Annotated in this window: 49 protein-coding genes, 4 tRNA genes and 1 pseudogene (2 of these 54 cut by a window edge); 15 read left to right on the top strand and 39 right to left on the bottom strand. The window is 51.2% G+C overall.

The annotated features are described in order from the left end of the window. On the bottom strand, positions 1-262 hold the 5' end (the start) of the coding sequence (glpA, locus tag DRI82_RS16040) for an anaerobic glycerol-3-phosphate dehydrogenase subunit A (protein WP_114194974.1). It extends 1,394 nt beyond the left edge of the window; the window shows 262 of its 1,656 coding nt (coding positions 1-262); it begins with the start codon at positions 260-262; the stop codon falls past the left edge of the window. Positions 263-623: 361 nt separating this feature from the next. On the opposite strand from glpA, the gene glpT reads away from it, so the two are divergent. Both glpT and glpQ read left to right on the top strand, forming a co-directional pair. Beyond that, positions 624-1,976, top strand: coding sequence for a glycerol-3-phosphate transporter (glpT, locus tag DRI82_RS16045; protein ID WP_114194918.1), 1,353 nt, complete (start codon positions 624-626; stop codon positions 1,974-1,976). Between the two features lie 92 nt (positions 1,977-2,068). Beyond that, on the top strand, positions 2,069-3,133 hold the full coding sequence (glpQ, locus tag DRI82_RS16050) for a glycerophosphodiester phosphodiesterase (RefSeq protein WP_114194919.1): 1,065 nt from the start codon (positions 2,069-2,071) through the stop codon (positions 3,131-3,133). A gap of 45 nt (positions 3,134-3,178) precedes the next feature. Here the strand turns inward: glpQ and yigL are convergent, their stop codons facing one another. Continuing rightward, complete coding sequence (yigL, locus tag DRI82_RS16055; RefSeq protein WP_114194920.1) at positions 3,179-3,985, bottom strand: sugar/pyridoxal phosphate phosphatase YigL; 807 nt, start codon at positions 3,983-3,985, stop codon at positions 3,179-3,181. A gap of 51 nt (positions 3,986-4,036) precedes the next feature. Then, positions 4,037-5,029 carry a lysophospholipase L2 gene (gene pldB / locus DRI82_RS16060; RefSeq protein WP_114194921.1) on the bottom strand — a complete coding sequence of 331 codons (993 nt, stop codon included), beginning with the start codon at positions 5,027-5,029 and terminating at the stop codon, positions 4,037-4,039. Between the two features lie 114 nt (positions 5,030-5,143). Between pldB and rhtB the strand changes: the two genes are divergently transcribed. Continuing rightward, positions 5,144-5,764, top strand: coding sequence for a homoserine/homoserine lactone efflux protein (rhtB, locus tag DRI82_RS16065; RefSeq protein ID WP_114194922.1), 621 nt, complete (start codon positions 5,144-5,146; stop codon positions 5,762-5,764). Between the two features lie 170 nt (positions 5,765-5,934). On the opposite strand, the gene rhtC is transcribed toward rhtB, so the two are convergent. From rhtC to DRI82_RS16080, 3 genes and pseudogenes are all read right to left on the bottom strand, one after another. Further along, positions 5,935-6,558 carry a threonine export protein RhtC gene (gene rhtC, locus DRI82_RS16070; protein ID WP_114194923.1) on the bottom strand — a complete coding sequence of 208 codons (624 nt, stop codon included), beginning with the start codon at positions 6,556-6,558 and terminating at the stop codon, positions 5,935-5,937. Positions 6,559-6,622: 64 nt separating this feature from the next. Beyond that, complete coding sequence (gene recQ, locus DRI82_RS16075) at positions 6,623-8,455, bottom strand: ATP-dependent DNA helicase RecQ (protein ID WP_114194924.1); 1,833 nt, start codon at positions 8,453-8,455, stop codon at positions 6,623-6,625. Positions 8,456-8,535: 80 nt separating this feature from the next. Next, a pseudogene (locus DRI82_RS16080) lies at positions 8,536-8,637 on the bottom strand (phospholipase A); the annotation flags it as partial. A gap of 152 nt (positions 8,638-8,789) precedes the next feature. Between DRI82_RS16080 and DRI82_RS16085 the strand changes: the two are divergent. Together DRI82_RS16085 and rarD are read left to right on the top strand one after the other, a co-directional pair. Continuing rightward, the gene (locus DRI82_RS16085) at positions 8,790-9,260 is read left to right on the top strand and encodes a thioesterase family protein (RefSeq protein ID WP_114194925.1); all 471 of its coding nucleotides are present in this window, start codon (positions 8,790-8,792) and stop codon (positions 9,258-9,260) included. Between the two features lie 103 nt (positions 9,261-9,363). Further along, positions 9,364-10,251 (top strand): EamA family transporter RarD, encoded by an 888-nt coding sequence (rarD, locus tag DRI82_RS16090; protein ID WP_114194926.1) that lies wholly within the window; start codon positions 9,364-9,366, stop codon positions 10,249-10,251. On the opposite strand, the gene DRI82_RS16095 is transcribed toward rarD, so the two are convergent. The 8 genes from DRI82_RS16095 to lptM form a co-directional block, all read right to left on the bottom strand. After that, the gene (locus tag DRI82_RS16095; protein WP_114194975.1) at positions 10,243-11,292 is read right to left on the bottom strand and encodes an AbrB family transcriptional regulator; all 1,050 of its coding nucleotides are present in this window, start codon (positions 11,290-11,292) and stop codon (positions 10,243-10,245) included. The genes rarD and DRI82_RS16095 overlap by 9 nt on opposite strands. A 146-nt stretch (positions 11,293-11,438) precedes the next feature. Continuing rightward, positions 11,439-12,389, bottom strand: coding sequence for a magnesium/cobalt transporter CorA (corA, locus tag DRI82_RS16100; RefSeq protein WP_114194927.1), 951 nt, complete (start codon positions 12,387-12,389; stop codon positions 11,439-11,441). 575 nt (positions 12,390-12,964) lie between these two features. Next, positions 12,965-15,127, bottom strand: coding sequence for a DNA helicase II (uvrD, locus tag DRI82_RS16105; RefSeq protein WP_114194928.1), 2,163 nt, complete (start codon positions 15,125-15,127; stop codon positions 12,965-12,967). 100 nt (positions 15,128-15,227) lie between these two features. Continuing rightward, complete coding sequence (gene yigB / locus DRI82_RS16110; RefSeq protein WP_114194929.1) at positions 15,228-15,944, bottom strand: 5-amino-6-(5-phospho-D-ribitylamino)uracil phosphatase YigB; 717 nt, start codon at positions 15,942-15,944, stop codon at positions 15,228-15,230. Continuing rightward, the gene (gene xerC, locus DRI82_RS16115; RefSeq protein ID WP_114194930.1) at positions 15,944-16,855 is read right to left on the bottom strand and encodes a tyrosine recombinase XerC; all 912 of its coding nucleotides are present in this window, start codon (positions 16,853-16,855) and stop codon (positions 15,944-15,946) included. The genes yigB and xerC overlap by 1 nt, the downstream gene beginning before the upstream one ends. Continuing rightward, complete coding sequence (locus DRI82_RS16120) at positions 16,852-17,556, bottom strand: DUF484 domain-containing protein (RefSeq protein ID WP_114194931.1); 705 nt, start codon at positions 17,554-17,556, stop codon at positions 16,852-16,854. The genes xerC and DRI82_RS16120 overlap by 4 nt, the downstream gene beginning before the upstream one ends. Continuing rightward, positions 17,553-18,377 (bottom strand): diaminopimelate epimerase, encoded by an 825-nt coding sequence (gene dapF, locus DRI82_RS16125; protein ID WP_114194932.1) that lies wholly within the window; start codon positions 18,375-18,377, stop codon positions 17,553-17,555. The genes DRI82_RS16120 and dapF overlap by 4 nt, the downstream gene beginning before the upstream one ends. A gap of 106 nt (positions 18,378-18,483) precedes the next feature. Then, positions 18,484-18,681 carry an LPS translocon maturation chaperone LptM gene (gene lptM / locus DRI82_RS16130; protein ID WP_114194933.1) on the bottom strand — a complete coding sequence of 66 codons (198 nt, stop codon included), beginning with the start codon at positions 18,679-18,681 and terminating at the stop codon, positions 18,484-18,486. A gap of 77 nt (positions 18,682-18,758) precedes the next feature. On the opposite strand from lptM, the gene cyaY reads away from it, so the two are divergent. Continuing rightward, positions 18,759-19,082, top strand: coding sequence for an iron donor protein CyaY (cyaY, locus tag DRI82_RS16135; RefSeq protein WP_114194934.1), 324 nt, complete (start codon positions 18,759-18,761; stop codon positions 19,080-19,082). A gap of 84 nt (positions 19,083-19,166) precedes the next feature. Here the strand turns inward: cyaY and DRI82_RS16140 are convergent, their stop codons facing one another. Then, positions 19,167-21,725, bottom strand: a complete 2,559-nt coding sequence (locus tag DRI82_RS16140; protein ID WP_114194935.1) for a class I adenylate cyclase — start codon at positions 21,723-21,725, stop codon at positions 19,167-19,169. Positions 21,726-22,043: 318 nt separating this feature from the next. Between DRI82_RS16140 and hemC the strand changes: the two genes are divergently transcribed. Genes hemC through hemY form a run of 4 tightly spaced genes read left to right on the top strand, consistent with a single transcriptional unit; the run spans position 22,044 to position 26,066 of the window. Next, the gene (gene hemC, locus DRI82_RS16145) at positions 22,044-22,985 is read left to right on the top strand and encodes a hydroxymethylbilane synthase (RefSeq protein ID WP_114194936.1); all 942 of its coding nucleotides are present in this window, start codon (positions 22,044-22,046) and stop codon (positions 22,983-22,985) included. Then, positions 22,982-23,722, top strand: a complete 741-nt coding sequence (gene hemD, locus DRI82_RS16150) for a uroporphyrinogen-III synthase (RefSeq protein WP_114194937.1) — start codon at positions 22,982-22,984, stop codon at positions 23,720-23,722. The genes hemC and hemD overlap by 4 nt, the downstream gene beginning before the upstream one ends. A gap of 22 nt (positions 23,723-23,744) precedes the next feature. Next, on the top strand, positions 23,745-24,869 hold the full coding sequence (gene hemX / locus DRI82_RS16155; protein ID WP_114194938.1) for a uroporphyrinogen-III C-methyltransferase: 1,125 nt from the start codon (positions 23,745-23,747) through the stop codon (positions 24,867-24,869). A 3-nt stretch (positions 24,870-24,872) separates the two neighbouring features. After that, positions 24,873-26,066, top strand: coding sequence for a protoheme IX biogenesis protein HemY (gene hemY, locus DRI82_RS16160; protein ID WP_114194939.1), 1,194 nt, complete (start codon positions 24,873-24,875; stop codon positions 26,064-26,066). Positions 26,067-26,693: 627 nt separating this feature from the next. Here hemY and DRI82_RS16165 read toward each other — a convergent pair. The 17 genes from DRI82_RS16165 to trxA all read right to left on the bottom strand — a co-directional run bounded on the left by DRI82_RS16165 (position 26,694) and on the right by trxA (position 42,286). Beyond that, positions 26,694-26,770: transfer RNA gene (locus tag DRI82_RS16165), tRNA-Pro, on the bottom strand. A 79-nt stretch (positions 26,771-26,849) separates the two neighbouring features. Continuing rightward, positions 26,850-26,936 (bottom strand) — tRNA-Leu (locus DRI82_RS16170). 13 nt (positions 26,937-26,949) lie between these two features. Next, a tRNA-His gene (locus DRI82_RS16175) sits at positions 26,950-27,025 on the bottom strand. 55 nt (positions 27,026-27,080) lie between these two features. After that, a tRNA-Arg gene (locus DRI82_RS16180) sits at positions 27,081-27,157 on the bottom strand. A gap of 148 nt (positions 27,158-27,305) precedes the next feature. Next, positions 27,306-28,694, bottom strand: a complete 1,389-nt coding sequence (thrP, locus tag DRI82_RS16185) for a bifunctional threonine/serine APC transporter ThrP (RefSeq protein ID WP_114194940.1) — start codon at positions 28,692-28,694, stop codon at positions 27,306-27,308. A gap of 251 nt (positions 28,695-28,945) precedes the next feature. Then, entirely contained in the window at positions 28,946-29,686 is a 741-nt protein-coding gene (wecG, locus tag DRI82_RS16190) for a lipopolysaccharide N-acetylmannosaminouronosyltransferase (protein WP_114194941.1), read from the bottom strand. A 9-nt stretch (positions 29,687-29,695) separates the two neighbouring features. Then, positions 29,696-31,072: an ECA oligosaccharide polymerase gene (wzyE, locus tag DRI82_RS16195; RefSeq protein ID WP_114194942.1), complete on the bottom strand. Its 1,377-nt coding sequence runs from the start codon at positions 31,070-31,072 to the stop codon at positions 29,696-29,698. Then, positions 31,069-32,154, bottom strand: a complete 1,086-nt coding sequence (locus tag DRI82_RS16200) for a TDP-N-acetylfucosamine:lipid II N-acetylfucosaminyltransferase (protein ID WP_114194943.1) — start codon at positions 32,152-32,154, stop codon at positions 31,069-31,071. The genes wzyE and DRI82_RS16200 overlap by 4 nt, the downstream gene beginning before the upstream one ends. Next, a complete protein-coding gene (gene wzxE / locus DRI82_RS16205) occupies positions 32,151-33,401 on the bottom strand; it encodes a lipid III flippase WzxE (protein WP_114194944.1) in 1,251 nt (416 codons plus the stop codon). Before wzxE ends, DRI82_RS16200 begins: the two co-directional genes overlap by 4 nt. 1 nt (position 33,402) lies before the next feature. Further along, positions 33,403-34,533 (bottom strand): dTDP-4-amino-4,6-dideoxygalactose transaminase, encoded by a 1,131-nt coding sequence (gene rffA / locus DRI82_RS16210; RefSeq protein WP_114194945.1) that lies wholly within the window; start codon positions 34,531-34,533, stop codon positions 33,403-33,405. Between the two features lie 4 nt (positions 34,534-34,537). Further along, on the bottom strand, positions 34,538-35,245 hold the full coding sequence (gene rffC, locus DRI82_RS16215) for a dTDP-4-amino-4,6-dideoxy-D-galactose acyltransferase (protein WP_114194946.1): 708 nt from the start codon (positions 35,243-35,245) through the stop codon (positions 34,538-34,540). Positions 35,246-35,303: 58 nt separating this feature from the next. Next, positions 35,304-36,566, bottom strand: a complete 1,263-nt coding sequence (wecC, locus tag DRI82_RS16220; RefSeq protein WP_114194947.1) for a UDP-N-acetyl-D-mannosamine dehydrogenase — start codon at positions 36,564-36,566, stop codon at positions 35,304-35,306. Continuing rightward, entirely contained in the window at positions 36,563-37,693 is a 1,131-nt protein-coding gene (wecB, locus tag DRI82_RS16225) for a non-hydrolyzing UDP-N-acetylglucosamine 2-epimerase (protein WP_114194948.1), read from the bottom strand. The genes wecC and wecB overlap by 4 nt, the downstream gene beginning before the upstream one ends. Before the next feature lie 79 nt (positions 37,694-37,772). Then, the gene (gene wzzE, locus DRI82_RS16230) at positions 37,773-38,822 is read right to left on the bottom strand and encodes an ECA polysaccharide chain length modulation protein (RefSeq protein ID WP_114194949.1); all 1,050 of its coding nucleotides are present in this window, start codon (positions 38,820-38,822) and stop codon (positions 37,773-37,775) included. 21 nt (positions 38,823-38,843) lie between these two features. Next, a complete protein-coding gene (wecA, locus tag DRI82_RS16235; protein WP_114194950.1) occupies positions 38,844-39,941 on the bottom strand; it encodes a UDP-N-acetylglucosamine--undecaprenyl-phosphate N-acetylglucosaminephosphotransferase in 1,098 nt (365 codons plus the stop codon). Between the two features lie 300 nt (positions 39,942-40,241). After that, the gene (gene rho, locus DRI82_RS16240; RefSeq protein WP_114194951.1) at positions 40,242-41,501 is read right to left on the bottom strand and encodes a transcription termination factor Rho; all 1,260 of its coding nucleotides are present in this window, start codon (positions 41,499-41,501) and stop codon (positions 40,242-40,244) included. 458 nt (positions 41,502-41,959) lie between these two features. Beyond that, positions 41,960-42,286, bottom strand: a complete 327-nt coding sequence (gene trxA / locus DRI82_RS16245) for a thioredoxin TrxA (protein WP_114194952.1) — start codon at positions 42,284-42,286, stop codon at positions 41,960-41,962. A 118-nt stretch (positions 42,287-42,404) separates the two neighbouring features. Between trxA and rhlB the strand changes: the two genes are divergently transcribed. The 3 genes from rhlB (at position 42,405) to DRI82_RS16260 (ending at position 47,293) form a co-directional block, all read left to right on the top strand. Then, positions 42,405-43,691 (top strand): ATP-dependent RNA helicase RhlB, encoded by a 1,287-nt coding sequence (gene rhlB, locus DRI82_RS16250; protein WP_114194953.1) that lies wholly within the window; start codon positions 42,405-42,407, stop codon positions 43,689-43,691. 7 nt (positions 43,692-43,698) lie between these two features. Then, positions 43,699-45,195, top strand: a complete 1,497-nt coding sequence (ppx, locus tag DRI82_RS16255) for an exopolyphosphatase (protein WP_114194954.1) — start codon at positions 43,699-43,701, stop codon at positions 45,193-45,195. Between the two features lie 334 nt (positions 45,196-45,529). Then, a complete protein-coding gene (locus tag DRI82_RS16260) occupies positions 45,530-47,293 on the top strand; it encodes a glycosyl hydrolase family 28 protein (RefSeq protein ID WP_425452665.1) in 1,764 nt (587 codons plus the stop codon). 86 nt (positions 47,294-47,379) lie between these two features. Here the strand turns inward: DRI82_RS16260 and rep are convergent, their stop codons facing one another. Beyond that, on the bottom strand, positions 47,380-49,398 hold the full coding sequence (gene rep, locus DRI82_RS16265; protein WP_114194955.1) for a DNA helicase Rep: 2,019 nt from the start codon (positions 49,396-49,398) through the stop codon (positions 47,380-47,382). A gap of 188 nt (positions 49,399-49,586) precedes the next feature. Here rep and ppiC point away from each other — a divergent pair, with 188 nt between their 5' ends. After that, positions 49,587-49,868 carry a peptidylprolyl isomerase PpiC gene (gene ppiC / locus DRI82_RS16270; RefSeq protein WP_114194956.1) on the top strand — a complete coding sequence of 94 codons (282 nt, stop codon included), beginning with the start codon at positions 49,587-49,589 and terminating at the stop codon, positions 49,866-49,868. Positions 49,869-49,940: 72 nt separating this feature from the next. On the opposite strand, the gene ilvC is transcribed toward ppiC, so the two are convergent. Beyond that, positions 49,941-51,416, bottom strand: coding sequence for a ketol-acid reductoisomerase (ilvC, locus tag DRI82_RS16275; RefSeq protein ID WP_114194957.1), 1,476 nt, complete (start codon positions 51,414-51,416; stop codon positions 49,941-49,943). 174 nt (positions 51,417-51,590) lie between these two features. Between ilvC and ilvY the strand changes: the two genes are divergently transcribed. After that, on the top strand, positions 51,591-52,472 hold the full coding sequence (gene ilvY, locus DRI82_RS16280) for an HTH-type transcriptional activator IlvY (RefSeq protein ID WP_114194977.1): 882 nt from the start codon (positions 51,591-51,593) through the stop codon (positions 52,470-52,472). Here ilvY and ilvA read toward each other — a convergent pair. From ilvA to ilvG, 5 genes are all read right to left on the bottom strand, one after another. Further along, entirely contained in the window at positions 52,469-54,013 is a 1,545-nt protein-coding gene (gene ilvA, locus DRI82_RS16285) for a threonine ammonia-lyase, biosynthetic (protein WP_114194958.1), read from the bottom strand. The two genes, ilvY and ilvA, sit on opposite strands and share 4 nt — an antisense overlap. Positions 54,014-54,018: 5 nt before the next feature. After that, a complete protein-coding gene (ilvD, locus tag DRI82_RS16290) occupies positions 54,019-55,869 on the bottom strand; it encodes a dihydroxy-acid dehydratase (protein WP_114194959.1) in 1,851 nt (616 codons plus the stop codon). A 71-nt stretch (positions 55,870-55,940) separates the two neighbouring features. Beyond that, positions 55,941-56,867 carry a branched-chain amino acid transaminase gene (locus DRI82_RS16295; protein WP_114194960.1) on the bottom strand — a complete coding sequence of 309 codons (927 nt, stop codon included), beginning with the start codon at positions 56,865-56,867 and terminating at the stop codon, positions 55,941-55,943. A 24-nt stretch (positions 56,868-56,891) separates the two neighbouring features. Next, the gene (ilvM, locus tag DRI82_RS16300; protein ID WP_114194961.1) at positions 56,892-57,149 is read right to left on the bottom strand and encodes an acetolactate synthase 2 small subunit; all 258 of its coding nucleotides are present in this window, start codon (positions 57,147-57,149) and stop codon (positions 56,892-56,894) included. Beyond that, on the bottom strand, positions 57,146-57,671 hold the 3' portion of the coding sequence (ilvG, locus tag DRI82_RS16305) for an acetolactate synthase 2 catalytic subunit (RefSeq protein ID WP_114194962.1). Its footprint extends 1,121 nt past the window's final position; 526 of the gene's 1,647 nt are visible here — the last part of the coding sequence; its start codon lies off the right edge, out of view; its stop codon occupies positions 57,146-57,148. The genes ilvM and ilvG overlap by 4 nt, the downstream gene beginning before the upstream one ends.

The raw sequence follows: 57,671 nt of genomic DNA on the forward strand, positions 1-57,671 counted from the left end.
CAATGCAATGCCGGGCAATGCGCTTGAGAATGCGGTTTTCCTCAATACACTCTTTGGCCGATTCACTGTCCGTTACGCAGTAGCGTGCACCGCTGTGCAATAATCCATGATTACGCCCGGTCGCTCCCGTGGCGATGTCATAACGCTCCACCAGCGTACAGCGTAATCCCCGACGCGAGCAGTCACGCGCAATACCCGCCCCGGTTGCCCCACCGCCAATCACAATCACATCCGTTTCGGTGCAAAAGGCATTATTCGTCATTTCGGCCCCCGCCATATTTAGTCGTCCATCGCAATCTACATCCTATTTAGACATAAAACGTAGGGTTTATGTTTGATAAGGAGCAAAAACGAGCAACAAACGAAGATAAAATGAGAGTTAAAATCCATAATTGTGACCGTCATCATAGATAGAAGACGGGTAAATATTCCGTTTTGTTAACCAATGCCGCAAAATGCGTCTCCGGATTCGTGAAACTGTAACAATTGCGTTCTTACTCACAGTTCGTCCGAAAGTTATTCTCTAGCATTACGCTCGCTAAGGAACATCAAAGAAAGTCACTTTACCTTGTCTGCACATTTGCAACCCGGGTTAACACTGAACACAGCCATTGGAGGCGCCCATGCTTAGTATTTTTAAGCCCGCACCACATCAGGACCGCATTCCTAAAGATCAGATCGATCCCGTCTACCGTCGCCTGCGTTGGCAGATCTTCATGGGGATCTTCTTTGGCTACGCAGCCTACTATCTGGTCAGAAAGAATTTTACGCTTGCCATGCCATACCTAATCGATCAGGGGTTCTCCCGCGGCGATCTCGGTTTTGCATTGTCAGGTATCTCTATTGCCTACGGTTTTTCCAAATTCATCATGGGTTCGGTCTCTGACCGTTCCAATCCCCGGGTTTTCTTGCCAGCAGGTCTTATTCTGGCGGCGGCCGTTATGCTGTTCATGGGATTTGTCCCTTGGGCAACATCCAGTATTGCCGTGATGTTTGTGCTGCTCTTTCTGTGTGGCTGGTTTCAGGGTATGGGCTGGCCTCCGTGCGGACGCACCATGGTTCACTGGTGGTCGCAAAAAGAACGCGGCAGCATAGTCTCAGTCTGGAACTGTGCGCATAACGTCGGCGGTGGTCTTCCCCCGTTACTGTTCCTGTTGGGGATGGCATGGTTTAACGACTGGCACGCAGCGCTCTATATGCCAGCATTCGGCGCCATTCTGATTGCTGTGTTTGCCTTTGCAACGATGCGTGATACACCGCAATCCTGCGGGTTACCGCCTATTGAAGAGTACAAAAACGATTATCCAGTAGACTACGATGAAAAATCTGCGGAAGTTGAATTAACGGCAAAACAGATTTTTATGCAGTACGTCCTGCCCAACAAACTGTTGTGGTACATCGCACTGGCCAACGTGTTTGTTTATCTGCTGCGTTACGGCATTTTGGACTGGTCACCGACCTATCTGAAAGAGGTGAAACATTTCGCACTGGATAAGTCCTCGTGGGCATATTTCCTTTACGAATATGCAGGTATCCCTGGCACGTTGCTGTGTGGTTGGATGTCGGACAAAGTGTTCAAAGGCAACCGTGGTGCCACAGGCGTGTTCTTCATGGTGCTGGTGACTATCGCCACCATCATTTACTGGCTGAACCCGGTCGGCAATCCTGGCATTGATATGGCTTGTATGATCACCATCGGCTTCCTGATCTACGGTCCGGTGATGTTGATTGGCCTCCATGCCCTTGAACTGGCACCGAAAAAAGCCGCAGGTACCGCAGCCGGATTCACCGGTCTGTTTGGTTACCTGGGTGGATCGGTCGCTGCCAGCGCCATTGTGGGTTACACCGTTGACTACTTCGGTTGGGATGGTGGATTCATGGTAATGATTGGTGGCTGTTTCGTGGCGATTATTCTGCTGCTGATGACCATGGTGAGTGAGAACAAACACAAAGCTGAGTTGGCCAAACGCAGCTGAGTGAAATAACGGAACCAGGCCGCGGTAAAGTCTCAGATCCCGCGGCCTTTTTATTCTCCCGCAGTATTATCGGATACGAAGGAGTACATGGAATGCGAAAACCTATCAAATCACTTTTGGCTGGACTGATTATGGCAACGTCGCTCTCAGGCTTTGCCCAGGCTGCCGATCAGATAGTTGTAGCCCACCGCGGTGCCAGCGGTTATCTGCCAGAACATACGCTACCGGCCAAAGCGATGGCGTATGCACAAGGCGTGGATTATCTCGAACAGGATTTGGTGATGACCCGCGACAATCAGCTCGTGGTGCTTCACGATCATTATCTTGATCGCGTCACCGATGTGGCAGAACGTTTTCCCGATCGCGCACGCAAAGATGGACGATATTACGCGATCGACTTCAGTCTCGCTGAAATCAAGTCGCTGAGATTCACTGAAGGTTTCAATATCAAAGACGGCAAGCAGGTGCAGTCATATCCTGGTCGTTTCCCGATGTGGAAATCTGACTTCCGCGTCCATACTTTCCAGGAAGAGATTGAGTTCGTTCAGGGATTAAACCATTCGACCGGTAAAAAGATCGGTATTTACCCAGAAATCAAAGCCCCGTGGTTCCATGAGCAGGAAGGTAAAGATATCTCCAGCGAAGTGTTGAGGGTGTTGAAGGAGTACGGCTATACCAGCAAAAATGATCCCGTATTCCTGCAATGCTTCGATGCCAATGAACTGAAGCGCATCAAGACCGAGCTTGAACCAAAACTGGGTATGGATTTGAAACTGGTTCAGTTGATAGCCTACACAGACTGGAAAGAGACCTACGAAAAACAGGGCGATAAGTGGGTTAACTATGATTATGACTGGATGTTCAAACCGGGAGCGATGAAGAGCATTGCTGAATATGCCGACGGTGTCGGACCGGATTACCACATGCTGGTGATAAAAGATTCCACGCCAGATGCGGTGAAGCTAACGGATATGGTCAAAGAAGCTCACGAGAATAATCTGCTGGTACACCCGTATACCGTTCGCGCAGATGCGCTACCGACGTATGCAACCGACATTGATGGGCTTTATCGTATTCTCTACCAACAGGCAAAAGTTGACGGCCTGTTTACCGACTTCCCCGATAAAGCGGTGAGTTTCTTACAACAGAACAAGTAAAAAGAATATGTTAACGCGGGCGCAGCAGTGCTGCGCCCAACCGGATTACTCTTCTGCCAGGAACATCTTGCGCAGATAATGAGGAACCGCATTATCCACGTTGGATCCGATCACCTCCAATTCCGGCAGCATATCTTTCAGGCGTTGGTGGGCATCACGCATAATGCAACCTTTGCCGGACATCGAAAGCATTTCCAGATCGTTCATGCCATCGCCAAACGCGATGCACTCTTTCAGCGAATAGCCGATAAGCTTTGAAACCTGCTCCAACGCATGACCCTTTGAAACACCGCCAGCCATGACTTCGAGACAGGTCGGGAAAGAGAAACTCACATTCACGCGATCGCCCCAGCGGGCATTGATGGCTTCTTCCAGCGGAAGCAACAGTTCATGGTCATCACATGTGAAATAGACTTTGCACACTCCGTCAGTCTCCAGCAATGCTGGTTCAAACAGTTGATATTTGAATACTGACTCACGGAAAAACTCAGCTTGTTCTGGCCGGTCGCGATTCATGTACCAGTCATCATTCAGATAAACGTTAGTCAGGATATCCGGATTGTTATGCACAATCTTGTAAAGGTCGCGGGCGATCTCCGCATCCAGGTTATGACTGAAAATCAGCTCACCAGCAGTATTGTGAACACGCGCTCCGTTTGAGGTGATCATGTACGCGCTAATTTCAAGATTGTCGCGGATTTGTCCAACGTCTATATGATGACGACCCGTAGCGAAAACAAAGTGAATACCCTTCTGTGTCAACAGCTTGAGGGTTTCTTTCGCGTAGGGGGACAGCGTGTGGTCTGGCGATAGCAGTGTGCCATCTAAATCGGAAGCGACGACGTGGTACATAGCGATATGTTCTAACCTCTAATGGTGTTATGGCAGTTTTTCGCTGCCGAATTAAGTGTGATTCGCGAAAAAACGCATGATGGCGCTAAGCGCCCTGGCACGGATATCGTCCCGTTCGAACAGGATCTCATGTCGTGCACCTTCTATGACCAGCGGTTGGTTCCCTTCACAAGGATTTCCCACCCGGGCCATCGCCTGACAAAAAGCGAGTTGGGAACGGTTATTCACCACCCGATCCTCTCCCGCCTGTAACACTAATAGTGGTGTAGTGATATTTTTGACCTGCGCAAGAAGACGCTCTCCAGCCAAAATACCTTCACGTACCCAATGATAACTGGGTCCGCCAACCTGTAACTCCGGATAATCCGCATAAGAACGCACGCTACGACGATAACGCTCCCGACTGTGGGTCAGTGCATTGACCAGAAATGGCAATGGTCGCCAGTGACCGGTACCCAACGCATAACCATCACGGCGCATAGGGCGGTTTTCAGCCCAATCCAGGATTTTGCGCGCCACCCAACCAGGTAGCGGCAGGAATATTCCCGTCATGGGCGCACAGAGTGCTGCAGCATCGAAGGACTCAGGTTCTTTGGCCAGGAATAACGCCAGAATTGCCCCGCCCATGGAATGGGCCAATGCGAACTTGCGCCGATAATTGCGTGGTGCAACCTCTAGCTGATAAAAGGTATGAAAGTCATCGATATAGTCATCAAACAAGTGCACATGGCCGCAGTGACGATCGTTCAGCATACGGCCAGAACGCCCCTGCCCACGGTGATCCAGAATCATGACGTCATAACCACAATGGTATAAATCGTAGGCAACTTCTGAATATTTGACGTAACTTTCTATGCGGCCAGGTGATACAACGATGACTTGATCGTGCTTGGGAGAACAGAAACGAACGAAATGAATCGGTACGTCATTGACGCCAGAAAACACGCCCTCTTCCCGGCTGTGCCAGAAATCGAGCAGCGGTCCGTTCGAGAAGGCAGCAAACTCCTGCTCCCGCGTTAACCAACTCTCATTAACTTGCGCCATTACCCGTTCCGTAGCATTACCCTTGCATTAAAAGCTTCTTTTTTGTGAGTCATAGCACAACAAATTGCAATAGCGTATTGTGGCATAAAACTATGCAATCGGGGAGCTTTGCTGATGACCTTGGACTGGTGGCTAACTTATCTGCTGACGACTTCAATTTTAAGTCTTTCTCCCGGCTCGGGTGCAATTAACACCATGAGCACTGGCATTAGTCATGGTTTTCGCGGTGCGGCGGCGTCTATAGCAGGTTTACAAGTTGGTCTCAGCCTGCATATTGTGTTAGTTGGTGTGGGTCTCGGCGCGTTGATTTCACAGTCATTAATGGCTTTTGAAGTACTAAAATGGTTGGGCGCAGCCTATTTGATCTGGCTGGGGATCCAACAATGGCGAGCTGCGGGTGCCATCGATTTGCACGCGCTGTCAGACAGTATCCCACGCCGGAAATTATTCCAACGCGCGATTCTGGTCAATCTCACCAATCCAAAAAGTATTGTTTTTCTCGCCGCATTATTCCCACAGTTTATTATTGCTCATCAACCACAAACTGCACAGTACGTGATTCTGGGCGTAACCACCGTGGTCGTCGATATCATCGTGATGATTGGCTACGCAACTCTCGCTACCCACATCGCCAGTTGGGTCAAAGCCCCGAAGCAAATGAAACTGCTCAACCGCATTTTCGGCTCGCTATTCATGCTGGTCGGCGCACTCCTCGCCACTGCCCGGAAAGTTTGATTCATACCGATTTCGCTCTCTGCCCAACCCCAAAATGGCAAGCAGTAGCAAGCCCAGGCGCAGCGAGCGCAGTCAGTTTGAGTGCGGCCAACGCGCAGTACCCGCAGTGGACATAAGTCCATGAGGAGTACGAGCACTGCCCAATCTCAAACAGACAAGCAGCAGCAAGCCTAGCGAGAAATAATGAGGTGGAGTCCGAAACCGGTAAATAAAACCCCCGCCACTCCATCGATCCAGCGGGCCAGTCTTTGGTAACCACGGCGCATGACGGGAAGGGCGAAGATCATGGCGACGAGGGAGAACCAGACAAAGGTTTCCATGACGATGAGGACGAACAGACCCCAGCGTTCGGCGCTACCGACGTCATCACCGACGAACAGGGAAAAGACACTACCGAAGTAAATAACGGCTTTGGGATTGGAGAGGTTGGTGAGAAAACCACGCATAAAAGTGCGACCGCGTGCGGCTAGCTTCACTTCGGGTTCAGCATCGGCGTTGGCAGTTTTCTTGGCTTTGGCAGAGCGCAGGAGTTGCCAGCCCATCCAGCAGAGATATAATCCACCGCCGACGGTAATGATCTGGTGCAACCAGGCCATTTTTTGCAGGATCAAGTGCAACCCCATCAAGGCGACACCGGCCCAGATAACAATTCCGAGAGAAATTCCGACGACACCCATCATGGCTTCGCGTCGCGAACGGCTGGCTGCCGTTTGGGAAACAAAGAAAAAGTCTGGACCTGGGCTCATTAAGGCGACCAGATGAACCAACGCGACGGTGAGGAACAGGATCAACATGATGGATATTCTCGGATAACTATAAGATAGCAGGCTAAGCGCTTATACATAAAAAATCCAGCGATTAATCGTCATCGTTATCAACATGATCGCGAATCATCCCCATGAAGAGTGCGCCAAAGCGCTCAAGCTTGCGGTGCCCCACGCCATTAACGCTGAGTAATTCACTGGCTGTGATGGGCATCTGTTCCGCCATTTCCAGCAGTGTGGCGTCATTGAATACCACATAGGGCGGAATATTCTCTTCATCGGCGATGGATTTGCGCAGTTTACGCAGTTTGGCGAACAGCTTGCGATCGTAGTTTCCGCCATAGGATTTCTGGTTTGAACTGCTGCGTACTTTTAACGTCTGGATACGCGGCACAGCCAATTGCAGGGGTATTTCCCCACGTAGAACTGGGCGCGCAGCTTCAGTTAATTGCAACGCGGAATACATGGCGATGTTCTGACAGACCAGCCCCAGATGGATCAATTGGCGTAACACGCTGACCCAATGTTCATGGCTCTGCTCTTTGCCTAATCCGTAGACGGGCAATTTGTCATGACCAAACTCGCGGATGCGCTGATTGTTAGCCCCGCGCAGTATTTCCACGATATAACCCAGACCAAAACGCTGACCTACGCGATAGATAGCAGATAATGCTTTCTGCGCATCCTTCAGTCCGTCATAACGTTTGGGGGGATCGAGGCAAATATCACAGTTGCCACAAGGTTGCTGCTTACCTTCCCCAAAATAGTTGAGAAGCACCAGGCGGCGGCAGGTTTGTGCTTCGGCAAACGCCCCCATGGCATTCAATTTATGACGTTCGATATCCTGCTGTGCGCCAGCGGGTTTCTCTTCCAGACAGCGGCGCAGCCACGCCATATCCGCCGGATCATAAAGCAATATGGCTTCGGCAGGCAGGCCATCGCGCCCGGCTCTTCCCGTTTCCTGATAGTAGGATTCGATGGTCCGGGGAATATCGAAATGCACCACAAAACGGACGTTGGGTTTATTGATCCCCATACCGAATGCAACGGTGGCTACCACCACTTGCAAATCATCCCGCTGAAAGGCTTCTTGCACCTGCGCACGGCGTTCGTTATCCAAACCGGCATGGTACGCACCCACGCTTAACCCGCGGCTTTGCAAGCGGGCCGTGGTGTCTTCGACCTTGGCGCGGCTATTACAGTAGATGATGCCACTTTTGCCACGCTGGTCCTGCACGAAACGCCACAGTTGATCGAGTGGTTTGAATTTCTCAACCAGCGTGTAGCGAATGTTTGGCCGGTCAAAGCTGCTGATCTCGATCAGCGGTTCATTGAGTGCCAACAGGCGAACAATGTCACCCCGGGTCGCTTCGTCCGCCGTGGCGGTCAACGCCACCACCGGTAAATCAGGGAAGCGCTGCTTGAGCTGCCCCAAGGCTCGGTATTCAGGACGGAAGTCATGGCCCCACTGTGAAATACAGTGCGCCTCATCAACCGCCAGCATTGCCGGATTCCACTGGTTGAGCTGATCGAGGAAATTATCCATCATCAGTCGCTCAGGGGCGATGTACAGCAACTTAATCTGGCCGCTGCGGCAACCTGCCATCACCTCAACCTGCTGCTCACGCGTCTGGGTCGAGTTGAGGCACGCGGCTGCTACACCATAGGCCAACAGTTGATCGACCTGATCTTTCATCAGGGAAATCAAAGGAGAGACCACCAGTGTCAGCCCGTCCATAACCAGCGCAGGGATCTGATAGCACAGCGATTTCCCGCCACCGGTTGGCATCACTACCAGACAATCCTGCCCGGCTATGGCTGCGTTGATAATCGCTTGTTGACCTGGTCGGAATTGCTGGTAGCCGAAGGTATCGCGTAATACCTGTTCTGCCAGCAATTCTCTGTTTATCACTGCCGCCGTAGACACTCGTTTCCCCAACTTATGATGTGCCCGGCCACGAACGCTCCGTACCGGGACTGTTTAATGCTGACGCGAATTCGCGCAGATTAGAGTATATCGTTGAGCATGATACCAACACCGACGCGAGTCTGCTTGAAGTTGTAATCAATCAATGACTCATCATAGCCGCTGAATACCTGCGTATAGAACAGGCCATTTTACACACAAATGTGTTTTTTGGATTAACGCTTGTTGGATATATAGTTTTCGCACTGGTCAGAAACAAAAAGCAGACATAAAATATACAATTCGTTAACCTTGGTTTTATTTCAATGCGCAATTACGCTTCAGGAAGAAATTTATGTCTGTCACCCCGTTAACTCAGGAAGCTGCCCGTAAACTGATCGGTGAAATCTTTGTTTATCATATGCCCTTTAATCAGGAGCTTGGACTGGAATTGGGCCGTTTTGAGAACGACTACGCGGAATTGATTTTTTCTAACCAAACCAAGTTGGTTGGCAATGCTGCGCAGCATATTCTGCACGGGGGCGTTATTGCTTCCGTTTTGGATGTGGCAGCCGGTTTGGTCTGCGTAGGCAGCACATTGATGCGACATGATACGATTAACGAAGAAGAGCTGAAGATGCGGCTTTCACGGATGGGGACGATCGATATGCGGGTAGATTACCTGCGGCCAGGGCGCGGTGAACGTTTTACCGCCAGCGCCAGCCTGCTGCGCGCAGGAAATAAGGTGGCTGTCGCTCGGGTAGAATTACACAACGAACATCAACTGCATATTGCCACTGCCACCGCGACCTATATAGTAGGGTAGACTTACACAATGCGCCGGAGAGTCACTGCCCTACTCAGGTTGATGACTCACACCGGTGTCAAGTTAACAACTCTCTTCACTTTTTTGCTATCAGGTCGATAACATGGATTCGCAACAAACGCGTCAGGGCATTTTTTTTGCTCTGGGCGCTTATTTTATCTGGGGAATAGCTCCGGTATATTTCAAACTCATTCAACAAGTTCCAGCCGATGAAATCCTGACGCACCGGATCATCTGGTCGTTCTTTTTTATGTTGGTTTTACTGTCAATCAGCCAGAGCTGGCCGCAAGTCCGGCAAATATTCAAAGACGTAAAGCGACTGCTTTTACTGGCCGTGACCGCATTGTTGATTGGCGGTAACTGGTTACTGTTTATCTGGGCCGTTAACAGCCACCATATGTTGGAAGCCAGTTTAGGCTATTTCATCAATCCGCTGGTGAATGTATTGCTGGGATTGCTATTTCTCGGTGAGCGTTTCCGCCGTATGCAATGGGTGGCCGTAAGCCTCGCGATCTGTGGGGTTTTGGTCCAGTTGTGGCAGTTCGGTTCGCTGCCGATCATCGCTCTGGGGCTGGCGTTCAGCTTTGCCTTCTACGGTTTGCTGCGCAAGAAAATTCGCGTGGATGCGCAGATTGGTATGCTGATCGAAACGCTGTGGCTCTTGCCCGTTGCCGCGATCTATCTGTTCCTGATCGCCGACAGCCCCACCAGCCATTTGTCCGCCAACAGCCTGTCATTGAATCTGTTGTTGGTCTCTGCGGGCGTTGTGACAACCGTGCCGCTGCTTTTTTTCACGGCAGCTGCCAACCGCCTGCGACTTTCAACACTGGGCTTTTTCCAATATATCGGCCCAACGCTGATGTTTATTCTGGCCGTTACTTTCTACGGTGAGAGTATCGGCAACGACAAACTGCTGACCTTCGCCTTTATCTGGGCGGGATTGGCGATCTTTGTTCTGGATGCCCTCTATTCACAACGAAAATCACGCTGATGCTGGTGAAGCGCTGCGCGATATAAAACGCGCCATCGCCGGACCCGTTACAAGGACAGTCAGCAGACGCAAGGTCTGCATTGCCATCACAAAGGACATATCTACACGACTGCCCGCTGCGATGATTGCCACGGTATCCAGCCCTCCCGGGCTGGTAGCCAAATAGGCCGTCAGCATATCCACGGGTAACAGCAACGTCAGCATCCAGGCCAGTCCACCACAGAACAACATCAAACAGACTATCGACAACACCATCTGCGGAAGCGACTTCAGCGCCAGTAAGAAAATTTGCCGCGTGAAACGCAGCCCCACGCTCCAGCCGATGAGGGCATAGGCAATCGCCAACAGCCATTCGGGAACCTGCAAGCTCATAATTCCGGTGGAATGCACCGTCGCCCCAAGGATCGCGGGTAACAGCAGTGCCCCCGAGGGAATACGCAGACGCGGAGCGAGCAAAATGCCCACGGCGGCAATCGCCAATGTGCCAGCAAAACGCCAGTCAAGGGAAGGAAACCACGTTACGACAGCAGCCTGGCTGGATGCATCATCACCCAGGCTGAGACGGGCGACAAAGGCCGCCGCCGTTGCCACAAACAATACGCGCAGATACTGCATGAAGGCCACCAGTCGCACATCCGCCCCGAAATCCCCAGCCATGGCCACCATAGCGGAAGCACCACCGGGAGACGATCCCCAGGCACCCGTTGGCCCCGGAAGTTGGCTGAAGCGAACCAACAACCAGCCAGAAACCCCGCTGGCCAGTAAAGTGGCAATCAATACCAGCAACACCAGCGGCCAGTCATGCAGCAACGGCGTTAAAATTGACGGCGATAAACTCTGGGCAATCATACAACCCAAAATACCCTGCGAGACCTGGAACATACATGGATGAATGCGTATTGATGCGCCAGACAAGCCCATCGCCACACCCACGATCATCGGACCGAGCAATAGGGCTGCCGGGATATGGAAAGCCTGAAAACCAAATCCAAGGATCAGCGAGGAAAATAGTAGGATAAACCACTGGCCGGTGGGGGCCATCCTATGCATCAGCATGTGTCCGTTCTGCAAGAGATCTGAATGAAGGGTATATTCTAAACTTATTTTTCAACCATGTGACTAAAAAACGTGCGGCTCAGAACAAAGAGAGGGCGCTCTCCGACAGATAGCCGAAGAGCAGGGAAAATTCACAGCCAGTTTTTGCGCTTGAAATAGAGGTAAGGTGCCAATCCCGCAAGGAGCATCAACCCTATCGCCCCCGGATAACCAAATGACCACCGCAGCTCCGGCATGAATTCAAAGTTCATTCCATAGCTTGATGCCACCAGCGTCGGGGGTAAAAAGACCACCGATACTACCGAGAAGATTTTGATGATGCGGTTCTGCTCGATGTTGATAAAACCCATCGCCGCCTGCATCAGGAAGTTCACTTTCTGGAACAGGGATTCGTTATGCGGCAACAGTGATTCGATGTCGCGCAACACCTCGCGCGCCTGTTCCAATTGACCGCTGGGTAAACGCGCCTTGCGTACCAGGAAATTCAGTGCGCGCTGGGTATCCATCAGACACAGGCGAACTTTCCAGCCGATATCTTCCAGTTCAGCCAATGTGGAGAGCGCGGCATCGTATTCATCGCCCTGATGCCCTTCCATAATAACCCGGCTGAGTTTTTCCAAATCGCTGTAGATGTTTTCGATCTCATCCGCCAACTGTTCAATTTTTGTTTCGAACAGGTCAAGCAGCAGCTCATAGGCGTTGCCATCTACCATCATTTGATTGCGCGCACGCATACGGTACAAACGGAATGCCGGCAGCTCACGCTCGCGTAGGGTATAAAGACGCCCTTCACGGATAGTAAATGCCACCGTTGAGTTACCGGCGTGATCTTCAGAGTCCTCGAAATAGAAGAAGGAGTGAATATGCAACCCGTCTTCGTCTTCAAAGAAACGCGCCGATGCTTCGATATCATCCAATTCTGGTCTGGTTGCCAGACTTTGCCCTAATTCCCTTTGTACTTTTTCACGCTCTTCTTCTTCAGGCTCGACCAAGTCGACCCAAATTGAGGAGGTGAGATCGTCAGAGTCATCCAGCTCTAAACGGGATAAGCGGCTGTTTTCTAATTTAAATGCGCTCAGCATATGCCCTGACTCCCTTGTGATGACAGGTATGGACAACGCATTGAAGCACAGAAACAGAGAAGGTGACATGACACCAGTATGTTTCAGACCATATTGAGATCTGACTCATAGCGACGCTTGAGAGGTCGCTGACAACCACGAAGGCTATCAGCAAAGAGGATAGCCTTAGAAGTTGTACCTAATGAACAGGTTATTGAGCCAGTATCTACTGGGTGTGTCCAAGGCGAAGGTCCTCATTGATAATCGTGCGCGCATGTTACGCCGATAAGAAAAAGACTGTCAACCGCTTAACCGTAGTTATTGTGCAACAAATGCTCTTCCTTGCAAAACCGCACACCAGGCCACACTCTGGCCGCATCGCACCCACTTGAATAACCGGCAACACGGGGAATATATTCCCTTGCGGGAGGAGGATTATCTGTCGGGTCAGCGCCAGAAGGCGATGCCCGAACGGGCAAGATTATGGTGTGGTATGCACGGGTTCAGGTTGGTGACATTTATCCTGGGTAAATGACAAAAGGGCGGAGTGAACTGCTCGCCGCCCTTCCAATGCAATCGGGTTCACGGTCATGTCGTTACACGGTTTCCAGCCTGGCGTAGGCGGCAACCAGCCATTTGATACCTTCACCCGGAAACGCCACCTGCAAACGACAGTGTTCACCACCGCCCTCCAGATTAACAACCGTCCCTTCGCCAAATTTAGGATGACGCACACGTTGACCAAGAGTGAAACCACTGTCGTTCTCACTGATTGGTGTTCCCATCCGGCGATGGCTCACTGGCCGGGAAACGCTGGCACGCAAGCGCACTTCCTCCACACACTCTTCGGGTAACTCCCCGACAAAGCGTGAAGGTCGGTGATAGACCTCTTTACCATAGAGACGGCGGGTTTCCGCGAAGGTTAAGGTCAGCTTCTGCATGGCTCGTGTCACACCCACATACGCCAAACGACGCTCTTCTTCCAGCCGTCCGCCCTCTTCCAACGCCATCTGACTTGGAAACATACCCTCTTCCATGCCGACGATAAATACTTGCGGGAACTCCAGACCTTTGGCGGAATGCAGCGTCATCAACTGAACGGCGTCCTGATTGGCATCCGCCTGCCCTTCGCCTGCTTCCAATGCCGCATGGGACAAAAATGCCTGTAAGGGCATCAGATCCTCATCTTCATCCTGATAGCTGTACTGGCGGGTGGCGTTTACCAATTCCTCAAGGTTTTCAACGCGTGCCTGCCCCTTTTCACCTTTCTCCTGCTCATACATCATCCACAGGCCAGAATCTTTGATCACCCGGTCGGTCTGAACGTGTAGCGGCATATCGGCTGTTTCGTGCGCCAAAGAGTCGACGAGTTCGGTGAAGCGCTGGAGAGAAGAGGCTGCACGTCCAGCCAGCGCTTTTTCCTGTAACAAAAGCCGGGTGGCTTGCCACATGGTCAACTGGCGATCGCGAGCCGTCTGTCGCACCACATCAAGCGTGCGATCCCCAATGCCACGCGTTGGCGTATTTACCACGCGTTCAAAAGCAGCATCATCATTGCGGTTGGCGATCAGTCGCAAATAGGCCAGTGAATCCTTGATTTCCTGACGTTCGAAGAAGCGCATACCGCCATAAATCCGGTACGGCATCGCCACCTGAAGCAACGCTTCTTCCAGCAAACGTGATTGGGCGTTGCTGCGGTAGAGAATGGCACAATCTTTCAGTACACCGCCGTTTTCCTGCCAGGTTTTAATGCGGTTAACCACAAACCGGGCTTCATCCAGATCGTTGAAAGCGCAGTAGAGTGAAATACGCTCGCCTTCACTGTCTTCGGTCCAGAGGTTTTTCCCCATCCGGCCACTGTTGTTGGCAATCAGGGTATTGGCAGCCTTCAGGATATTGCTGGTTGAGCGGTAGTTCTGTTCCAGGCGGATGGTTTCCGCCTTGGGAAAGTCTTTCAGGAAGCGCTGGATATTCTCAACCTGTGCGCCGCGCCAGCCATAGATCGACTGATCGTCGTCACCCACGATCATCACGTTGGCTGCATCACCCGCCAGCAGTCGGATCCAGGCATATTGAATGCTGTTGGTATCCTGAAACTCATCCACCAGAATGTTGGTAAAACGTTCGCGATAGTGATTGAGGATATGCGGTTTATTCAGCCACAGTTCGTGGGCACGCAACAGCAGCTCAGCGAAGTCGACCAGTCCGGCACGATCGCAGGCTTCCTGATAGGCCTGATAGATGCGTAACCAGGTCGCTTCAATCGGATTACCATAGCTTTCAATATGTTGCGGGCGCAGCCCTTCGTCTTTCTTACCGTTGATGTACCACATCGCCTGACGCGGAGGCCATTGTTTCTCATCAATATTCAGGGCACGGATAATACGTTTCAGTAACCGCAGTTGATCCTCACTGTCGAGGATCTGAAAATCTTGCGGCAATTTGGCATCCATGTGATGAGCCCGCAACAGCCGATGGGCCAGACCATGGAAAGTCCCAATCCACATACCACCCTGACTGGTGCCAATCAGATGCTCAATACGGTGGCGCATTTCTGCTGCCGCTTTATTGGTGAATGTCACCGCCATAATCGAGTAGGGAGAACAATTCTCGACTGACAATAACCAGGCAATCCGATGCACCAGTACCCGCGTTTTACCACTGCCCGCGCCGGCCAGCACCAACAGGTTACTGCGTGGCGCGGCCACGGCTTCACGTTGTTTGTCATTGAGGCTGTCGAGCAGGTCAGAAACGTCCATAGGCACCGTCTGTCGGGTTAAGGAATGGCACAACGACGTCCTGAAACACGACGTCGGAAAGACATTCTACTGGAAATATATACAGAGTTATTGCAGAGGATTATAGCAATGCTTTCAGCGATGCCAACTGAGAAATCTCAATATGGGGCAATAATCGACCATCATCGGCCTTCATCAGGCTGCGCTGGCGATCGTTGATCCAACAGGCCTGCATTCCGCAAGACACAGCACCCGCGACATCGGTGGTCAAATCATCCCCAACGTGCAGTATCGTTTTAGGGGGCAACGCAAGACGTTGCGCGGCCAGATGATACATGTCGACATAAGGTTTCGAACGCCCATCCGGGCCCGATCGCAACACAAATTCGAAGTACTCGCCCAGGCCAAACAGATGCGGGTCGGCATTGCCATTGGTGATCGCCACCAGTGGCCAGCGTGCAGCCAGCGCTTGCAATGTGTCATGCGTTTCCTGGGCGATATCGATTTTACTGCGCCAAAGGGCAAAGTTTTCCATTGATGCATCCGCTCCGGCGGTGGCCTGAGCCTGATTCAGCCCACTGCGCGTCAGGGCCAGATGAATCGCCTGCCAACGCCACTGGGTGACATCGTGGTAGATCTCTGGATCCTGGGCACGAAGTTCCGCACGCAGATGGTGGTAGTCCGCCGAGGTAAACTCGCGTAGAGACGGGTGATATTGCTGCAAAAACCGGACAGACTCCTGCTCAGTGCGGGCGATAACCGGTCGGTTGTCGTAAAGGGTGTCATCAAGATCAAACGTGATTGCTGCAATCCGCGTCAGCGGTCGGTAGAAATGCATCAGGGTTTTCCTCGTTTGGCGCGTGGATGCGCGGCATCATACACCGAAGCCAAATGTTGAAAGTCGAGGTGGGTATAAATTTGCGTGGTCGACAGGTTGGCGTGACCCAACAATTCTTGCACCCCCCTGAGATCGCCGCTGGATTCAAGCAGATGCGTAGCGAAGGAGTGGCGCAATTTATGCGGATTGATATGGCTGTTCACGCCCTGCTTGACGCCCCATTCGGCAAAGCGTTTCTGTACATTGCGCGCCGATATCCGTTTGCCCTGGCTGGAGAGAAAGATCGCATCATCCTGCGGACTAAACGTATCGCGCAACGCGAGCCAATGCTCAAGCCAGGTTATGGCCATTCGTCCCAGAGGAAGTTTGCGCTCTTTGCTGCCTTTCCCCATGACCCACACTTCGCCACCCGCCATATCGACATGCTTGCAGTTCATCCCGACCAGTTCGGAGAGACGCAAACCCGCCCCGTACATGACCTCCAGCATTGCCCGATCGCGCACCGCCAGGGGATCGTTCAGATCGATATCCAACAGGCGGCTGACTTCATCAACATCAATATTTTTTGGTAAATGGCGGGCAATGCGTGGGGTCGCAATCCCTTTTGCCGGGTTGGCGTGGAGTACACCCTGGCTGACTTGCCAATCCAGAAAACTGCGTAGTGCGGACATGCGTAGAGCAAGACTGGAAGACTGCAGGCCCGAGCGTTTGCTCTTCGATACCAGCATTCTGACTTTCGCCGCATCCAGCGCGAGCCAGTCTGTCAAACCCATTTCATCCGCCATAGCCACCAACGCCAGCAACTGGCGGCCATAATTCTCAATCGTAAGAGGGCTGAGCTGACGCTCAACCTTCAGATACCGTAAAAAGGCATCAACGGGGGGTTGCAGAGTCGATTCTGCCTGGCTCATGCCCGTTCAATCCAACGTTCCAGCAGGCTTGGGAGCATTTTCGCCAATTGATCAAGCATCACCGTTCCCATTCCGCGCTGATAGTGTTGCGGGTCGCGGCTGCTGAAAATCAGCATACCCAGCTCCCCTTGCCCACCCATCAGGGAAAGCGCTACCGATCCCACCTGTTTGGCTTGCGGCAAAAGCAGCAGGAGTTCAGGACCATTCAGCCCACCAAGGAAATGATATTCATTGCCGAGGCGCGGGATACGGAAGGATTCAAATGCACTGCGTGCCAGGCCGAGATGAGTGAAGTCGGAAGGTGCGCCTATTTTCCAGCTTTCATTGAACAACCGGACATTGGCACCCGCCAGACCCAAGCCACGCGCCCAGCGTTGCAGGCGATTCAGCATATCCTGCAAACTGCTGGCGGCGGCTAGATCGGCCTGTAAATGCATCAGATGACCAAACAACCCTTCGTTCTGTGCAGCTTGCTCCATCAGCAGCGTGATTTCTTCTTCAAGCTGATGAATCTGGTTACGCTGGCGAGACAGTTGCCACTCAACCAGAGACACACTGCCACGCACCGGGTGAGGAATGTGCATCTGTTCTACAATTCGCGCATTCCTGATAAAGAAATTGGGATTTTGCAGCAGATACTGCATCACCGATTCATCATCGAGTTCAACGGCTGTTGTCACCTGATTTTCAACGCTATTCATAAATGAATAAACCCGTCATAAACATGAGTCGCTGGCCCGGTCATAAACAGCGGACTGCCCGGTCCTTTCCAGCTAATTTTGAGACTGCCTCCCGGCAATTCCACGAGTACTTCTTCGGCCAGCAACTCTTGCTGGATACCAACCGCCACGGCGGCACATGCGCCGCTACCGCATGCCTGGGTTTCACCGGCACCGCGCTCATAGACGCGTAACTTCACCTGATCCCGGCTGACCACCTGCATGAAACCCACGTTGACGCGCTCAGGAAAACGTTCATGACTCTCAAGCTCAGGTCCCAGCAATTCCACCTTCGCGGTGGTTACATCGTCCACTTGTAAAACACAGTGTGGATTACCCATTGAAACTACGCCACACAATACCGTGTGTTCTGCGGCGCGCAAAATATAGGTTTTTTCCGCCTTGGCCGCGCGGAAAGGCAACGCCGACGGTTCGAAATTTGGTTCGCCCATATTCACGCACACCAACTCATCATCGGTAACGGTCAGAACCATGCGGCCCGTCTGGGTACTGACGCGGATTTCGCGTTTATTGGTCAGCCCTTTCAGCCGGACAAAACGGGCAAAACATCGCGCGCCATTGCCACATTGCGCCACTTCGCTGCCGTCTGCATTAAAAATCCGATAATGGAAGTCCAGCTCCGGATCGTAAGGTGGCTCAACGATCAGAAGTTGATCGAAGCCAACCCCATGATGCCGATCGGCCAGTCGACGAATCAACTCTGGTGAAAAATAGACATTCTGTGTAACCGCATCGACTACCATAAAGTCGTTGCCCAGGCCGTGCATTTTGGAGAACTGCATATCATACTCCGCTTACTGCTGGAGAATTCCGGACGCAATACCACCCCCGGCGTGACGCGAGTTGCTCCATGGTATGTACCATGTTTCCCGCACCAAGGGTAAACCCTTACATACCAGCAGAAGATGAAGTTTTCTGTGCGTCTGGTGTTGTTTGTTGATTTTTCTGTACATTAGCAGAATCTGTTGAGGCAACTTCCGTTTTAGGTTTCTCGGCTGGCGGGAAATAAAGCGGACCTTTCAGGCCGCATCCGGAAAGCCCAATCAACGCAACAGTAGTCAGCGCCCAGCGAAGTTCTTTTCTCATTGTATTAATGCCTGTGATTCATGCGTCCAAGCTCTCTATAATCGCAGGTGGATCATGAAAAGCAATAGGAATTAACTATGAACGACAGCGAGTTTCATCAGTTGGCCGATCGGCTGATGCTTAAGATTGAAGAGACACTGGACGAATTTGAGGGCGATGCCGATATCGATTATGAAACCAACGGCGGCGTCATGACGCTCACTTTTGAAAACGGCAGCAAAATTGTCATTAACCGCCAGGAGCCGTTGCATCAGGTATGGTTGGCAACAAAATCCGGCGGTTATCACTTCAAGCTCCGCGACGATCAGTGGTTCTGCGATCGCAGTGGCAGAGAGTTCTGGAGTTTACTGACCGAAGCGTGCAGCACACAGGCAGGCGAAGAGATTCACTTCCCCGCCTGATCATTATAGGGCACGTTTTTCCGTGCCCTTTGTTTACCCGGATTTGCTTAACTGGATTTGTGTAACTGGATTTATTTCGCTGGACTAGTGTAACTGGAATTGCTGCTTCAACTGAGGCGGCTTTTTATCTTGATCAGCTACCGATACGCACAAATGCGACAGGGCATTGCTGCGGAACGGGATCACCTGCGTCCGGCCATCAAGCTGCACAATCTGATAGAACTGCGGCAAGTTGAAATTGATAAAGCTGGAACCGTAGGTGAAGCGATCGTGTGACGACGAATAGAATCGACTGACATCACGCACCAACTCTTCTTTGCTGCCTTCGCAGTGGTGATACACCTCAACGCGATTTGATTCATCTAGAATATAGATGTTAAAACCTTTATCGTCCGCAGTGTCTTCAAAGAAGAATTGAATAATGCCCTCGCTGGCAAATCCATCCACTACCGGTGGCAAATGCACCTGATCGGTTTCGACTTTTACCGACAATCCGTGCAGCTTGTTATTGGAAATCGCGCCATAAAACTCGACCGCATTTTCCAGTTTCTGTACGGATACGCTCAGGCGCTCAAAGAACAGCCCCCAGGTTTGACCGGCCACGCGCACGGCTTTGAAACGACCAGGCTCCTGACGGGTACTGGACAGGCGGAACTCAATGCACTCGGAAATCAGCTGCTGCAAGCGGGTACGGATCAGGCCGCGCAAATGCTGGCTGTAGCAAAATACTTCAACGGATTCAGGCGGAGCCGCATCCTGATGCATTTTGCCAAGAATTGTTTTCAACGCTTCCAATACCGCCTGCTCACCGTTGAAATGCAGCGTACGAACTTCATTCCAGGAGTTGCGGTACAGCAGATCGATACTTCCTACCAGGCATTGCTGCTGCTGGCCAAAACTGAAAACGTCCAGTTTACGGAAATCAAAATGGACCACCTGATTACGGAATATCGCGGTTGGATCGTGTTCCAGATTGACAATAATGGCCAGATGACGGATTTCACACGGACTGTAGAGCGCTTTGGGTGTCGGTGCGGGCAAACGCAGCGGAAAATGGTGTGATACATCTGACACCAATTCCTGCAGCTTCGCGATATCGCAAAGGTTGGCACTTTTAATGTGCAAGCGAGTGCGCGGCGTCATCAGACCATTGAAATAGGCCCACGCCACCAACTTGTTAAGGTAACGGTTATATTCGAGAGGCTGATGGCTGACGATGGCATCCATTGATGGAGCCTGATTATACAAATACCAGCCAGTGCGGTTGGCGCGTCCGATTGGAACATGGATAAAGGTCAGATCATTTTCAGACAGATCCGGGGAGATTTGCGGATTTACCAGCGTCACTTTGCCGGGTAGCGCTTCAAAAGCCGCATACAGTTTACGCGTCAGCACGCCGATGTCCTGAGGACTGGCACTAACGCTGAGATTATTGCGACGCGCAAAGCGGATCAGGTTGCGATAGCTCTGCATCATCGCATCAAGCAGTTCGTTGTGCGCTTCGCGAACCTGCTCAATCTTCCAATTGGCACGGTTATCCAAAATCGCCAGGCGTTCGTCGTCCCAGCCCCACTCACTCACCAATTGAGTCAGGATTTCACGCCGCCAACCGATACAGGCGCGGCCACGGGATAATTTCTCGCAAACTTTGAGATAAAAACAGCGACGCACCAGATCCAAACGGGTGAGGTCGTTTATCTGGGTCAGATAATGCGTTACCCGCTCCAGCATCATGCAGTAGGCATCGAGCCCGAAAGAGACAATTTCGTCTTGGTGCAAACGCTGTTTGATATCCATCGCCAGCAATTGCGTATTGGGGTATTCCCAGGAATAAGCTTCGAGCAGCAGGGTTTTCAGGACCGCTTTATAAGGCGAATCGATACTTTTATACAACTGCCACAGGCTGGCGCCGAAATATTCTTCTGCAGAAAGCGTGCTCAACCCGCCCAGATCCAACCACTCGTTCGGCGTTAAGGCACCCTGTGAATACAGCGATAATACGTATTCATCGTAGTTACCCTCTTCTGCGCCCGGCACCATATTCCACAAAATACGCTTGCCCGCGAGACGAACAGCGCTGCGATAAAATTCATCCAGCAACAGAATATGCTGGGTCGATCCGCAATCTTCCCCACCGAGGCTGCCACTTTCATTATGACGAAAGCGGTTCTCATCGATCAGGAAGAAGCTGACTTCAACACCCAGTGAGGCGGCCCATTTTTCCAATAGACTGCATTTAAGCTGCAGACGATTACGCTCGTTGGCATCAAGCCAGGATTGGTGACATACCCAAATATCGAGATCGGAACTGCAACTTTGACCAATAGAAGAGGTGCTGCCCATCGAGTAGATGCCAGTAATCGGCAACTCTCCGCTGGCCAGTTTTTCCACCGGTGCACCCCATTTATCTTCCAATCCCGCCAGATAGTGCTCTTGAGTTTCATCAGGCGTGAAGATACAGACGCCATGGGGAACGTTACCATCAAGGTAACCCGGCATCAGAGGGTGGTGGTGATGTAATAAGATTGGCAGCAAACTGTAGACTTGTTGAAAAGCCGGGCCCATGGCCGCCAAGGCGCGATCCACACGCAGTTGGTTGATCGCATCCAGTCTCTGCTTAAGTGTCTCGATGTAGAGGTACAAGACGTTTCGCCTGATTTATCCCAGTGTCTAGAAAAAAACCCCGTATTCCATACCCGTCATCTGTTTTGAAGAATTTTTGACGGAATATTGTCGGAAACGTGATCAATTTAACACCTTGCTGGTTGACCGTAAAGGAAGTATAGCTCCAGACTTACTCCAGCCCTGCTTTACACTCTCTTTCTTCTCATCCATTTTGAACAGTTCGCCGTAACATCCTGTTATATCCTTCCCCTATACCTCAGCCTGAGGCTTCCGACGCTGACAGCTTTCCTATGTCAGTGGTAGGATGGTCGGTGAAATATAAAAACGGTATCAAGCATGTTAGACAAAATTATCCGAATTGCCACACGACAAAGCCCCCTGGCACTGTGGCAGGCACATTATGTTCAAAAACGGCTGATGGAATGTCACCCGGATTTGCAGGTAGAACTCGTACCGATGGTCACCCGTGGGGATATCATCCTTGACACGCCATTGGCCAAGGTTGGCGGTAAGGGGTTGTTCGTAAAAGAGCTTGAGCTTGCCTTGCTCGACGGACGCGCCGATATCGCCGTTCACTCCATGAAAGATGTGCCGATCGCCTTTCCCGACGGGCTGGGCCTGGTCACTATCTGTGAACGCGATGATCCCCGTGACGCGTTTGTTTCATCGCGTTATGAAAACCTGTCGCAACTGCCTCAAGGCAGTATTGTGGGGACATCCAGCCTGCGCCGCCAGTGCCAGTTGCGTGAGCAGCGACCTGATTTGCTGGTGCGCGATCTGCGCGGGAATGTCGGCACGCGCCTTTCCAAACTGGACAACGGTGAGTACGACGCCATTATTCTGGCCGTCGCTGGCCTGAAACGCCTGGGGCTTGAGTCCAGGATCCGCTGTGCAATGAGCGCTGAAGAGTCTCTTCCCGCAGTGGGCCAAGGTGCCGTAGGTATTGAATGCCGTCTTGATGACGATCGGACCCGCGCTCTGCTGGCTCCGCTAAACCATGAGGAAACTGCTACCCGCGTTCTGGCTGAACGGGCAATGAATACGCGCCTCGAAGGTGGATGTCAGGTGCCAATTGGCAGCTATGCTGAACTGGAGGGTGATTCTCTGTGGCTCAGGGCATTGGTTGGTGCGCCTGACGGCAGCCAGATCATTCGCGGTGAGCGCCGGGGTAACGCAGCAGAAGCAGAAAAGATGGGCATTGAACTGGCCGAAGAGCTTCTGGATCGCGGTGCACGGGAAATACTCGACGATGTCTATCAGGGGAATCCTCCAGCATGACAATTTTGGTAACCCGTCCTTCTCCGGCAGGAGAACAACTTATCGTCCGGCTGCGTGCACTCGGTCGGGTTGCCTACCACACGCCGCTTATTGAATTTTCTCCAGGCCGTGAGCTGGGATCGCTCAGTGAGCACTTGTCATCCCTGGCCACTGGCGATCTGGTGTTCATCCTGTCGCAGCATGCCGTAAATTACGCCCATCGAACATTGCATCACCAGTCTTCCCCGTGGCCAGCGAGATTGACTTATTATGCAATAGGCAGGGCCACCGGGTTGAAGATGCATACGCTGAGTGGTCTACCGATCCTCTATCCACCAGACAGGGAGACCAGTGAAACCCTGCTGGAATTGCCGGGCTTGCAAAATCTGGCAGGAAAGAAAGCTCTGATTCTGCGAGGTAACGGCGGGCGTGAACTGCTAGGCGAAACCCTGGCAGAGAGAGGGGCCGACGTCAGTTTTTGTGAATGCTATCAACGCTGTCCGGTTTATTATGACGGCAGCGAACAGAGCTCACATTGGCAGAGGGCAGGAATTGATACGCTGGTCGTCACCAGCGCTGAAATGTTACAACAGCTCTATACTTTAGTTCCTGAATACTACCGAACATCCTGGCTGCTGCGCTGCAGTCTGGTAGTGGTCAGCGAACGAATTGCTACCCTGGCGCAGCAGTTAGGCTGGCAGGAGATCCGGGTAGCTGAGAATGCAGATAATGATGCGCTAATCCGCGCGTTACAATAACCTGACTATGGGATGTGCCTAAATGACGGAACAAAAAACTCCATCCGCACCGGTTGAAGATATTCCCGCTGCGGTTGAGACTCCCCACCAGCCAGAGACTGAACCCCGTAAAGAGCAACGTACCGGACTGGTACTCGGTGCGGTCGCTATCGTGCTGGTTATTGCACTGGGTGGCGGACTTTATTATCACGGGCACCAACAGGCTCAAGCGCAAACAGCGGCCAACCAGGCGCTGGAATCACAATTGGCAGCGCTAAAGCAGACCCAGCAAAAAGATAAAGAGCAGATTGAAAACCTGCTGCAACAACAAGGTAAATCGCTGGAAACCGCTGACCATCAGCAAATAACCTTTAACCGACAGCTCAATGAGTTGCAGGAAAAAGTGGCAACCATTGCTGGCAGCGACTCAAAAACCTGGCTTCTGGCACAGGCAGACTTTCTGGTGAAACTCGCGGGTCGTAAGTTATGGAGCGATCAGGACGTTACCACTGCGGCTGCGCTGCTGAAAAGTGCTGATGCCAGCCTCGCGGACATGAACGATCCTAGCCTGATAGATGTTCGCCGTGCGATTACTGAGGATATCGGTTCACTCTCGGCTGTGGCACAAGTGGATTTTGACGGAATCATCCTGAAGGTGAATCAGCTTTCCAATCAGGTTGATGATCTGCGTTTGGCAGATAATGATACCGATGATTCGCCGATGGATGAAGACAGTGCTGAACTCACCAGTTCGCTCAATGAATGGCGACAGAACCTGAGTAAAAGCTGGCATAACTTTATGGCTGACTTTATTACCATACGCCGCCGTGATAGCAGTGCAGAACCATTGCTGGCACCAAATCAGGACGTTTATCTCCGGGAAAACATCCGTTCCCGTCTGCTGGTCGCGGCACAGGCCGTGCCGCGTCATCAGAATGAAGTTTTTAAACAGTCGCTCGAAACCGTTTCAACCTGGGTACGGGCCTATTTTGATACCAGCGATCCCAGCACCAAAGCCTTTCTGGACGATTTGGAAAACCTCAGTCAACAGTCGATTTCAATGGACGTACCCGATCAGTTGAAAAGCCAGCCAATGCTGGAGAAACTGATGCAGACGCGTGTTCGTAACCTGCTCGCCCAGGCTCCCACCAGCAACCAGGAGGGCTAAATTATGCTACGCGTATTAGTCCTTTTTCTGCTGCTGATTGCCGGCATCGTTGTTGGCCCGATGCTGGCCGGGCATCAGGGTTATGTCCTGATCCAAACAGATAATTACAATGTGGAGACCAGTGTCACCGGGTTGGTGATTATGGTGATCCTCTTGTTTGTTGTGCTGTTTATCATCGAATGGATCCTGCGCCGTCTGTTCCGCACCGGTGCCCGCACCCGTGGCTGGTTCGCTGGCCGCAAGCGCTCGAAAGCCCGCAAGCAAACCAAGGCAGCCATGATCAAGTTGGCCGAGGGCGATCATCGTCAGGTTGAAAAACTCCTGACACGTAACGCCGACCATGCAGAGCAGCCGATGGTGAACTACCTGCTGGCCGCAGAAGCCGCGCAACAGCGCGGGGATGATTTCCGCACCAATCAGTACCTTGAACGCGCCGCAGAAATTGCGGATACCGATCAGTTACCTGTGGATATCACCCGCGTAAGAATTCAGTTGGCGCAAGGTGAAGTCTACGCCGCACGCCATGGCGTTGACCGTCTGCTGGCTCAGGCACCGCGTCATCCAGAAGTGCTTCGTCTGGCTGAGCAAGCCTATTTGCGCAGCGGCGCATTCTCTTCACTGCTGGAGATCTTGCCGTCGATGGCAAAAAGCGATCTGCACAGTGAAGACGAATTGCAGGCACTGCAGGAAACCGCCTATATCGGTCTGATGAACCAGATTATGGCTGATGAAGGCAGCGATGGGCTGAAACGCTGGTGGCGCGATCAAAATCGTAAAACCCGTCATGTTGTCGCCCTGCAAGCCGCCATGATTGAGCATCTGATTCAGTGTAACGATCATGATATGGCGCAGCAGGTGCTGCTGGATGGCCTGAAACGTCAATATGATGAACGACTGGTACTGCTGATCCCTCGCCTGAAGTCTGGTAACCCTGAGCAACTTGAGAAGCTTTTGCGCCAGCAGATCAAACAGCATGGCGCAACCCCGTTACTCAACAGTACGCTTGGGCAGCTCTTGATGAAGCACGGTGAATGGCAAGCAGCCAGTGAATCCTTCCGGCAGGCGCTGCAACAGCGTCCTGACGCGTATGACTACGCATGGCTTGCTGATGCCCTCGATAAGTTGCATAAAGCCGATGAAGCGGCACAGATGCGCCATGAAGGGCTGATGCTGACCCTGAAACAAGACGGTGAATGATTTTCTCTAGTCGGTTTCACAGGAAGGCTCCTCCGGGAGCCTTTTTTACAGGCAAAAAAAACACTTGCCAGATGACAAGTGTTATAAAAAGCAAATCAGGTCTAGGACAGCAGGGGTGGTGCCTCACTCAACGTTATGCCCGCTCGGTGATAAATATATCGTTATCGATGAGTTGGACAGTAGGCACCGAAATTGGCTCTGCGACATTCCTGGGTTTATGAAGCTCTTTTATCGTGAGAAAGAAGAAGACTGTCATAAGAGATGGAATGTGCATCTACAAGACTGATAAAGCACGTTGCGTGCCAACCATGTTGACGCCACACAAATTATTATTTAATTCATTGTTTTAACTAAACAAATTTAAATAACAACTTATTCTATTATTTCTGCATTTCTTTTTCGCCCGCTGCCACGGCAACAAACTGTCGCTTGGCGGAGACGGAGGACTGTGACATTTATTTTACCGTTATAAATCAGATAACTAGATGTCTCCCTCCGGCGACAAACATACCTGCCTTTGTCGTTAAAATCAGACAGTGTTTAAACATTACGCAAACTGCGCAAAAATACACCTTTATCCGCAGTCGGAATGCAAAAAACCCCGCGTTAAGCGGGGTTCTTTAAATGTGGTCGGCGAGAGAGGATTCGAACCTCCGACCCACTGGTCCCAAACCAGTTGCGCTACCAAGCTGCGCTACTCGCCGAAATGTACTTCTTTACTGCCGCGCATTGTATCAATGATGATCGTTGTATTAACGAAAAATCGTATCAATGCAATCTGTGTGGTGCGAAGAGAGGGACTTGAACCCTCACGTCCGTTAAGACACTAACACCTGAAGCTAGCGCGTCTACCAATTCCGCCACCTTCGCAACTTCACAAATTTGGGGTGGCTAATGGGGCTCGAACCCACGACAACTGGAATCACAATCCAGGGCTCTACCAACTGAGCTATAGCCACCATTTACTCTTTCACGCGGTAAATATACCACCGCAGCTCTTGCGCACAAACTTAATGGCGCGCCCGACAGGATTCGAACCTGAGACCTCTGCCTCCGGAGGGCAGCGCTCTATCCAGCTGAGCTACGGGCGCGTAGCGCCGTTGCGGGACGGGATATTACGGATTTAATGGGGTGCTGTCTATACCTTTTTCTCATAAATGTTGCGTTTGATTACGCTTTGTCCATTCCGAGGCAAAAGTAAGCATTCTGCACCCCCTTACAATCACTTACCCGATGACTTTACCCTTTATGCGGGGTTTGTGCACGCTTATGCATCCCCAGCCCAAAGTATATCAACGACACACCGGCGATAAAAATAGCCCCTACCAGTAAAGAAATCCGCGTATCGGGGTTAAACCCCATGCCTACCAGTACGCACAACAGGAATGCCAGCGTCAGATAGTTTGCATAAGGGAACATAATCGATTTGAACGGATGCTTCTTCAAAGCTTCTTTATGGACAGCACGGAAGCGCAATTGGCTGATCAGCACCACAAACCACGGCATCATACCCGGCAGCACACTGGCGCTGTAGACGTAGACAAACACTTTTTCCGGATTCGGGATGATGTAGTTGAGGCATGACCCCACCAGCAAACAGGCGATAGTCACGGCAATACCATAGACGGGAACACCGCTAATCGAGACTTTGCCAAGAAAAGACGGCAATTGCCGGTTATTTGCCAGGGTGTATAGCATACGTCCACAGCTGTACATACCGCTGTTACAGCCGGAGAGCGCCGCCGTTAATACCACAAAGTTGATGATCCCGGCCGCAGCAGTAATACCAATTTTGGCAAAGGTAAGAACGAACGGACTGCCATGCGTACCAATTTCATTCCATGGGAAAATAGTGACGATAACAAAAATCGCACCCACGTAGAAAATCAGGATACGCCAGAGGATGTTATTAATTGCTCGCTTGAGAGTAACCTGGGGATTTTTCGCTTCACCCGCAGTAATCCCCACCAATTCAACACCCTGATAAGATGCCACCACAATACAGAGTGCAAAAAGAAATCCCTTCCACCCTCCCGCAAAGAAACCACCATGGTTGGTCAGATTGCCAAAACCCGTTGGCTGACCAAAGTTACCAAAACCAAAGAAAATCACGCCCAGACCAACAACGATCATCACGATAATGGTGGTGATTTTTATCAGCGCAAACCAAAACTCGAACTCACCGTACAATTTCACTGCGGCAAGGTTAGCCGTGGCGACAATCGCGATACCTGCCAGTGCCGGAATCCATTGAGGCATATCCGGATACCAATATTGTACATAGACGCCAATTGCGGTGATTTCCGATATCCCAACGGCAATCCACATGAACCAATAGCTCCACGCAGTGAGATAGCCGAAATAGGGGCTGAGATATTTGTGTGCATACACCGCAAAAGAACCGGCAACAGGTTCAAGGTGCAACATCTCACCCATTGAACGCATGATAAAGAACACAAATACACCGGCGATGATATAAGCCAGTAATACTGAAGGCCCTGCCCATCTAAGGGTGCTGGCAGCCCCCATAAACAGACCAACACCGATGGTACCACCCAGTGCTATCAATTCTATATGCCGGGCTTCCAGCCCCCGCTGTAGCCCTTGTTGCTTCTCTTGACTCGCCATAAAACCTCTGTCTGTCGTTGGATGTCGTTTTGCCTTCCGAAGTTATCGGAATGTTATTGTTTTTTCTGGATTCTATTATTTACCGCGCAATAGGATTTCGTATTTCAGCGGTATTAGCAAACCGTCCATTAAAACCCTATGTTCTAAGTGAAAGGGTTTTTATATCCGATAGTGATTTTTTGTTTTAGTTTCAAGTAATTAAGACGAAGTGGAAGGCCAGTTGTGAAGTACTTCGAACTGGCACATTCAATTTATAAACGATTGGTGTAGTGATAACGCAGATATTTTAATAGTTTCAGCTGTCGGCCAAAGCGGCTAGGCTGCAAAATGAGACGGTAAAGCCACTCAAGACCCGAGTTCTGCCAAAACTTAGGTGCACGTTTAACGTGACCAGTATAAACATCGTACGTACCGCCTACTCCCATATATAACGCGTCAGGATAGGTTTCCCGGCAATCCCGCATCAGGATCTCCTGACGAGGCGATCCCATAGCCACAGTCACAATAGCTGCCCCACTGGCTTTTACCCGATGGAACAGTGACTCACGCTCTTCTGGTGTGAAGTAGCCGTTCTGGCTGCCAACAATATTCACATTCCACTGGGCGCGAAGTTGGGTTTCGGTTTGAAGCAAAATTTCTGGTTTCCCTCCGATCAGAAAAACCGGTGCTCCCTCCTGCCCCGCCCTTTGCATCAACGCCTCCCACAAATCGGCACCGGCGATACGTGAAATAACCGCATCCGGATATTTACGGCGGATTGAACGCACAATGCTTATGCCGTCGGCATATTTGTATTCAACACCATTGATCAGTTCGTGCAGCGAAGGATCGCGCTCGGCTGCCAACACTTTTTCAGCATTGATCGCCACCAGCGTTCCTGTTTTTATCCGCTTACCAGCAAACAGATGATCAAGGAACTGAGCCATATTACGAAAACCCCAAATATCCAGACCGCGAATGGTATATTTAGGGATAGAGCTTATCGAATCCATCAAATTCCCTTACAGAATGCTGTCTGCAGGCGTCTGAGACGATGCACAAGTACGATGCCGGATACCCATAACACGCTGCTTGATAAGACCACCAGCGTCAAACATCCAATACAGCAATTTGGCTAACACCAGACAGGCGCCAAAAATAATGCAGAAAAAGACCACACGGGACACAAATGAATCTACGCCCTCACGTGCAAGTACGATCATGTTAAAAACCGCACCAAAACAGAACCCCTGAAGAATGGCAGCCTTATAGCGATTGCTCTCCCTTTTCCCCAAATCATACAACCAATCAAACCATTTAATGATCAAACCCACGACTACCGCCCCTAACGGGATAAACCACACGCCTCCCATCACCACCAGAGAACCGATTAGCGTGGGCGATATCGCCAGCCCGGAGTGATTATTCAATACTTCCCAAGTGAAGTAGTTTGCTGAATTCAGGACTACGTCCGGGCGGCCAGGCCATAACCAACTGGGAATGAAAACATAGAAATCACGGACAATCGGAGCCACCCCCTGAAAATCAATTTTATCGTAATTTTGCAGCAGCAGTGCCAGATTCTCCCAGGGAGAGAACGTATCGCGAGTCAGATAAAGGAAGGTGTAAAACGCCTCGGCTCCACTGACGTCAAGGCTATAACGTTTGAGTGCCAGCCAGAACATGCCAACAACACCGAAGACCCCGGCCATCATCAACATCCACAGCGAGATCCACCCACGGACAATGCCGATAAAGAGAAACAGGGCAAAAGCAATAATGATATTTGCACGGGTTCCTCCCACAATGACGTATGTCAGGATACCAAATGCAACAGTGCTCACCAGAAAGAATAGCCAGCTTCTTGAGTCTTGCCGCAAGAAATAAACTACCAGCATCGCGGGAATAAAGAAGTAGAAGAACCGCTTCAACGCCACACCCGATACATCACTAGAGAAGATCTGGCTGTAGGAGTTGAGCTTGAACAACAGGAAACCATTCTGCATGAAGAACACGCCAACCGTACCGACGGCGACTATCGCCAGCATCAGCCAGGTGAGGTGGGTTTCGACCCTGTTCATGCTAAACAAAGGTACACGCTTTTGAACCTGTTGCCTGCGCAACCGCGTTTTATAACTGACGTAATAAATCGCGTAGAAACACGCAGCGGCCAGCAATGCCTGCAACAGATATTCAACGGGCACTACGCTGACATCAAACTGGAACACCAGCATACAGGTCAGCGGGAAACCGAAGAAAAACGTCAGCAGGTAAAGAACGGAAAAAAAGACATTGAAATTAAAGCGGACTCGCCTGAACTCCTGATAGGTCAGCGTCAGGATAAACAGCAGTGAAAGCAGATAGACCACCAGCAAGCCGCCAAACTGAGTCAGGGTCATGCCGACTCTCCTGACGCGATAGCCAATGCCTGCTGCCAACCGTCGATATAGTTGGGATTAAAAAACGCGATGCTGTTTTTGTCAGTCAGCGCGATCTGCCGCTGTGCCTCACGGACTGTCGCTTCATCCAGTGAGTCGCCATAAAACAGGACGGGCAAATGTTGCTCCGCCAGATCCTGCCAGAAGGGATTTTTCCGGCTAAGAACAAAAGGTACGCCGAACTGAATCAGCAGACAGAGAGTCCCAATACCCTGCTGACGATTGAAAATGAAGTAGCCAAGATCGCAACTGCGTAAAATTTGCAGATAATCAGCAAACTCGACGCTTTCCGTCAGCAATCGGAGATTCTTTTCTGGGAACAACGCAATACCGGCCTGCCGTACCTGTTCAATGTAGTCATGATTATTCGCCGGGTAGCCCAAAGGAATAATGATGCGTACATCGCTGCCAAACTGCTGGTGAATCGACTTCAACGCTTCGATATGCCGGTTGGTACGATCTCCAGAGTTCCCCAATAGGATCGTCATTGGCCCTGCTTCAGGGCGTTCAGACGTTGCCTGTGTCAGTTCAGGATCCATTCTCGTTGGAAAATACAGCAGGGAAGCGGGAACTCGCGGATGGCGTTGTTGGTAGTGAACGATATCGCCGCGTGTGGCAAAAATGTGGGCAATACGCCCCTGCGCCCAACGGCGCAACTGATAAAACAGGCGATATTTCAGGCCAGCGGCGTCCTCATACAGGTCAGCGCCCCAAATATGCCAATAGACTTGTCTGGCTTTAATACTGCCTTTGAGCAAGGCAAGCCATAGCGTGGGATTAAACTGGCCGTGCAAGAAAAAATGCGTCGAACGATCCGCCTGTGCAAGGGAAATCACCGCATCCGCCAGCGCTTTTTTATTGGGGAAAACGTCAATGTTCAACGCTGTGAACCCGGCAAAAGTGCTGTCATCACTGGCGACTACCATAAATTTACGTACTTGTTCAGCAGGTAAACGCAGAGACAGCACATCGTTAAAGAAGCGCAACACCGTCTGATTATGATGAGGGATATCTGATCCCAATACGTGAATAAGAGTTGTCATGCCCGTCTACGATAAATAATAAATACAGCGCTACACAGCGCGAAGTATATGACATACGTTGCCATATACGCCTGCGCGGCACCCAGCGCGCCATTTCGCGGAATTAACCAGTGTGCAAAACCGGTCAGCAGCAGAAACTGGCTGACCTCGGTCAAAATATAAAAACGCAGGGAAGCTTTGGCAATCACCAGATAACCATACACATACGCTCCCACTTTCATTACGTCGCCAACCAGTTGCCAGGCAAAGAGATCACGCATCGCGACAAATTTGTCAGAAAATAGCAGCCAGATGGCAAAATCCCGCAGCAACCAGACGCAAAAACTCGCTATCGCCACGGCCGGGATAACAAATTTCAGCGATCGCACAATCTCGCGCGAGATGTCATGTTTCTCGGTCAGGCGCGAGAGTGTTGGCAGCAGATAAACGGTAAAAGAGGCAGTAATGAATTGCAAATAGGCGTCTGAAATACTGCTGACGCCCTGCCAGATACCTACCGCATCCCAGTTGTAGTTTTCTGCCAGCAGATTTCGCATCATGACATAGGCCACGGGCAAGGTCACCGAGGTGATCAACGCCATGAGGGTAAATTTGCTGAGCAGTTTCGCTAAAGGCCGATCCCAACCGAGTTTGAAGTAACTGAGCGGAACGGTTCCGCGTTTGATCAATATAAACCCGGCGGGCAACACCACCAATGCAGGTACCAGCGCCAGCCCAGCGAGCGCCCCCTCATAACCGCCAATACGAAAACAGAGGGTATAGGCCACCAGACCAATCAGGCTACCCGCAATGATCGCCAGCGCATTGCCCATCGCATCGCGATATCCTTTCAGGATCGCCAGACAAAAATTGGCGTAGGCAATACCCATCTGAATCAAGGCCACCGCCCTGACCACGTTTTCATAACGGTTGTGCCCAAACAGGCCAACGCTTATGGGTCCGGCGGCCAACAGAAACGTTAGCGCCAGAATCGTAGAGAACCCCAGAATCAACGTGGCAGAAGTGCCCAGGACAGCACGCAAACGCTCGGGCTGCTGATGATACTCAGCAACGTACTTCGTAATTCCGTTAAAAATACCTGCGCCAGAAAGAACGCCCAGTACGGTAATCAACTGGCGGAAGTTACCCGCCTGACCCACGCCGCTCGGCCCAAACGACACCGCCAATAGTTTTATTACAATCAGCCCAACGCCAATTTTAATCAGCGTTGAGCCTGCCGTCCAAACCGATGCTTTTGCCAGTGACATATCAGGCAAAGAAACTCAGGATGGTATTAATCACCGTGCGTTGGTTCACCTCAGTGAGGTTGTAGAACAGGGGCAATCGCACCAACCGTTCGCTGTCTTTACTGGTAAAGCGATCTTCACCAGAGAAACGACCAAACTTTTCGCCTGCCGGGCAGTCATGCAACGGAATATAATGGAATACCGCCATGATCTCGGCTTCTTTCAAATAACTGATAAACTTGCTGCGGTCTTTGATATCTTTGAGTTTGATATAAAACATGTGCGCATTTTGCACGCAATCCGCCGGGATCGACGGCAAATCAATACGCCCCGCGTCAGATAACGTCTTGAACGCTTGGTAGTAATTATTCCACAGCAGCAGACGGCGTTGGTTAATCTGTTCAGCGGCCTCAAGTTGCCCCCACAAATAGGCAGCCTGCAAATCTGCCATCAGATAACTGGAACCGATGTCACGCCAGGTATACTTGTCGACCTGCCCACGGAAAAACTGACTGCGGTTAGTGCCTTTCTCACGAATGATCTCTGCCCGGTCGATCAACGACGGATCGTTAATCAGCGTTGCACCGCCCTCGCCACCCGCCGTGTAGTTTTTTGTCTCATGGAAACTGAAGCAACCAATGTGGCCGATAGTTCCCAATGCTTTGCCTTTGTACGTCGACATCACGCCCTGTGCGGCATCTTCAACCACAAACAGGTTATGCTTTTTCGCCAACGCCATGATGGTGTCCATTTCGCACGCCACACCGGCGTAATGAACAGGCACTATGACGCGGGTTTTTTCAGTGATCGCCGCTTCGATTTTAGTTTCATCCATATTCATCGTATCAGGACGAACATCAATAAAGACGACTTTGGCGCCACGCAGGACAAAGGCATTGGCTGTGGAAACGAAGGTGAAACTTGGCATGATCACCTCGTCACCTTCTTTGATATCCAGCAACAGCGCCGCCATTTCCAGCGAAGCGGTACAGGATGGCGTCAGCAGGACTTTATGACAGTTGAACTTCTGCTCCAGCCACTGCTGACAACGACGGGTAAAACCACCGTCACCACACAACTTGCCGCTGTTCATGGCGGCATGCATATAATCGAGTTCTGTCCCAACAATGGGTGGAGCGTTAAATGGAATCATGGGATCACCTATACAACCAATAAGCCGTGCTTTCTATGGAAGCACCAGAGCGAATATAAAGACGTAAAGCGGCGATGTTGCCCATCTGGGTCGCTACGCGTAAACACCGTAGTTGCTTATCCATACACCACTGTTTCGCCACCGACATTAATTTTGTACCTGCCCCTTTTCCAGCCGCACCAGGCCAGACAGCCAGCAAACCTATACGTGCCTCACCGTCCCCTAAATCACGCAGAGTGACAAAACCCTGCGGTTGTCCAGCATCGTCATGTACGATCAGGCATTGGTGATCAAACGTACCCAGCACGGCTTTCTCTGCCCACTGGGCATAAAAACGACCACTGTCATCAGCCTGATACCAGGGAGCACGGAAACGGCTCAATGCAAAGGCACTGGCCGCCGCAGCGCGTAACGCATGAATATCTTCAGGCATGGCGATTCGGGCATTTATAGAGGAAAATGATTTACCGGGCTGAGCGTCAATGCTGAGGGCCAGATCCACTTCTCCCTCAACCAACCGGAAGCCGAATAGTGCCAAATCGTCCGCCAGCGCTGGATTCTGCGCCGGTATTTTTGCCTGTACGATACGATATTTCTGCAAATCGGAGGACGACAGAACCGGAGCCTGCTCACTGAAATTCAACTTGCCGCTGGGCTGCTGGAAGAAATCGCTCTCCCACTCCAGAGGGATGATAGTGGCGCGGATAGTCATGCTCTCAGTCCATTATGTTTTCAGGCAGCGCAAGCGCTGCCAGTGAAAAGCAGGCGAATTAACGCCATACCCCTTTGGTATCGACAATCCAGGTCTGGTTTACTTCTTCAGGTTTAATGGCCTTGAACTGTTGATGATCCACCAGCATGACCAGGACGTCAGCCTGCGCCAGTGCATCGGTAGTTTCTGTCAGTGTCACGCTGTCTGCGAGTGATTTCGGCAGCTTACGCACATTTGGCTCAACGGCCAGAGTCTGGCCTGCATTCCACTGTGCAATCAGGTGGGCAATTTCGACGGCAGGGCTTTCACGCAAATCGTCAATATTGGGTTTGAACGCCAAACCAAAGCAGGCAATGGTGACTTCAGAGGCACGTTTATTGGTAGCAGCAAGGCAATCCGCCACGGCCGCTTTCACTTTTTCGACAACCCACAACGGCTTGCCATCATTCACCAACCGAGCAGTACGAATCAACTGCGCCTGTTGCGGGTTCTGCGCCACAATGAACCACGGATCAACCGCGATACAGTGACCACCCACGCCCGGCCCCGGTTGCAGAATGTTTACACGCGGGTGTCGATTCGCCAGGCGGATCAATTCCCAGACATTGATGTTTTGCTCAGAACAAATCAGTGACAGCTCGTTGGCAAAAGCGATATTCACATCGCGAAAACTATTTTCTGTGAGCTTACACATTTCGGCGGTGCGGGAATTGGTCACCACACATTCACCTTCAAGGAATATCTTGTACAGTTCACTGGCGCGGGCCGAACAGGTCGGCGTCATTCCGCCAATAACCCGATCGTTTTTAATCAACTCGACCATAACCTGACCCGGTAATACGCGCTCAGGGCAATAGGCGATATTCACGTCTGCCTGTTCACCCGCCTGCTGAGGGAAACTCAGATCGCTGCGCATTTCAGCCAGCCAGTTTGCCATCTGCTCGGTGGAACCTACCGGTGAAGTAGATTCGAGAATCACCAGATCGCCCTTTTTCAACACCGGAGCAATGGAGCGGGCAGCCGACTCGACATACGCCATATCAGGTTCATGATCGCCCTTGAAAGGGGTTGGAACCGCGATCAGGAATGCATCCGCCACCTGCGGGTGGGTGAACGCCTGAAGGAACTTATGTTCCACCGCCTGCTTCACCACCCGACCGAGATCGGGTTCCACGATGTGGATTTCACCTCGGTTGATGGTTTCTACGGCCAGTTGATTGACATCAATACCGATGACTTTTTTTCCCCGCGATGCAAAAGCAGCGGCTGTTGGCAGGCCAATGTATCCCAGCCCAATAACAGAAATAGTTTCAAAACTCATAGCTTCACCTGATGGTTCTTCAAAGCGTGCAGGATTCGTTGACAGGCGTGTCCGTCGCCGTAAGGGTTATGTGCCCGACTCATTTCATGATATGCGTTTTCATCGGTCAGCAGACGGGTGACTTCTTCAACTATTTTAGATGTGTCAGTACCCACCAACTGCACCGTTCCGGCATCCACAGCTTCGGGTCTTTCTGTCGTATCGCGCATGACCAGTACCGGTTTGCCCAGTGAAGGTGCTTCTTCCTGTATTCCACCTGAATCGGTCAGAATCAGGTAAGCGTGAGCCATCAGATAGACAAAGGGCAGATAGTCCTGCGGCTCGATAAGCATAATATTATCAATACCACGCAGAATGCGATTAACCGGTTCACTGACGTTCGGGTTGAGGTGCACTGGATAAACCACCTGCACATCTGGATGACTACGCGCAATTTCTGCCAGCGCGGCGCAAATACGATCAAACCCGCCACCAAAACTTTCCCGGCGATGGCCAGTAACAAGAATCATTTTTTTACTGCTGTCCAGGAAAGAGTAACGCTGAGCCAGCGACTCCTTCAGCACCGCGTCGTTCATAACCCGATCGCGAACCCACAGCAAAGCATCGATAACCGTATTCCCGGTAACGAAAATGCGATTCTCATTGAGCGACTCCCGAACCAGATTGGCACGCGAGTTTTCAGTAGGGGCAAAGTGGAATGTCGCCAAGCGCCCCGTCAACGTGCGATTAGCCTCTTCCGGCCATGGCGAAAAGAGATCGCCGGTACGCAGACCCGCTTCAACGTGCCCCACAGGAATGCGTTCGTAAAAAGCGGCCAGACTGGTCGCCATTGTCGTCGTGGTATCACCATGAACCAAAACGACATCAGGTTTGAACTCGTCGAGAACGGGCTTGAGCCCCTCAAGAATGCGACAGGTTATTTCTGTCAGTCCCTGACCTGGGCGCATAATGTTAAGATCATAGTCTGGTTTGATTTCAAACAAACGCAGAACCTGATCCAACATCTCGCGATGTTGAGCCGTAACGCATACTTTTGCTTCAAAGGCTTCATCCTGAGCCAAGGCGTGCACCAGCGGAGCCATCTTGATGGCTTCAGGCCGGGTGCCGAATACAGTCAACACTTTCACGGCGAATCTCTTTAAGTCAATTGGGCGCAGACAACTCCTGCTATTAAGGCACGTAACGCACCCATTCTCATTATTGCTCTCAATTGCGGCGACGCCCCAGAGCGACGCCAGCCCCGATCAATGCGCCAACCGCTCCCCACATAATCATTAGGAACGCGCGACGCGGACTATCACGTTTCACCGGTTCTTCCGGGGTACGCAGATAGCGATAAGTTTGAAATTCTGGCTCAAGCGTTGGCCCGACATTGAGGGTCGACAACATCGCCCGATTCTGATCATACGCCAAATCGTAGCTCGGCCCTGAAGCTTGTAACGATTCCAGACGTGCTTGCAGCATCGGTTTACCCAACAGGAACATGTCAGAATCCGGCAATTGTTCCACTGGCGTAGCCGTCTGACTTTGGCTGATATTCTGCTGCTGAGCAATTTTCAGCGCTTGTTCGACGCTATTTACGGCCCGCTTGAAGACAGCAGCAGCAACTTCTTCCTGGCGCTTCACCTGGGCTTTCATGGACTGGGTACGCGCCGCCCAGGCTCCCTGCAGTTCATCATTTAAATGTGAAGCGGCTCTCAGGCTGGCAAAATCCACATATTGCCGCAGTAATTTATTGGCATCAGCGCTGGTTTCGGCAGTCAATTTCACACTGTCGTTCATGAATTTTTTGTCATCACGGGAGATGAACTGAATATCGCTCACCAACTCATCCAGCAACGCTGCATCTGCTTTAGGGTCATTTTCCAGACGCTGTCTGTAGTAATCCGTTTGCAGCCAAAAATCACGACGCGTGTCGTAAGCAGCCAGTTGCATAATAAATTCATTATAGGCTTCATCAGAGATTGATGGCTGGTCTGTTAAGACTGTGTTGTTGTTACGCACATCAAGGTTACGCAGAAACTGTGCCTGCGAATAATAACCGCCAAGATTATTGACGGTAGGCCGATCGGTGATTGCGGTAGAACTCCACTCCTGTTTGACCAGATATGAAAAACCCAGGGCAATCACAGCAAAGAGAACAGCAACGCCAACAATCCATAATTTGCCACGCCAGAGCGTGCAGCAAAGACCGCGAATATCGAGTTCATTCTCAATGGTCTGTTCATTCTTTGGAGACAACGTATCTGGTTTCATCACTGCCAAAAAGCCTCTGGTTTAAGATACATGCTTATTTATAGTGGAACGGCGCATCCTGCGTTTTATGCGCTTAATGAATCGCGCCACTCGCCAGGCACGCTTGATACAGTAGCCATAGAGGAAGAATGCCAGAAGAAATAGAACCAGCATCATCCATTCAGGAACGAAATAGAGCCTTTCACCAATCACTCCAACCGCTGCCAATATTGCGGCAGCTAAAGTAATCAGCACGAATGCCTGTCGTGAGGAGAAACCAGCACGCATGATCAGATGATGGATATGCTGGCGATCGGGAGAGAAGGGGCTCATCCCTTTGCGTAGACGTCGATACATTATGGCGATCATATCCATCAATGGAATAGCGATCAGCCACAAGGCAGTAACGGGATTCATGGGTGGTGTTTCACCCTGGGTGCCTTGCATCAGGATCCAGATCGCGGTGAAACCAATCAGCGTGCTGCCAGCATCCCCCATGAAAACTTTATAGCGACGGCCAAGAATGCCCAGGTTGAGCAGGATATATGGGATAATTGCCGCTATCATCGCAAAGCACCACAGTGCCAAATCCAGATGCCCCGCCTGATAGAGTAGAATACCCATTGCACCAAATGAGACGCAGGATAACCCGCCGAGCAGCCCATCAATCCCGTCCACCATATTAAAGGCGTTAATGGCTGCCCATACCGCAAACAACGTAACCAGATAACCAAACGGTCCCAGGATCATTTCCCATGGGCCTAAAATATGCCCAAGACTTTTCAGTACCAGCCCGGCGAACAGCATCATCGCAATGCCTACCATCGCCTGTACAAAAGCACGGATTTTCACACTGATATCAAAACGATCGTCAAGCGCACCGACAAAAACCAGCACACCCGCACAGGTGAGATACAGCCAGGAATGGGGGATCGGTTGCTCGGTAATCGCGAAGGTAAAACAGATGCCAGCATACACAGAAATGCCGCCAACCAAGGGTATAAGGCCCTGATGGCGTTTACGGTAATTGGGTTTATCAACTAAGCCGATTTTCTTCGCAACTTTACGAGCCGCAAATAAAAAAAAGAAGGAAAACAAGAAGATAATTAGAAGCTCAGTACTCATAGTGAGTAAGTTCACAGTTAACAGCTCTCTGCAAATTGATAAGACAGTCAGTCTCGTAGCCTGGCAATGTCATGAAACCTCATAGTCTTACGGTCATATCCTATGGTGACAGTCATAATTCGGCTTTCCATGCACCTGTCAAGATAGCCTTTTTCTCTCATCCGGAGAATCAATGAAAATAAAACAAAGGCGTTATCAAATACCATTCGCCATTATCTGAATTATTCTTAGATTAAAGCTATAGTTGCGCTTATCGTAGCTACCAAAAGCAAAAAACGCCACGACTAAGCGTGGCGTTCAGTGAGTTTTCTTGAATTATGAGCGCTTCATCATATCGAAGAATTCATCATTTGTTTTCGTCATTGCCAACTTATTAATGAGGAATTCCATAGCATCGATTTCACCCATCGGATGGATAATCTTGCGCAGGATCCACATCTTTTGCAATTCTTCAGAGGTAGTCAGCAGCTCTTCTTTACGGGTACCTGAACGGTTGTAGTCGATCGCCGGGAAGACACGTTTTTCAGCAATTTTACGAGCCAGATGCAGCTCCATGTTGCCTGTGCCTTTAAATTCTTCGTAGATCACTTCATCCATTTTCGAACCGGTATCAACCAGCGCAGTCGCGATGATTGTCAGGCTTCCGCCCTCTTCAACGTTACGCGCGGCACCGAAGAAACGTTTAGGACGATGCAGGGCATTGGCATCCACACCACCGGTCAGCACCTTGCCAGAGGCAGGAACCACGGTGTTGTAAGCACGCGCCAGACGGGTAATGGAGTCCAGCAGGATGATCACATCTTTCTTGTGCTCAACCAGACGCTTGGCCTTCTCAATCACCATTTCTGCAACCTGGACGTGACGTGATGCTGGCTCATCAAAGGTAGAGGCAACGACTTCACCTTTAACCAGACGCTGCATCTCGGTCACTTCTTCCGGACGTTCGTCGATCAGCAGAACCATCAGTACGCAATCAGGGTGGTTGTAGGCAATGCTCTGTGCAATATTTTGCAGCAGCATGGTTTTACCGGCTTTCGGCGGTGCCACAATCAGACCACGCTGACCACGACCGATCGGCGACGCCAGATCCAGTACGCGAGCGGTCAAATCTTCAGTAGAACCGTTACCCCGTTCCATGCGCAGACGAGAATTGGCATGCAGTGGCGTAAGGTTTTCAAACAGGATCTTGTTACGGGCATTTTCCGGCTTGTCATAGTTAACTTCGTTAACTTTTAACAGAGCAAAGTAACGTTCACCTTCTTTTGGCGGACGAATCTTACCGGCTATGGTGTCACCAGTACGGAGGTTAAAGCGGCGAATTTGGCTAGGGGAAACATAGATGTCATCAGGACCGGCGAGGTAAGAGCTGTCTGCAGAGCGGAGGAAACCAAATCCATCCTGCAATATCTCCAATACACCGTCCCCGAAGATATCCTCTCCACTTTTCGCATGTTGCTTAAGAATAGAGAAGATAATGTCTTGTTTACGCATGCGGGCTTGGTTTTCCAGGCCCATATTTTCGCCGAGAGTTATCAGATCAGAAACCGGCGTATTCTTTAATTCGGTAAGATTCATAATGGTGGGTTCTTAAACTCGGGGTATGTCTCGAACTTTGTCGTGAATGGTATGGCAGCGTCATGCATGCCTGTTTAATGGAACCATCAACGATCATTGCATTCTGTATGTTTGCCTTCAGCCGTGTGCTGTACGCAATTTATGAACGACAATGGTCTGAGAGTGAAGGTGCCTTAAAACTGATTTTTGTAAAACCGTAAGATTGCTAAAACGCATCAGGAGTTCAAATTACTTCCCTGTGCGCTATTCGATTGCGCAGCAAGTCAGCGATGCTTTTAACACAGAGTAAAATCTAGATGTAGATTCAACTTCAGGATTCAAACTTTCTAGGATTCAAACTACAGGTAAGTTATATATGCAGTATGGTTAAACTTAACACGCTTCTTTGCAGGCGTCTAGCGGTCAATGTGAAAATCACATCCGCCGCTACACACCCAGCTTTCGGTCATCCGTGCCGGTTACAGTTTTGCTATCAGGAACTCTTTCAACTGACCTTTCGACAGGGCGCCCACTTTGGTCGCCTCGACTGTACCATTTTTGAATAACAACAGGGTCGGAATACCACGGATACCGTATTTAGGTGCAGTACCTGGGTTTTCGTCGATGTTCAGCTTGGCAATCGTCAGTTTACCTTCGAACTCTTCGGCGATCTCATCCAGAATCGGAGCGATCATTTTACAAGGACCACACCACTCAGCCCAGAAATCGACCAGGACAAACCCTTCAGCTTTCAGTACATCAGTGTCGAAACTGTCATCAGTCAGGTGAATAATTTTATCGCTCATGTTCTACTCCAAAGGATTATGTCTACCTTGTTGATGTAGCATTAACCAACATTAGGTTGACTTTATTTCACCGGATACGCTTTCGTAAAGCAATAGTTAGCTGATATTCTACCACACTATGAGCAAAACACACTTGACCGAACAGAAGTTTTCCGACTTCGCCCTGCACCCAAAAGTCATTGAAGCCCTTGAAAATAAAGGGTTTCATAATTGCACGCCGATTCAGGCGTTAGCATTGCCGCTCACCGTCTCCGGGCGTGATGTGGCGGGTCAGGCGCAAACCGGTACCGGAAAGACGCTGGCATTTTTGGCGTCTACTTTTCATTACTTGCTTTCTCATCCTGCCGATGAGAACCGCCAGGTCAACCAACCGCGTGCACTTATTATGGCGCCAACGCGTGAACTTGCTGTGCAAATTCATGCAGATGCAGAAGCCCTCTCCCATTCGACCGGGCTCAAGCTTGGCCTCGCCTACGGTGGCGATGGTTACGACAAGCAGCTCAAGGTGCTTGAAAGCGGTGTTGATATCCTGATCGGTACTACTGGCCGTTTGATCGATTATGCCAAACAAAATCACATTAACCTCGGAGCCATCCAAGTTGTGGTTTTGGACGAAGCTGATCGGATGTTTGATCTCGGATTCATTAAAGATATCCGCTGGCTATTCCGTCGCATGCCGCCAACCAACCAACGTCTGAACATGTTGTTCTCAGCAACGCTCTCCTATCGTGTCAAAGAGCTGGCTTTTGAATACATGAACAACGCTGAATCCATTGAAGTGGAACCGGAACAAAAAACGGGTCACCGGATCAAAGAAGAGCTGTTCTACCCTTCAAACGAAGAAAAAATGCGCCTGTTGCAGACGCTTATCGAAGAAGAGTGGCCAGATCGCTGCATCATTTTTGCCAATACCAAACACCGTTGTGAAGACATCTGGGGCCATCTGGCTGCCGATGGACACCGTGTTGGATTATTGACCGGCGATGTTGCCCAGAAAAAACGCCTGCGTATTCTGGATGATTTCACCAAGGGCAATCTGGATATCCTGGTTGCGACTGATGTCGCTGCCCGTGGTCTGCATATTCCTTTAGTCACCCACGTGTTCAACTATGACCTTCCTGACGACAGTGAAGATTATGTTCACCGTATTGGCCGTACAGGCCGTGCTGGCGAAAGTGGCCATTCCATTAGTCTGGCCTGTGAAGAATATGCATTGAATCTGCCGGGAATCGAGACCTACACGGGTCATAGCATTCCAGTCAGTAAATACAACAGCGAGGCGTTACTGACCGATCTGCCTGCGCCAAAACGCCTGACCCGTACGCGTAGCGGTAATGGTCCGCGCCGTAATTCGTCGCCACGTCGCGGCGGTGCGCCAAGAAGCAACCGTAAACGTCCAGGCTGATAACAACATGCTGAGTTCCACTTCACTTTATGCCGCCATCGATCTGGGCTCCAACAGTTTCCATATGTTGGTGGTACGTGAGGTGGCGGGCAGTATCCAGACGCTTGCCCGAATTAAACGCAAAGTGCGCCTGGCTGCTGGTCTGGACAAACAGAATCATCTCTCCCATGAAGCGATGCAGCGAGGCTGGCACTGCCTGAAACTATTTTCTGAGCGCCTGCAGGACATTCCGCGCGATCAGATTCGGGTCGTGGCAACGGCAACGCTGCGTTTGGCGACCAATGCCGATGAGTTCCTGCGCATTGCAGAAGAGATTTTAGGTTGTTCCGTGCAGGTGATCAGCGGGGAAGAAGAAGCCCGGCTGATTTATCATGGCGTCGCACATACCACCGGTGGACCAGATAAACGCCTGGTTGTCGATATCGGCGGCGGCAGTACTGAATTGGTCACTGGCGTTGGCGCACAGGCAACAGCACTATTAAGTTTATCAATGGGTTGCGTTACCTGGTTGGAACGTTTTTTCAGCGATCGCAATCTTGCCCAGGAAAACTTTGCGCAGGCCGAATTGGCTGCACGCGAAATGCTTCACCCAGTTGCGGATCAATTAAAAGCCAATGGCTGGCAGATTTGCGTTGGTGCATCGGGTACCGTGCAGGCACTACAGGAAATCATGGTAGCGCAGGGCATGGATGAACGCATCACTCTGGCAAAACTCCAGCAACTGAAACAGCGGGCGATCCAGTGCGGGAAACTTGAAGAGCTGGAGATTGAGGGATTGACCCTTGAGCGTGCTTTGGTATTCCCGAGCGGATTGTCGATTTTGATCGCCATTTTCCACGAGTTGAATATTGATGGCATGACGCTGGCTGGTGGGGCGCTACGTGAAGGGCTGGTGTATGGCATGATGCATTTGCCCGTGGAACAGGATGTTCGCCAACGGACGTTACGCAACCTTCAGCGACGCTACCTGCTTGACAGCGAACAGGCAGAGCGCGTCGCTCAGTTGGCTGATAATTTTACCCTGCAGTTAGCCAATGTTTGGCAACTCGATGAGCGATGTCGTGAACTCCTTCGCAGTGCATGCCTGATCCACGAAATCGGCCTCAGCGTCGATTTCAAACAGGCACCCTACCACGCTGCCTATCTGATTCGTCACCTTGACCTCCCAGGATTTACGCCCGCTCAGAAAAATCTGCTTGCCACGCTTTTACAAAACCAGAGCAACACGATCGACCTGCCACTCCTCAGTCAACAGAATGCGTTGCCTCCAAGGCTGGCGCAGCGTTTGTGCCGTATTCTCAGACTGGCAATTATCTTTGCCAGTCGCCGACGCGATGACACCTTGCCTGCTGTACGGGTAAGAGCCAACGACGATGAGTTATTCCTCATTTTGCCTCCGGGTTGGTTGGCTTCTCATCCTCTGCGGACTGAAGAACTGGAACAAGAGAGCCATTGGCAGAGTTATGTGCATTGGCCACTGATTCTGGAAGAAATCGCGCAATAAATTCAGTTGTTCAATGCGTTAATTCAACAAACAGCAGGCGAAGTTCATCTTCGCTTGTGTCACTTCTCCTCTCTCGTTTCCTATGGGCTATCTGAAAACAGTGATTCGCCGTTAATCTGTGACCGCATCGGATTTATAAAAGAAACAATGTGTGTATTTTTATAAAACAGCGTTTCTACAAATGACAACCCGATGCAATCCACTGTGATGATCGTATGAAGCGCTGTTTTACCTCTGCTTAATGGATCCTTTCTCATGATGAGGAATAAGAATGAGTAATACGCATCTCATACGTCGTCGTTTGAGTACGATGCTTTCACTTTCTGGATTGGTCATGATATCTGCCTCGGCGTTGGCAGGGGGTACCGATGCCAATCCTGCCCCACAAAACCTTCAGGTTCCTACGCTGGCCTTTGACGACCATAGTGCAGTATTAGTATGGAAATCGCCGGAAAATGTCGATAACGTCGTTGATTATCAACTTTATATGGATGGAAAACTCCTTGGTTTAGCCAGCCAGAATAACGATGAATTCTCGCCTGCCAAACCCTATATCAATGCCTTTTACAAAGAAGATAAAGCTGGATTTCATCGCAAAATTATCATGCAGAATTTTTCCGTGGAGGGATTGAAGCCCAATACCGAATACCAATTTACCGTGCGGGCACGCTACGCGGACGGTAAGCTCTCTGCGGACAGTAACCAGGTAACGCTCAAAACCACCGCAACCCCGCAGATTATCAATATCAATGACTTTGGCGCGAAAGCCGATGGGGTGACTCTGAATACGCAGGCAATTCAGAAAGCCATTGACGCATGTCTGCCAGGATGTCGCATCGATGTTCCTGCAGGCGTGTATAAAACCGGTGCCCTCTGGCTGAAAAGTGACATGACGCTGAATCTGGAAAAAGGGTCGACGCTGCTTGGTTCCGATAATCCGCAGGACTATCCTGATGCCTATTATCTCTACAGCTACAGCACGATTAAGCGTCCTGCCTCGCTGATTAATGCGCTGGATGAAAAGAGATCCGAACCTGGGACATTCCGTAATATCCGCATCGTGGGTCAAGGTCTCATCGATGGCAATGGCTGGAAAAGACAGGATACTGCCGAGATTAACGACGAACTGGGCAATATTCTGCCGCAGTACATCTCGAGCAGAAATAGCGACGTACATGAAGACGGGATACTGGCAAAAAATCAGGTAGAAAAAGCCGTGGCGGGTGGCCTGGATTTAAAAATTGCCTATGGGCAGAGCCGATCGAGCCTGATGACATTGCGCGGGGTGGAGAATGTGTATCTGGCCGATTTCACTGTCCGTAATCCCGCTTTTCACGGCATCATGCATCTTGAAAACCATAACGTGGTGGCAAACAGGTTGATCCACCAAACTTACGATACCAACAACGGTGATGGTATCGAATTTGGCAACAGTCAGAATGTGATGGTGTTTAACAACTTCTTCGATACGGGTGATGATTGCATTAACTTTGCCGCAGGTACCGGCGAAAAAGCAGCAAACCAGGAACCTATGAAAGGGGCCTGGCTGTTCAATAACTACTTCCGCAAGGGGCACGGCGCCATTGTTACAGGCAGCCATACCGGAGCCTGGATTGAGGATATTCTTGCGGAGAACAACGTCATGAATTTGACTGATGTGGGTATGCGCGCCAAGAGTACGACGTATATCGGTGGCGGTGCACGCAATGTGGTATTCCGCAATAACGCGATGAAAGATATCGCCAGGCAAGCAGTGGTGATTACCCTCAGCTACTCTGATCCCAATGCGCATCTCGACTATCCCGCAGCAACAACGCCTGCACAATTTTACGACTTCAAAATCAGCGACGTCACCGTGCAGAACACGACGGGAAAAGAGCCGTCTATCGACATCAAAGGTGACAGTGAGAAGCAAGCCTGGCACCGTCAGATTCAATTCGATAACGTGAAATTCGATAACGTGAATCCAGCCATCATTTCAGATTTGCAGGACAGTCAGTTTGATCGAGTCACCTTCAGCCACCTGCGCGGAGAAAATCCGTGGCAATTTGGTGCGGTGAAAAACGTTACCGTGGACGGAAAACCAGTCACACCCTGACGCAATGCGGTAGAAAATAGCGTGTTGGCGGCTGATTCTTCAGCCGCCAATGTTATTCAACCATCAATGTTATTCAGCCATTAATCTTACTTTTTGGCATTGGCCAATTGGGCGCGGATTTTAGCCAGATTCATCTGCCCCTTCTCCATCCGTTCCTGCGGGCTGACCACTTTGCGCTCCGTTTCCCATTGCAGGTCGTCCTGCGGCAACTCCATCAAAAAGCGGCTGGGTTCTGGCCTGATTAACTCACCGTATTGGCGACGTTCGCGACAGAGGGTGAATATGAGTTCACGTTGGGCGCGAGTTATCCCTACGTAGGCAAGGCGGCGTTCTTCGTCCACGTTGTCTTCATCAATACTGCTCTGGTGCGGTAACAGTCCCTCTTCCATTCCCACCAGAAAGACGTAAGGGAATTCCAGCCCCTTGGACGCATGTAACGTCATTAACTGCACCTGATCGAGCTCTTCATCACTCTCCCCACGCTCCATCATGTCACGCAGCGTAAAGCGGGTGACCACTTGAGTCAGCGTCATCGGTTCGTCGATATCCGAGCCTTCGAGCATTTCCGTCATCCAACTGAAGAGTTGATTGACGTTCTTCATGCGCATTTCTGCTGCCTTGGGGCTGGGCGACGTCTCAAACAACCAGCTTTCGTAATCGATGCCATGAATCAGATCCCGCACCGCAGCAACCGGTTCGCGTTCAGCCAACTGCGCCACACCGTCCATCCAGTGAGTGAAGCGCTGGAGCGACTCCAGACCACGACCGGTAAGGGATTGGCTCAACCCCACATCAAAGCTGGCGCGAAACATACTTTTATTGCGCTGATTTGCCCACTCACCCAGCTTTTGCAGCGTTGCCGGACCGATTTCACGTTTCGGCGTATTCACAATACGCAAAAAAGCGCTGTCATCATCCTGGTTGGTCAAAACCCGTAAGTATGCCAGTAGATCTTTGATTTCCGGACGTGAGAAGAAAGAGGTGCCACCCGAAATACGGTATGGGATGCGGTTCTGCACCAGCATTTTTTCAAACAGACGTGACTGATGGTTACCCCGGTAGAGAATGGCATAGTCGCCATACTGCGTTTTTTTGACAAAATGATGGGCAATTAACTCGCCGACTACACGCTCAGCTTCGTGATCCTCATTGTTTGCGGTGATCACTTTCAGTTCTTCGCCGTAACCCAATTCGGAAAAAAGGCGTTTTTCGAACACATGCGGGTTATTGGCAATAAGAATGTTTGCCGCCTTGAGGATACGTTCAGAAGAACGGTAATTCTGTTCGAGTTTGACGACCTGCAGTTCAGGAAAATCCTCTTTCAGCAGCACCAGATTTTGCGGCCGTGCACCACGCCAGGAATAAATGGACTGATCGTCGTCGCCCACCACGGTGAAACGCGCACGTTTACCTACCAGCAGTTTCACCAGCTCATACTGGCTGGTGTTGGTATCCTGATATTCATCCACCAGCAGATAACGCAGTCGGTTCTGCCAGCGTTCCCGCACCTCTTCATTGCGCTGCAGGAGCAGCGTTGGCAACAGGATCAAATCATCGAAATCCAGGACGTTGCAGGAACGCAAATGGTCGTGATAGAGGCTATAACAGTGCGCAAAGAGTTTATCGCGTTCTGATTGAGCATGGGCAGCCGCATGGGGCGGATCAATCAGATCGTTTTTCCAATTGGAGATCGTCGATATAAGCTGTTGCAGCAGGGTTTTGTCGTTTTCCAACCATTTTTCAGTGAGCTCTTTCAGCAATGCCAACTGGTCTTGATCATCAAACAGCGAAAAATTGGACTTCATGCCAAGCGCCACGTATTCACGCTTGATGATCTCCAGCCCCAACGTATGGAATGTCGAGATCAACAGACCACGCGCTTCTTTACGCCCCAGCGTTTGTGCCACACGTTCTTTCATCTCGCGCGCCGCTTTATTGGTAAACGTCACCGCTGCGATGTGCCGCGCCTGATAACCGCATTGGCGGATGAGGTGCGCTATTTTATTGGTGATGACGCGCGTTTTGCCAGATCCGGCACCGGCGAGTACCAGGCAAGGCCCGGTAACAAACTCGACTGCCTGCTGTTGGCTGGGGTTTAATCGCATGGCGCTATTTTGCTCATTTGATGGATGGGGACGCGATTGTAGCAGAAAGCAGAGGAGAGATTTAACCGCTAATGCAGCAAGTCGACTGGGCATTGCGAGACGTGCCGCAATGTTGTTTTGTTATACCTGATCGCCAACCGATGGTACATTGTGCGCTTTAAAATCACAGAGACATTATAGGTACGCACATGGCAAAGACCGCTGCTGCCCTGCACATTCTGGTAAATGAAGAAAAGCAGGCCAATGATATTCTGGCGCAATTAGAAAAAGGCGCTGATTTTCAGTTATTAGCAAAGAAACACTCAACCTGTCCGTCCAAAAACAACGGCGGCGATTTGGGCGAGTTCAATAAAGGCGATATGGTACCGGCTTTTGATAAAGCGGTATTCTCCTGCGAATTGCTCAAGCCTTTTGGTCCGGTTAAAACCCAGTTCGGTTATCACATCATTAAAGTGCTTTACCGCAACTGATTCGAACTCATCGCGCCAAAAAGCAAAAAGGCACAGTACCAATCACTGTGCCTTTCTTCATATTATCGCAGATTAGCCAGCGACTGCGATACGTTTCATGTCGGTCATATAGCCACGCAGGGTGCGGCCTACAGACTCGATCGGATGATGACGGATAGCTTCGTTAACGTCACGCAGTTGCGCATTATCCACTTCAGTACCGCCCACAGACTTGCCTAAATCGCCCGCTTGCAGAGTGGTCATGAATTCTTTCAGCAATGGCACCGCCGCGTTGGCGAACAGGTAGTTACCGTATTCAGCCGTGTCCGAGATAACCACGTTCATTTCATACAGACGCTTGCGTGCGATGGTATTGGCAATCAACGGCAATTCATGCAGGGATTCGTAGTACGCAGATTCTTCAATGATGCCAGAAGAAACCATTGTTTCGAATGCCAGTTCCACGCCCGCTTTCACCATCGCGATCATCAGAACGCCATTGTCGAAGTATTCCTGCTCAGAAATTTTACCGTCGAACTGTGGTGCGGTTTCAAAGGCAGTCTGACCCGTCTCTTCACGCCAGGTCAGCAATTTCACGTCATCGGCAACCCAGTCAGCCATCATGCCACCAGAGAATTCACCGGAAATGATGTCATCCATGTGTTTCTGGAACAGCGGTGCCATGATACCTTTCAGTTGTTCAGACAGCGCGTAAGCACGCAGTTTGGCTGGGTTGGACAAGCGATCCATCATCAGGGTGATGCCGCCTTGTTTCAGGGCTTCAGTCACTGTTTCCCAACCGAATTGGATCAGTTTTTCTGCGTAGGCAGCATCGGTACCCTCAGCAACCAGTTTATCAAAGCACAGCAGAGAACCGGCCTGCAGCATACCGCACAGGATAGTTTGCTCGCCCATCAGGTCAGATTTAACTTCTGCAACAAAAGAAGATTCCAGAACACCCGCACGATGACCGCCAGTAGCCGCAGCCCAGGCCTTGGCAATCGCCATGCCTTCGCCTTTCGGATCGTTTTCCGGGTGAACAGCGATCAGGGTCGGAACACCAAAACCACGCTTGTACTCTTCACGTACTTCAGTACCCGGGCATTTCGGTGCCACCATGACAACGGTGATGTCTTTACGAATTTGCTCGCCGACTTCAACAATGTTGAAACCGTGGGAATAACCCAGCGCCGCGCCATCTTTCATCAGCGGCTGAACAGCTTGAACCACGGAGGAGTGCTGTTTGTCCGGCGTCAGGTTGACAACCAGATCCGCCTGCGGGATCAGATCTTCATAGGTGCCCACTTTAAAGCCGTTCTCGGTCGCTTTACGCCAGGAAGCACGCTTCTCTGCAATCGCTTCTTTACGCAGTGCATAAGCGATATCCAGACCTGAATCACGCATGTTCAGACCCTGGTTGAGCCCTTGCGCACCACAACCCACAATCACCACTTTTTTACCTTTCAGGTAACCCGCTTCGTCGGCAAATTCATCGCGTCCCATAAAGCGACACTTACCCAGTTGCGCCAACTGCTGACGCAGGTTCAATGTGTTGAAATAGTTAGCCATGGTGGTACTCCGTTCGATGTTATGTCGCTGTTATTTTCACTGTCCCCTCTGTCTGCAGGGGATTCTGTGAATCCACTATATGTCATGCATTGCATTGCTTAAATTGATATATTGAGAACGTGACGTTGCAGAAATCGCAACATGCCGATTATCCCGACTCTGAGAACGTTCCCGATGGATATCCGTGACCTGAAATTGTTTTTGCACCTGACAGAAAGCCGCCACTTTGGGCGAACCGCCAAGGCAACTCACGTTAGCCCTTCCACGCTGTCACGGCAGATCCAAAGGCTGGAAGAGAGTTTAGGTCAACCTCTGTTTCTGCGCGATAACCGTACCGTTCAACTCACCGATGCCGGTGAACAACTCAGAATATTTGCTCAACAAACATTGTTGCAATATCAGCAATTACGTCACGCGTTAGGCCAGCACGGCCCGTCACTCAGCGGTGAACTGCGTTTATTTTGTTCCGTGACCGCAGCATATAGCCACCTTCCACCGATCCTTGATCGCTTTCGCGCCCAACATCCACAGGTAGAAATAAAATTGACTACCGGAGATGCCGCCGACGCGGTGGAAAAAGTGCAATCCAACGACGCCGATCTTGGGATTGCTGGCCGCCCGGAAAGTCTGCCAATCAGTATCGATTTCACCAAAATCGGGGAAATCCCGTTGGTACTGATCGCACCCGCATTGCCATGCCCGGTTCGCAGTCAGGTACAGCAACCCTCACCGGAATGGTCGCAAATCCCCTTTATCCTGCCTGAGCATGGCCCGGCACGAAAGCGCATCGACCTGTGGTTTCGCCGCCATAAAATCAGCAATCCGTTTATTTACGCGACAGTCGCCGGACACGAGGCCATTGTGTCGATGGTGGCTTTGGGTTGCGGCATTGCGCTCATCCCGGATGTCGTGCTGGATAACAGCCCGGAACCGGTGCGCAACCGCATCTCGGTTCTGGACAATATCTCGTTGGTTACACCTTTCGAACTGGGCGTCTGCGTGCAGAAAAAACGGCTCAATGAGCCGTTGATTGATGCTTTTTGGGGACTGCTCTAGCCCGCAAGGAAGAAACGGAATGCGGGGTTGCCGGTCTCATCATGGCAGTCAAACCCTAACGCGGTCAGATGCTTATCAAATTCCGGTTCTTCTGCGCTCAGTTCAAATCCTGCCAGCACGCGGCCATAATCCGTGCCGTGGCTGCGATAGTGGAACAGGGAAATATTCCAGTGTGTCCCAAGCGTATGCAGGAATTTCAGCAGCGCACCGGGAGATTCCGGGAATTCGAAACTGTAGAGGCGCTCACGCAGCGGTTTGCTGGGACGCCCACCCACCATATAGCGCACATGCAGTTTTGCCATTTCATCATCAGAAAGATCAACCACCTGATAACCCCCTGACGTCAGATCATTGATGATCTCCTGCCGCTCGGCACGACCACGGGTCAGACGCACGCCTACAAAAATGCAGGCATTATCCGCGTCGGCATAACGGTAATTGAATTCCGTGACCGACCGCCCACCCAGCAACTGGCAAAACTTGAGGAAGCTGCCTTTCTGTTCCGGGATCGTCACCGCCAGCAGCGCTTCCCGCTGTTCGCCCAGTTCACAACGTTCGGAGACATAGCGCAGCCCGTGGAAATTGAGATTCGCCCCGGACAATATATGTGCCAAACGCTCACCCTGAATATTATGCTGCTGCACATATTTCTTCAGGCCCGCCAGCGCCAGCGCCCCTGAGGGTTCGGCGATGGCACGCACATCTTCAAATAAGTCTTTCAGTGCTGCGCAGATAGAATCGCTGTCTACCGTGATCACATCATCCAGGTATTCCTGACAAAGGCGGAAGGTTTCGTTACCGATACGCTTCACCGCGACACCTTCTGCAAACAGGCCAACGCGCGCCAGATCGACCGGATGACCGGCATCCAATGCAGCACGCAGACAAGCGGAATCTTCAGCTTCGACCCCGATCACTTTGATCTGTGGCATCAACTGCTTGATCAGTACTGCGACACCTGCCGCCAGACCACCCCCACCCACCGGGACAAACACCCGATCGATGTGTGCGTCTTGTTGCAGCAGTTCCATTGCCAGCGTCCCTTGTCCGGCAATCACTGCCGGATGGTCAAAGGGAGGGATAAACGTCATTCCACGCTGCTGCGCCAGTTCAATCGCTTTGGCTTTCGCCTCGTCGAAGTTCTCGCCATATAGAAAAACCTCACCACCAAAATTGCGTACCGCATCCACTTTAATGTCTGCGGTGGAAACCGGCATCACAATCAGCGATTTAATACCCAAACGCGTGGCAGACAGTGCCGTACCTTGCGCATGATTACCCGCCGAGGCAGTTAATACGCCGCGGGCTTTCTGCTCTTCGGTCAATGCACAAATCATGGCGTAGGCGCCACGCAGTTTAAAACTGTGCACTGGTTGACGATCTTCGCGCTTAACCAAAACCGTATTGCCCAGACGCGAAGAGATCTTTTCCATTACCTGCAAGGGGGTGACCTGAGCCACTTCATATACTGGCGAGCGGAGAACCGCCCGCAGATACTCGGCACCCGTTGGAGCGTCGGGCAAAGGTTGTGATACCGCCATGATAGTTAGCCTCCCAGCTTACTTTTATCACGTACCGCGCCTTTATCGGCGCTGGTCGCCAGCGTGGCGTAAGCTTTGAGGGCATAAGACACGACACGTTCACGGGATTGCGGCGTCCAGGCCAAATCACCACGAGCCAATTCGGCCTCACGACGTGCTGCCAGTTCACTGTCTGCGACATCCAGCACCATACTGCGCTGCGGGATATCGATATCAATCATGTCGCCTTCACGCACCAAACCAATCAGACCGCCGCTGGCCGCTTCCGGGGAAACGTGACCAATCGACAGACCCGACGTCCCGCCCGAGAAACGGCCATCGGTGATCAGCGCGCAGCTCTTGCCCAGACCCATGGATTTCAGGTAGGTCGTTGGATAGAGCATCTCTTGCATACCCGGACCACCCTTCGGCCCCTCGTACCGAATCACAACAACGTCGCCCGCCACCACTTTACCGGCAAGGATGGATTCAACGGCATCGTCCTGACTTTCGAAAACTTTGGCGGGGCCACGGAAAGTCAGGCTTTCTTTATCCACACCGGCTGTTTTGACGATACAACCGTCTTCCGCCAGATTACCGTACAACACGGCAAGACCGCCGTCCTGACTGTAGGCGTGTTCGCGGGTACGGATACAGCCTTCCTGACGATCGGTATCAAGCGACGGCCAGCGGCAATCCTGTGAAAATGCCTGCGTGGTGCGAATACCCGCCGGACCAGCGGAAAACATTTTTTTCACCTGCTCATCGTTGGTGAGCATGACGTCGTATTGCTCCAGCGTCTGCGGCAGATTCAAGCCGAGAACGTTCATCACGTCACGGTTCATCAGGCCAGCACGATCCAATTCGCCCAGAATACCGAAGACGCCACCCGCACGATGTACATCTTCCATGTGATATTTCTGCGTACTCGGAGCCACTTTACACAGATGCGGTACCTTGCGTGACAGCCGGTCGATGTCGCTCATATCGAAATCTATTTCGCCTTCCTGCGCGGCGGCCAGCAGATGCAATACGGTGTTGGTCGAACCGCCCATCGCGATATCCAGCGTCATGGCGTTTTCGAATGCCGCTTTACTCGCAATGCTGCGCGGCAGTGCACTTTCGTCGTCCTTCTCGTAATAGCGCTTCGTCAATTCAACGATGCGTTTGCCTGCGTTCAGGAACAGATCCTTGCGGTCAGCGTGGGTAGCCAACAGGGAGCCATTGCCCGGTTGCGACAGACCCAGTGCTTCGGTCAGGCAGTTCATCGAGTTGGCGGTGAACATACCGGAACAGGAACCACAGGTCGGGCAGGCAGAGCGTTCGATTTGTGCGCTGTCGGCATCGGAAACGTTCGGGTTCGCGCCCTGAATCATGGCGTCGATCAGGTCAAGCTTGATGATTTTGTCTGAGAGCTTGGTTTTACCCGCTTCCATCGGGCCACCGGAAACAAAAATAACCGGAATGTTCAGGCGCAATGACGCCATTAGCATCCCAGGGGTGATTTTGTCACAGTTGGAGATACACACCATCGCATCAGCGCAGTGGGCATTGACCATGTACTCAACAGAATCCGCGATCAATTCACGCGAAGGCAGGGAATAAAGCATGCCGCCGTGTCCCATCGCGATACCGTCATCCACCGCAATAGTATTGAACTCTTTGGCGACACCGCCAGAAGCTTCGATTTGTTCAGCAACCAGTTTACCCAGATCGCGCAAATGAACGTGTCCTGGCACAAACTGGGTAAATGAGTTAACCACTGCAATAATCGGTTTACCGAAATCGTCGTCGGTCATCCCAGTTGCGCGCCATAATGCGCGGGCACCGGCCATGTTACGGCCATGGGTGGTGGTAGCGGAACGGTACTTAGGCATGCTCTTTCACTCCAATATATTCTGTGTAGCGGGCAATGAACGCACCACCCGCTGATTCTATCTGCTGTTATTTATGGATTTACTGGATCCAACCAACCGTATTTATCTTCGGTCTCACCCGTGAACAGGCCAAAAAATGCCTGCTGGATACGTTTGGTGACGGGACCACATTTACCAATACCGACCTGAATACCGTCCACGCTGCGTACCGGCGTGATTTCCGCAGCGGTACCTGACATGAACACTTCATCAGCCAGATATAACGACTCGCGAGACAGCACTTGCTCGCGGATCTCCAGACCCATGTCTTTCGCCAGTTTAATGATCGCATCACGGGTAATGCCCGGTAATGCCGAAGAGGTAAATGGCGGGGTGAACAGAATGCCGTCTTTCACTTCAAACAGGTTCTCACCCGCACCTTCGGAAACGTAGCCATGCACATCCAGCGCGATACCTTCCTGATAGCCGTGGCGACGTGCTTCGCTGCCCACCAGCAAGGAGGAGAGGTAGTTTCCGCCTGCTTTGGCAGCCGTTGGAATAGTGTTGGCCGCGACGCGGTTCCAGGAAGAAACCATCGCATCGATGCCTTGATCCAGCGCCTCTTCACCCAAATAGGCACCCCAAGGGAACGCAGCGATGATCACGTCAGTCTTGTAACCATCCGGTGGATTCACACCCATACCGACATCACCAATAAATACCAGTGGACGGATATAGGCGCTGGTCAAATTGTTTTTGCGCAGCGTTTCGCGGCAGGCTTCCATCAGATCGTCCACGCTCTGCGTAACCGGCATGCGGTAGATTTTTGCAGAGTCGTGCAGGCGCTGCATATGCTCACGATGGCGGAAAACAACCGGGCCCTTATGGGAGTTGTAGCAACGCACGCCTTCGAATACTGATGTTCCGTAATGCAATGCATGTGACATTACGTGAACTTTGGCTTCTGCCCACGGAACCATTTCACCGTTGAACCAAATATAATCAGCTTTCTTCGTCATTCTTTTCTTTCCTTCTCTCGCGCATCAGGCGCGGATTTGTTGTGATGTCTGTTGTTGGATTTCGACGCAGGCGACATCCATCAGTTTGCTCAACTGAGAAGACAGTAAATCTACCGGGCGCTGACTGGCAACGGTCAATTCAATATTAACGCTGTCGCTATTCATCGTCGTTGACATATTCATAGCACAAACCTGAAAGCCGCGATGACGCACAACGCGTAAAACACGCTCTAACATTTCCGGGCGAAAGCGGGCCTGAATTGAGACTTGATGCTGCATCATGACATTTTCTCCAACATGGTTTCATTACCTGCGCCCGGCGGCACCAGCGGCCAGACATTCTCTTTTGCGTCGATGGAAACGTGGAGCAGGTAAGGGCCTTCACTCGTAAAAAGTGCATCCAGCGCGGCGTCGACTTGGTCTTTGCGGGTGATACGCTGGCCGGGAATACCGAATGCGCTGGCCAGCATGAGAAAATCGGGGTTATCTGAGAGGTTGGTTTCGCTGAATCTTCCATCAAAAAACAGTTCCTGCCACTGTCGAACCATGCCCAATCGCTGGTTATCCAGTAACACGATTTTCAACGGCAGTTGTTTACGTTTGATGGTACCCAGTTCCTGAACGTTCATCATGAACGAACCGTCACCGGAGACACAGATCACCATATCATCCGGGCGGGCAACCTGCGCACCTACTGCGGCAGGTATACCAAAACCCATCGTCCCCAATCCGCTGGAGGTGATGAAATTTTCCGGACGATCAAAACTCATATGCTGGGCAGCCCACATCTGATGCTGGCCAACG

It is taken from the genome of Edaphovirga cremea, from assembly GCF_003332275.1.
Lineage (GTDB): Bacteria > Pseudomonadota > Gammaproteobacteria > Enterobacterales > Enterobacteriaceae > Edaphovirga > Edaphovirga cremea.

Excerpts from the sequence above, each read along its gene's own strand:
- glpT (WP_114194918.1), top strand. The coding sequence starts at position 624 with ATGCTTAGTATTTTTAAGCCCGCACCACATCAGGACCGCATTCCTAAA.
- glpQ (WP_114194919.1), top strand. The coding sequence starts at position 2,069 with ATGCGAAAACCTATCAAATCACTTTTGGCTGGACTGATTATGGCAACG.
- yigL (WP_114194920.1), bottom strand. The coding sequence starts at position 3,985 with ATGTACCACGTCGTCGCTTCCGATTTAGATGGCACACTGCTATCGCCA.
- pldB (WP_114194921.1), bottom strand. The coding sequence starts at position 5,029 with ATGGCGCAAGTTAATGAGAGTTGGTTAACGCGGGAGCAGGAGTTTGCT.
- rhtB (WP_114194922.1), top strand. The coding sequence starts at position 5,144 with ATGACCTTGGACTGGTGGCTAACTTATCTGCTGACGACTTCAATTTTA.
- rhtC (WP_114194923.1), bottom strand. The coding sequence starts at position 6,558 with ATGTTGATCCTGTTCCTCACCGTCGCGTTGGTTCATCTGGTCGCCTTA.
- DRI82_RS16085 (WP_114194925.1), top strand. The coding sequence starts at position 8,790 with ATGTCTGTCACCCCGTTAACTCAGGAAGCTGCCCGTAAACTGATCGGT.
- rarD (WP_114194926.1), top strand. The coding sequence starts at position 9,364 with ATGGATTCGCAACAAACGCGTCAGGGCATTTTTTTTGCTCTGGGCGCT.
- DRI82_RS16095 (WP_114194975.1), bottom strand. The coding sequence starts at position 11,292 with ATGGCCCCCACCGGCCAGTGGTTTATCCTACTATTTTCCTCGCTGATC.
- corA (WP_114194927.1), bottom strand. The coding sequence starts at position 12,389 with ATGCTGAGCGCATTTAAATTAGAAAACAGCCGCTTATCCCGTTTAGAG.
- uvrD (WP_114194928.1), bottom strand. The coding sequence starts at position 15,127 with ATGGACGTTTCTGACCTGCTCGACAGCCTCAATGACAAACAACGTGAA.
- yigB (WP_114194929.1), bottom strand. The coding sequence starts at position 15,944 with ATGCATTTCTACCGACCGCTGACGCGGATTGCAGCAATCACGTTTGAT.
- xerC (WP_114194930.1), bottom strand. The coding sequence starts at position 16,855 with ATGAGCCAGGCAGAATCGACTCTGCAACCCCCCGTTGATGCCTTTTTA.
- DRI82_RS16120 (WP_114194931.1), bottom strand. The coding sequence starts at position 17,556 with ATGAATAGCGTTGAAAATCAGGTGACAACAGCCGTTGAACTCGATGAT.
- dapF (WP_114194932.1), bottom strand. The coding sequence starts at position 18,377 with ATGCAGTTCTCCAAAATGCACGGCCTGGGCAACGACTTTATGGTAGTC.
- lptM (WP_114194933.1), bottom strand. The coding sequence starts at position 18,681 with ATGAGAAAAGAACTTCGCTGGGCGCTGACTACTGTTGCGTTGATTGGG.
- cyaY (WP_114194934.1), top strand. The coding sequence starts at position 18,759 with ATGAACGACAGCGAGTTTCATCAGTTGGCCGATCGGCTGATGCTTAAG.
- hemC (WP_114194936.1), top strand. The coding sequence starts at position 22,044 with ATGTTAGACAAAATTATCCGAATTGCCACACGACAAAGCCCCCTGGCA.
- hemD (WP_114194937.1), top strand. The coding sequence starts at position 22,982 with ATGACAATTTTGGTAACCCGTCCTTCTCCGGCAGGAGAACAACTTATC.
- hemX (WP_114194938.1), top strand. The coding sequence starts at position 23,745 with ATGACGGAACAAAAAACTCCATCCGCACCGGTTGAAGATATTCCCGCT.
- hemY (WP_114194939.1), top strand. The coding sequence starts at position 24,873 with ATGCTACGCGTATTAGTCCTTTTTCTGCTGCTGATTGCCGGCATCGTT.
- thrP (WP_114194940.1), bottom strand. The coding sequence starts at position 28,694 with ATGGCGAGTCAAGAGAAGCAACAAGGGCTACAGCGGGGGCTGGAAGCC.
- wecG (WP_114194941.1), bottom strand. The coding sequence starts at position 29,686 with ATGGATTCGATAAGCTCTATCCCTAAATATACCATTCGCGGTCTGGAT.
- wzyE (WP_114194942.1), bottom strand. The coding sequence starts at position 31,072 with ATGACCCTGACTCAGTTTGGCGGCTTGCTGGTGGTCTATCTGCTTTCA.
- DRI82_RS16200 (WP_114194943.1), bottom strand. The coding sequence starts at position 32,154 with ATGACAACTCTTATTCACGTATTGGGATCAGATATCCCTCATCATAAT.
- wzxE (WP_114194944.1), bottom strand. The coding sequence starts at position 33,401 with ATGTCACTGGCAAAAGCATCGGTTTGGACGGCAGGCTCAACGCTGATT.
- rffA (WP_114194945.1), bottom strand. The coding sequence starts at position 34,533 with ATGATTCCATTTAACGCTCCACCCATTGTTGGGACAGAACTCGATTAT.
- rffC (WP_114194946.1), bottom strand. The coding sequence starts at position 35,245 with ATGACTATCCGCGCCACTATCATCCCTCTGGAGTGGGAGAGCGATTTC.
- wecC (WP_114194947.1), bottom strand. The coding sequence starts at position 36,566 with ATGAGTTTTGAAACTATTTCTGTTATTGGGCTGGGATACATTGGCCTG.
- wzzE (WP_114194949.1), bottom strand. The coding sequence starts at position 38,822 with ATGAAACCAGATACGTTGTCTCCAAAGAATGAACAGACCATTGAGAAT.
- rho (WP_114194951.1), bottom strand. The coding sequence starts at position 41,501 with ATGAATCTTACCGAATTAAAGAATACGCCGGTTTCTGATCTGATAACT.
- trxA (WP_114194952.1), bottom strand. The coding sequence starts at position 42,286 with ATGAGCGATAAAATTATTCACCTGACTGATGACAGTTTCGACACTGAT.
- rhlB (WP_114194953.1), top strand. The coding sequence starts at position 42,405 with ATGAGCAAAACACACTTGACCGAACAGAAGTTTTCCGACTTCGCCCTG.
- ppx (WP_114194954.1), top strand. The coding sequence starts at position 43,699 with ATGCTGAGTTCCACTTCACTTTATGCCGCCATCGATCTGGGCTCCAAC.
- DRI82_RS16260 (WP_425452665.1), top strand. The coding sequence starts at position 45,530 with ATGATATCTGCCTCGGCGTTGGCAGGGGGTACCGATGCCAATCCTGCC.
- rep (WP_114194955.1), bottom strand. The coding sequence starts at position 49,398 with ATGCGATTAAACCCCAGCCAACAGCAGGCAGTCGAGTTTGTTACCGGG.
- ppiC (WP_114194956.1), top strand. The coding sequence starts at position 49,587 with ATGGCAAAGACCGCTGCTGCCCTGCACATTCTGGTAAATGAAGAAAAG.
- ilvC (WP_114194957.1), bottom strand. The coding sequence starts at position 51,416 with ATGGCTAACTATTTCAACACATTGAACCTGCGTCAGCAGTTGGCGCAA.
- ilvY (WP_114194977.1), top strand. The coding sequence starts at position 51,591 with ATGGATATCCGTGACCTGAAATTGTTTTTGCACCTGACAGAAAGCCGC.
- ilvA (WP_114194958.1), bottom strand. The coding sequence starts at position 54,013 with ATGGCGGTATCACAACCTTTGCCCGACGCTCCAACGGGTGCCGAGTAT.
- ilvD (WP_114194959.1), bottom strand. The coding sequence starts at position 55,869 with ATGCCTAAGTACCGTTCCGCTACCACCACCCATGGCCGTAACATGGCC.
- DRI82_RS16295 (WP_114194960.1), bottom strand. The coding sequence starts at position 56,867 with ATGACGAAGAAAGCTGATTATATTTGGTTCAACGGTGAAATGGTTCCG.
- ilvM (WP_114194961.1), bottom strand. The coding sequence starts at position 57,149 with ATGATGCAGCATCAAGTCTCAATTCAGGCCCGCTTTCGCCCGGAAATG.